Annotated in this window: 50 protein-coding genes and 1 pseudogene (1 of these 51 running past the window's edge); 25 read left to right on the forward strand and 26 right to left on the reverse strand. The window is 71.2% G+C overall.

Annotation, left to right across the window (positions count from 1 at the left end; genetic code table 11):
- Both ACZ4O3_RS29665 and ACZ4O3_RS29670 read left to right on the forward strand, forming a co-directional pair.
- The coding region (locus tag ACZ4O3_RS29665) for an acyl-CoA carboxylase biotin carboxyl carrier protein subunit (RefSeq protein ID WP_362721289.1) at nt 1–485 on the forward strand (485 nt) is incomplete at its 5' end.
- A 74-nt stretch (nt 486–559) separates the two neighbouring features.
- Nucleotides 560–1108 (forward strand): TetR/AcrR family transcriptional regulator, encoded by a 549-nt coding sequence (locus ACZ4O3_RS29670; RefSeq protein WP_362721292.1) that lies wholly within the window; start codon nt 560–562, stop codon nt 1106–1108.
- A 109-nt stretch (nt 1109–1217) separates the two neighbouring features.
- On the opposite strand, the gene ACZ4O3_RS29675 is transcribed toward ACZ4O3_RS29670, so the two are convergent.
- Nucleotides 1218–2150, reverse strand: a complete 933-nt coding sequence (locus ACZ4O3_RS29675; protein ID WP_384996287.1) for a DeoR/GlpR family DNA-binding transcription regulator — start codon at nt 2148–2150, stop codon at nt 1218–1220.
- Between the two features lie 202 nt (nt 2151–2352).
- Nucleotides 2353–3801, reverse strand: coding sequence for an NAD(P)H-quinone dehydrogenase (locus ACZ4O3_RS29680; protein ID WP_362721298.1), 1449 nt, complete (start codon nt 3799–3801; stop codon nt 2353–2355).
- 96 nt (nt 3802–3897) lie between these two features.
- Here ACZ4O3_RS29680 and ACZ4O3_RS29685 point away from each other — a divergent pair, with 96 nt between their 5' ends.
- The 4 genes from ACZ4O3_RS29685 (at nt 3898) to ACZ4O3_RS29700 (ending at nt 8598) form a co-directional block, all read left to right on the forward strand.
- A complete protein-coding gene (locus ACZ4O3_RS29685; protein ID WP_362721301.1) occupies nt 3898–4338 on the forward strand; it encodes a gamma-glutamylcyclotransferase family protein in 441 nt (146 codons plus the stop codon).
- 146 nt (nt 4339–4484) lie between these two features.
- Nucleotides 4485–5309 carry a purine-nucleoside phosphorylase gene (locus tag ACZ4O3_RS29690; RefSeq protein ID WP_362721303.1) on the forward strand — a complete coding sequence of 275 codons (825 nt, stop codon included), beginning with the start codon at nt 4485–4487 and terminating at the stop codon, nt 5307–5309.
- A 289-nt stretch (nt 5310–5598) separates the two neighbouring features.
- On the forward strand, nt 5599–7230 hold the full coding sequence (locus tag ACZ4O3_RS29695; protein ID WP_467725148.1) for a phospho-sugar mutase: 1632 nt from the start codon (nt 5599–5601) through the stop codon (nt 7228–7230).
- Nucleotides 7231–7413: 183 nt separating this feature from the next.
- Complete coding sequence (locus ACZ4O3_RS29700) at nt 7414–8598, forward strand: hypothetical protein (protein ID WP_362721309.1); 1185 nt, start codon at nt 7414–7416, stop codon at nt 8596–8598.
- A 632-nt stretch (nt 8599–9230) separates the two neighbouring features.
- Here ACZ4O3_RS29700 and ACZ4O3_RS29705 read toward each other — a convergent pair.
- A complete protein-coding gene (locus ACZ4O3_RS29705; RefSeq protein ID WP_467725150.1) occupies nt 9231–9944 on the reverse strand; it encodes a PH domain-containing protein in 714 nt (237 codons plus the stop codon).
- Nucleotides 9945–10150: 206 nt separating this feature from the next.
- On the opposite strand from ACZ4O3_RS29705, the gene deoC reads away from it, so the two are divergent.
- Genes deoC through ACZ4O3_RS29720 form a run of 3 tightly spaced genes read left to right on the forward strand, consistent with a single transcriptional unit; the run spans nt 10151 to nt 13469 of the window.
- Entirely contained in the window at nt 10151–11107 is a 957-nt protein-coding gene (gene deoC / locus ACZ4O3_RS29710; protein WP_384996242.1) for a deoxyribose-phosphate aldolase, read from the forward strand.
- Nucleotides 11108–11128: 21 nt separating this feature from the next.
- Nucleotides 11129–12565 (forward strand): aldehyde dehydrogenase family protein, encoded by a 1437-nt coding sequence (locus tag ACZ4O3_RS29715; protein ID WP_362728572.1) that lies wholly within the window; start codon nt 11129–11131, stop codon nt 12563–12565.
- Nucleotides 12558–13469 (forward strand): aldehyde dehydrogenase family protein, encoded by a 912-nt coding sequence (locus ACZ4O3_RS29720; RefSeq protein ID WP_362728570.1) that lies wholly within the window; start codon nt 12558–12560, stop codon nt 13467–13469. The genes ACZ4O3_RS29715 and ACZ4O3_RS29720 overlap by 8 nt, the downstream gene beginning before the upstream one ends.
- A gap of 100 nt (nt 13470–13569) precedes the next feature.
- On the opposite strand, the gene ACZ4O3_RS29725 is transcribed toward ACZ4O3_RS29720, so the two are convergent.
- The gene (locus ACZ4O3_RS29725; RefSeq protein WP_362728568.1) at nt 13570–13977 is read right to left on the reverse strand and encodes a hypothetical protein; all 408 of its coding nucleotides are present in this window, start codon (nt 13975–13977) and stop codon (nt 13570–13572) included.
- Nucleotides 13978–14104: 127 nt separating this feature from the next.
- On the opposite strand from ACZ4O3_RS29725, the gene ACZ4O3_RS29730 reads away from it, so the two are divergent.
- Nucleotides 14105–14740, forward strand: coding sequence for a uridine kinase family protein (locus ACZ4O3_RS29730; RefSeq protein ID WP_467725153.1), 636 nt, complete (start codon nt 14105–14107; stop codon nt 14738–14740).
- Nucleotides 14741–14987: 247 nt separating this feature from the next.
- Here the strand turns inward: ACZ4O3_RS29730 and ACZ4O3_RS29735 are convergent, their stop codons facing one another.
- On the reverse strand, nt 14988–15761 hold the full coding sequence (locus ACZ4O3_RS29735; RefSeq protein ID WP_362731099.1) for a SigE family RNA polymerase sigma factor: 774 nt from the start codon (nt 15759–15761) through the stop codon (nt 14988–14990).
- Between the two features lie 251 nt (nt 15762–16012).
- On the opposite strand from ACZ4O3_RS29735, the gene afsQ1 reads away from it, so the two are divergent.
- The 5 genes and pseudogenes from afsQ1 to ACZ4O3_RS29760 form a co-directional block, all read left to right on the forward strand.
- Entirely contained in the window at nt 16013–16690 is a 678-nt protein-coding gene (afsQ1, locus tag ACZ4O3_RS29740) for a two-component system response regulator AfsQ1 (protein ID WP_177232965.1), read from the forward strand.
- 50 nt (nt 16691–16740) lie between these two features.
- Nucleotides 16741–18252 (forward strand): ATP-binding protein, encoded by a 1512-nt coding sequence (locus tag ACZ4O3_RS29745; protein ID WP_384996257.1) that lies wholly within the window; start codon nt 16741–16743, stop codon nt 18250–18252.
- Nucleotides 18252–18854: a hypothetical protein gene (locus tag ACZ4O3_RS29750; protein ID WP_362731042.1), complete on the forward strand. Its 603-nt coding sequence runs from the start codon at nt 18252–18254 to the stop codon at nt 18852–18854. Before ACZ4O3_RS29745 ends, ACZ4O3_RS29750 begins: the two co-directional genes overlap by 1 nt.
- 165 nt (nt 18855–19019) lie before the next feature.
- Nucleotides 19020–19571: a VanZ family protein gene (locus ACZ4O3_RS29755; protein ID WP_362731044.1), complete on the forward strand. Its 552-nt coding sequence runs from the start codon at nt 19020–19022 to the stop codon at nt 19569–19571.
- A gap of 111 nt (nt 19572–19682) precedes the next feature.
- Nucleotides 19683–19868 (forward strand): annotated as a pseudogene (locus tag ACZ4O3_RS29760) (PspC domain-containing protein); the annotation flags it as partial.
- Nucleotides 19869–19962: 94 nt separating this feature from the next.
- On the opposite strand, the gene ACZ4O3_RS29765 reads toward ACZ4O3_RS29760, so the two are convergent.
- Nucleotides 19963–20316, reverse strand: a complete 354-nt coding sequence (locus tag ACZ4O3_RS29765; RefSeq protein WP_467725156.1) for an ATP-binding protein — start codon at nt 20314–20316, stop codon at nt 19963–19965.
- A 155-nt stretch (nt 20317–20471) separates the two neighbouring features.
- On the reverse strand, nt 20472–21629 hold the full coding sequence (locus tag ACZ4O3_RS29770; RefSeq protein WP_384989248.1) for an adenosine deaminase: 1158 nt from the start codon (nt 21627–21629) through the stop codon (nt 20472–20474).
- 124 nt (nt 21630–21753) lie between these two features.
- Between ACZ4O3_RS29770 and ACZ4O3_RS29775 the strand changes: the two genes are divergently transcribed.
- Nucleotides 21754–22518 (forward strand): dienelactone hydrolase family protein, encoded by a 765-nt coding sequence (locus tag ACZ4O3_RS29775; RefSeq protein ID WP_467725158.1) that lies wholly within the window; start codon nt 21754–21756, stop codon nt 22516–22518.
- Nucleotides 22519–22563: 45 nt separating this feature from the next.
- Here ACZ4O3_RS29775 and ACZ4O3_RS29780 read toward each other — a convergent pair whose 3' ends face one another.
- A complete protein-coding gene (locus ACZ4O3_RS29780; protein WP_362715253.1) occupies nt 22564–23517 on the reverse strand; it encodes a LysR family transcriptional regulator in 954 nt (317 codons plus the stop codon).
- Nucleotides 23518–23580: 63 nt separating this feature from the next.
- On the opposite strand from ACZ4O3_RS29780, the gene ACZ4O3_RS29785 reads away from it, so the two are divergent.
- Complete coding sequence (locus ACZ4O3_RS29785) at nt 23581–24849, forward strand: MFS transporter (RefSeq protein ID WP_467725160.1); 1269 nt, start codon at nt 23581–23583, stop codon at nt 24847–24849.
- A 213-nt stretch (nt 24850–25062) separates the two neighbouring features.
- Nucleotides 25063–26076 carry a sigma-70 family RNA polymerase sigma factor gene (locus ACZ4O3_RS29790; protein WP_362715247.1) on the forward strand — a complete coding sequence of 338 codons (1014 nt, stop codon included), beginning with the start codon at nt 25063–25065 and terminating at the stop codon, nt 26074–26076.
- Here ACZ4O3_RS29790 and ACZ4O3_RS29795 read toward each other — a convergent pair.
- Entirely contained in the window at nt 25960–26346 is a 387-nt protein-coding gene (locus tag ACZ4O3_RS29795; protein WP_467725162.1) for an STAS domain-containing protein, read from the reverse strand. The genes ACZ4O3_RS29790 and ACZ4O3_RS29795 overlap by 117 nt on opposite strands.
- A 155-nt stretch (nt 26347–26501) precedes the next feature.
- Between ACZ4O3_RS29795 and ACZ4O3_RS29800 the strand changes: the two genes are divergently transcribed.
- A complete protein-coding gene (locus ACZ4O3_RS29800; RefSeq protein WP_362715241.1) occupies nt 26502–27422 on the forward strand; it encodes an AEC family transporter in 921 nt (306 codons plus the stop codon).
- Nucleotides 27423–27429: 7 nt separating this feature from the next.
- Here ACZ4O3_RS29800 and ACZ4O3_RS29805 read toward each other — a convergent pair whose 3' ends face one another.
- From ACZ4O3_RS29805 to ACZ4O3_RS29845, 9 genes are all read right to left on the reverse strand, one after another.
- Nucleotides 27430–28014, reverse strand: a complete 585-nt coding sequence (locus ACZ4O3_RS29805) for a Uma2 family endonuclease (protein ID WP_362715238.1) — start codon at nt 28012–28014, stop codon at nt 27430–27432.
- A gap of 95 nt (nt 28015–28109) precedes the next feature.
- Nucleotides 28110–29387 carry a thymidine phosphorylase gene (locus ACZ4O3_RS29810; protein ID WP_467725164.1) on the reverse strand — a complete coding sequence of 426 codons (1278 nt, stop codon included), beginning with the start codon at nt 29385–29387 and terminating at the stop codon, nt 28110–28112.
- Between the two features lie 70 nt (nt 29388–29457).
- Nucleotides 29458–29862 (reverse strand): cytidine deaminase, encoded by a 405-nt coding sequence (locus ACZ4O3_RS29815; RefSeq protein ID WP_362715235.1) that lies wholly within the window; start codon nt 29860–29862, stop codon nt 29458–29460.
- Nucleotides 29859–31121: an ABC transporter permease gene (locus tag ACZ4O3_RS29820; RefSeq protein ID WP_362715232.1), complete on the reverse strand. Its 1263-nt coding sequence runs from the start codon at nt 31119–31121 to the stop codon at nt 29859–29861. The genes ACZ4O3_RS29815 and ACZ4O3_RS29820 overlap by 4 nt, the downstream gene beginning before the upstream one ends.
- A complete protein-coding gene (locus ACZ4O3_RS29825) occupies nt 31121–32242 on the reverse strand; it encodes an ABC transporter permease (protein WP_362715229.1) in 1122 nt (373 codons plus the stop codon). Before ACZ4O3_RS29825 ends, ACZ4O3_RS29820 begins: the two co-directional genes overlap by 1 nt.
- Nucleotides 32239–33951 carry an ABC transporter ATP-binding protein gene (locus ACZ4O3_RS29830; protein WP_362715256.1) on the reverse strand — a complete coding sequence of 571 codons (1713 nt, stop codon included), beginning with the start codon at nt 33949–33951 and terminating at the stop codon, nt 32239–32241. The genes ACZ4O3_RS29825 and ACZ4O3_RS29830 overlap by 4 nt, the downstream gene beginning before the upstream one ends.
- A 267-nt stretch (nt 33952–34218) precedes the next feature.
- Nucleotides 34219–35265 (reverse strand): BMP family lipoprotein, encoded by a 1047-nt coding sequence (locus tag ACZ4O3_RS29835; RefSeq protein ID WP_467725167.1) that lies wholly within the window; start codon nt 35263–35265, stop codon nt 34219–34221.
- Nucleotides 35266–35547: 282 nt separating this feature from the next.
- On the reverse strand, nt 35548–36579 hold the full coding sequence (locus ACZ4O3_RS29840; protein WP_362715223.1) for a BMP family lipoprotein: 1032 nt from the start codon (nt 36577–36579) through the stop codon (nt 35548–35550).
- A 318-nt stretch (nt 36580–36897) separates the two neighbouring features.
- Nucleotides 36898–38115 (reverse strand): amidohydrolase, encoded by a 1218-nt coding sequence (locus tag ACZ4O3_RS29845; RefSeq protein ID WP_384989271.1) that lies wholly within the window; start codon nt 38113–38115, stop codon nt 36898–36900.
- 262 nt (nt 38116–38377) lie between these two features.
- On the opposite strand from ACZ4O3_RS29845, the gene ACZ4O3_RS29850 reads away from it, so the two are divergent.
- Nucleotides 38378–39031 (forward strand): class I SAM-dependent DNA methyltransferase, encoded by a 654-nt coding sequence (locus ACZ4O3_RS29850; RefSeq protein WP_362732343.1) that lies wholly within the window; start codon nt 38378–38380, stop codon nt 39029–39031.
- 28 nt (nt 39032–39059) lie between these two features.
- Here ACZ4O3_RS29850 and ACZ4O3_RS29855 read toward each other — a convergent pair whose 3' ends face one another.
- From ACZ4O3_RS29855 to ACZ4O3_RS29875, 5 genes are all read right to left on the reverse strand, one after another.
- Nucleotides 39060–40157 carry a glutamate--cysteine ligase 2 gene (locus tag ACZ4O3_RS29855; RefSeq protein ID WP_467725169.1) on the reverse strand — a complete coding sequence of 366 codons (1098 nt, stop codon included), beginning with the start codon at nt 40155–40157 and terminating at the stop codon, nt 39060–39062.
- 570 nt (nt 40158–40727) lie between these two features.
- On the reverse strand, nt 40728–41873 hold the full coding sequence (locus tag ACZ4O3_RS29860) for a hypothetical protein (RefSeq protein WP_467725171.1): 1146 nt from the start codon (nt 41871–41873) through the stop codon (nt 40728–40730).
- Between the two features lie 60 nt (nt 41874–41933).
- Nucleotides 41934–42869, reverse strand: a complete 936-nt coding sequence (locus ACZ4O3_RS29865; RefSeq protein ID WP_362730934.1) for an N-acetylneuraminate synthase family protein — start codon at nt 42867–42869, stop codon at nt 41934–41936.
- Between the two features lie 15 nt (nt 42870–42884).
- Nucleotides 42885–44135, reverse strand: a complete 1251-nt coding sequence (locus ACZ4O3_RS29870; protein ID WP_467725172.1) for a cytidylyltransferase domain-containing protein — start codon at nt 44133–44135, stop codon at nt 42885–42887.
- Nucleotides 44136–44194: 59 nt separating this feature from the next.
- On the reverse strand, nt 44195–45553 hold the full coding sequence (locus ACZ4O3_RS29875) for a DUF6716 putative glycosyltransferase (RefSeq protein WP_467725174.1): 1359 nt from the start codon (nt 45551–45553) through the stop codon (nt 44195–44197).
- A gap of 198 nt (nt 45554–45751) precedes the next feature.
- Here ACZ4O3_RS29875 and ACZ4O3_RS29880 point away from each other — a divergent pair, with 198 nt between their 5' ends.
- Nucleotides 45752–46729, forward strand: coding sequence for a glycosyltransferase family 2 protein (locus ACZ4O3_RS29880; RefSeq protein WP_362728728.1), 978 nt, complete (start codon nt 45752–45754; stop codon nt 46727–46729).
- On the forward strand, nt 46726–48060 hold the full coding sequence (locus ACZ4O3_RS29885) for a polysialyltransferase family glycosyltransferase (RefSeq protein WP_362728726.1): 1335 nt from the start codon (nt 46726–46728) through the stop codon (nt 48058–48060). The genes ACZ4O3_RS29880 and ACZ4O3_RS29885 overlap by 4 nt, the downstream gene beginning before the upstream one ends.
- A 128-nt stretch (nt 48061–48188) precedes the next feature.
- On the opposite strand, the gene ACZ4O3_RS29890 is transcribed toward ACZ4O3_RS29885, so the two are convergent.
- Entirely contained in the window at nt 48189–50507 is a 2319-nt protein-coding gene (locus tag ACZ4O3_RS29890; protein WP_467725176.1) for a glycosyltransferase, read from the reverse strand.
- On the reverse strand, nt 50504–51964 hold the full coding sequence (locus tag ACZ4O3_RS29895) for a glycosyltransferase family 29 protein (protein ID WP_467725178.1): 1461 nt from the start codon (nt 51962–51964) through the stop codon (nt 50504–50506). Before ACZ4O3_RS29895 ends, ACZ4O3_RS29890 begins: the two co-directional genes overlap by 4 nt.
- Nucleotides 51965–52228: 264 nt before the next feature.
- On the opposite strand from ACZ4O3_RS29895, the gene ACZ4O3_RS29900 reads away from it, so the two are divergent.
- Nucleotides 52229–53338 (forward strand): acyltransferase family protein, encoded by a 1110-nt coding sequence (locus ACZ4O3_RS29900; protein WP_467725179.1) that lies wholly within the window; start codon nt 52229–52231, stop codon nt 53336–53338.
- A 164-nt stretch (nt 53339–53502) separates the two neighbouring features.
- Nucleotides 53503–54402, forward strand: coding sequence for a class I SAM-dependent methyltransferase (locus tag ACZ4O3_RS29905; RefSeq protein WP_467725180.1), 900 nt, complete (start codon nt 53503–53505; stop codon nt 54400–54402).
- A gap of 60 nt (nt 54403–54462) precedes the next feature.
- On the opposite strand, the gene ACZ4O3_RS29910 is transcribed toward ACZ4O3_RS29905, so the two are convergent.
- Nucleotides 54463–55119: a TetR/AcrR family transcriptional regulator C-terminal domain-containing protein gene (locus tag ACZ4O3_RS29910; protein WP_467725182.1), complete on the reverse strand. Its 657-nt coding sequence runs from the start codon at nt 55117–55119 to the stop codon at nt 54463–54465.
- 71 nt (nt 55120–55190) lie between these two features.
- Here ACZ4O3_RS29910 and ACZ4O3_RS29915 point away from each other — a divergent pair, with 71 nt between their 5' ends.
- On the forward strand, nt 55191–56555 hold the 5' portion of the coding sequence (locus tag ACZ4O3_RS29915) for an FAD-dependent monooxygenase (protein ID WP_467725183.1). 15 nt of this gene lie beyond the right edge of the window; the window shows 1365 of its 1380 coding nt (coding positions 1–1365); it begins with the start codon at nt 55191–55193; its stop codon lies beyond the right edge, outside the window.

A 56555-nucleotide genomic window follows, 5' to 3' on the forward strand; every position in this document is an offset into this window, starting at 1 on the left:
CGGAGCTCACCGGCTCCACGGACCCGTTCACCGTCCACACCCGCTGGATCGAGACCGAGTTCGTCAACGAGATCAAGCCCTTCGCCGCGCCCGCCGACGCCGAGGCGGAGGAGGAGGCCGGCCGTGAGACGGTCATCGTCGAGGTCGGCGGCAAGCGTCTCGAGGTCTCCCTCCCGTCGTCCCTGGGCATGAGCCTGGCCCGTACCGGCCTCGCCGCGGGCGCCAAGCCGAAGCGCCGGGCCGCCAAGAAGTCCGGCCCGGTCGCCTCCGGTGACACCCTCGCCTCGCCGATGCAGGGCACGATCGTCAAGATCGCGGTCGAGGAGGGCCAGGAGGTCAAGGAGGGCGACCTGGTCGTCGTCCTGGAGGCCATGAAGATGGAGCAGCCGCTGAACGCCCACAAGGCGGGCACCATCAAGGGCCTCGCCGCCGAGGTCGGCGCTTCCCTCACCTCCGGCGCCGTGATCTGCGAGATCAAGGACTGACGACGCCCCGACCCGCATCGCCCGGCGAACGGCACCCGCCCGTTCGCCGGGCACCGGACTTTCTGGAACGGCCCATGCGCGCCGACGCCCGCCGCAACTACGACCGGCTGCTCGCCGAGGCCCGTGCCGTCTTCGCCGAGCACGGCACCGACGCCTCGCTGGAGGACGTGGCCCGCCGGGCGGGCGTGGGCATCGGCACCCTGTACCGCCACTTCCCGAACCGGCACGCCCTGATGGGCGCGGTCTTCGAGGACGCGGTGGACGAACTGCTGTCCAGGGCCCGAGAGTTGCGGTCGGCTCCCGAACCGTGCCGGGCCCTGCTGACCTGGCTGCACGAGGTGGTCGTGCACGCGGCCGCGTACCGGGGCCTGTCGAGGGCCCTGATGTCGGCCTCAGCGGCCTCGGACCTGGCCCGCTGCGGCACTCCGATGCGGGAGGCCGGCGCGGCCCTGCTGACCCGCGCTCAGGAGGCGGGAGCGGTACGGGCCGACGTACAGATCGCCGACCTGCTGCAACTCATCCACGCCATCGCCCTGGCAGTGGAGGAGTCACCGGAAGATCCTGACCTGGTGAACCGCTTGCTGACCCTGACCCTGAAGGGACTCAAGCCGGAGCAGCCCTAGGGGTACCGGGCTGTCCCGATGTGCGGCTCCGCCGCGTAAGCGCGACCAGCCATGGCGGTCCCGCACTCGCGCGGTGACGGGACCGGCTCGGCGCCCGGGCGCCGGGCGCTCACCGCCGCCGCATGTCGGCGACCCGCCCCCGCTCGGACCCGGTCGGCTGCTCCCCGTTCAGCATCGAGGCCGACCGCAGCCCCGACCCGGGCACCTGGCCCCGCCGCGGCCCCGGAAGGGATACGTCCCGACGCTGTTGATGCTGTTGCTGGCGCGCCGGGACCTGATCACCCCCCGGGTTCCCCGACGCTCCGGCCACAGCGATCTGCACCCCCTGATCGGCGAGGGCCTGGAGCTCCGTGCCGGCACGGTCGTCATGAGCCGGCGGCTCGTCGGTGACCAGGCGGGTGATGACGTCCGTCGGCACGGTCTGGAACATCGTGTCCGTACCGAGCTTGGTGTGGTCGGCGAGGACGACCACCTCCGCGGCGGCCTGCACCAGCGCCCGGTCGACGGACGCCGACAGCATGTTGGAGGTGGACAGCCCCCGCTCGGCCGTCAGGCCACTGCCCGACAGGAAGGCCTTCGACACCCGCAGCCCCTGCAGGGACTGCTCCGCTCCGGAGCCGACCAGGGCGTAGTTGGAGCCGCGCAGGGTGCCGCCGGTCATCACGACCTCGACACGGTTGGCATGGGCCAACGCCTGCGCCACCAGCAGCGAATTGGTGACGACGGTGAGTCCGGGCACCCGCGCCAGCCGGCGCGCGAGTTCCTGGGTGGTGGTACCCGCCCCGACCACGATGGCCTCGCCCTCTTCGACGAGACCCGCGGCGAGATCGGCGATGGCCGTCTTCTCGGCGGTCGCGAGATGTGACTTCTGCGGAAAGCCGGACTCCCGCGTGAACCCGCCCGGCAATACCGCACCGCCATGCCGGCGGTCGAGGAGTCCTTCTGCCTCCAGTGCGCGCACGTCCCGCCGTACGGTCACTTCTGAGGTCTGGACGACGCGGGCGAGCTCACGGAGCGATACGGCCCCGTTCGCGCGCACCATTTCGAGGATCAATTGGCGACGTTCTGCAGCGAACACGAAACTGACAGTAACCCCAACGACCGTCTGCTTTCAGCAGTTTGCGCCGAATAGCAGAAGTTGTTCGCACGGCAGGGTCGGGAGTGGTATAGGACCTACCCCGCCCGACTATGCCGTACGCATGCGCGACAACTCCCCGTGACCAGCGGGGAGTCGGATCCGGCCGTCAGAGTTCGCTGCCGATCTTCCGCGTGTGCAGCTGCCGCGCGACCTCGGCGATCGAGCCGGAAAGAGACGGGTACACGGTGAACGCGTTCGCGATCTGTTCGACCGTCAGATTGTTGTCGACGGCGATCGAGATCGGATGGATCAGCTCCGAGGCCCGCGGCGAGACCACCACGCCGCCCACCACGATCTCGGTGCCCGGCCGGCAGAACAGCTTCACGAAGCCGTCCCGGATGCCCTGCATCTTCGCGCGCGGGTTGCGCAGCAGCGGCAGCTTCACGACCCGGGCGTCGATCTTGCCCGCGTCCACGTCCGCCTGGGTGTACCCGACCGTCGCGATCTCCGGATCGGTGAAGACGTTGGACGAGACGGTCTTCAGGTTCAGCGGGGCCACCGCGTCGCCGAGGAAGTGGTACATCGCGATCCGCCCCTGCATGGCGGCCACCGACGCCAGGGCGAAGACGCCCGTGACGTCACCGGCCGCGTAGACCCCCGGGGCCGTCGTCCGCGACACCTTGTCGGTCCAGATGTGCCCGGAGTCGCGCAGTTTGACGCCCGCACCCTCCAGCCCGAGGCCGGCGCTGTTGGGAATCGCGCCGACGGCCATCAGACAGTGCGAACCGGTGATGACCCGGCCGTCCGCGAGCGTCACCTCGACCCGGTCCCCGACCCGCTTGGCGGCGGCGGCGCGCGAGCGCGCCATGACGTTCATGCCACGGCGGCGGAAGACGTCCTCCAGGACGGCGGCCGCGTCCGGGTCCTCACCCGGCAGCACGCGGTCCCGGGAGGACACCAGCGTCACCTTGGACCCCAGCGCCTGGTACGCGCCGGCGAACTCGGCACCGGTCACACCCGACCCGACCACGATGAGCTCCTCGGGCAGCTCGGTGAGGTCGTAGACCTGGGTCCAGTTCAGGATGCGCTCGCCGTCCGGCTGCGCGTCCGGCAGCTCACGGGGGTGGCCACCGGTCGCGATCAGCACGGCGTCCGCGGTGAGGGTCTCCTCGCTGCCGTCCGCGGCCGTGACCACGACCTTCCGCGACCCGTCCAGGGCCTGCATGCCCTCCAGCCGGCCGCGCCCGCGCACGACCCGGGCACCGGCCCGCGTCACCGACGCCGTGATGTCGTGCGACTGCGCCAGCGCGAGCCGCTTCACCCGCCGGTTGACCTTCCCCAGGTCGACGCCGACCACTCGGGCCGCCTGCTCCAGCGGCGGGGTGTCGTCGGCGACGATGATCCCCAGCTCCTCGTACGAGGAGTCGAAGTTGGTCATCACCTCGGCCGTGGCGATGAGGGTCTTCGACGGCACGCAGTCGGTCAGCACCGACGCTCCGCCCAGACCGTCGCAGTCGACGACGGTCACCTCCGCGCCGAGCTGCGCGGCCGCCAGCGCCGCTTCATATCCGCCGGGTCCGCCACCGATGATCACGATCCGAGTCACGTACTCCATTGTCCCGCACCCCCGGAGGTGCTATCGCCCCGGGGCGCCGCCCGGTGCCTAGAGGGACTGGAGAGGCACCCGGGACCACTGCCGTACCCTCTCTCCATGTCGTCGCTCTACGCCGCGTACGCCGGCAATCTCGACGCACGGCTGATGTCCCGCCGCGCCCCGCACTCCCCCCTCCGCGCCACCGGCTGGCTGAACGGATGGCGGCTGACCTTCGGCGGCGAGCAGATGGGCTGGGAGGGCGCACTGGCGACGATCGTCGAGGACCCCCTGTCGCAGGTCTTCGTCGGCCTGTACGACCTGGCGGCGATGGACGAGGAGTCCATGGACCGCTGGGAGGGCGTCGGCATGGGCATCTACCGCCGGGCCCGGGTGCGCGTGCACACCCTGGAGGGCGAGGAGAGCGCCTGGCTCTACGTCCTCAACGGCTACGAGGGCGGCCTCCCCTCGGCCCGCTACCTCGGCGAGATCGCCGACGCGGCGGAGTCGGCGGGCGCCCCGCACGACTACGTCATGGAACTGCGCAAGCGCCCCTGCTGAGGAGCCCCCAACCCTCACAGACCGCCCACAGCCGTTACAAAAGTTACCTGCGTCACACCACTCGTTGGAAACGACAAGACAACGATCGCCTTCCCGTGAGCTCCCTCATCTACGCGCGTAGGCCCAGACCGGCTACTCTCATCCGCGTGAACGCATCTCTTCTTCCGGACGACATCCAGGGCGACCCCCATGCCGCAGCCGGGGCGGCCGCCGCGCGCCTGCGCGAACTCACGGGCGCCGAGACCCACGACGTCGCCCTCGTGATGGGCTCCGGCTGGGCTCCGGCCGTCGACGCCCTCGGGGCCCCCGACGCCGAGTTCCAGGTCACCGAGCTGCCCGGCTTCCCGCCGCCGGCCGTGGAAGGGCACGGCGGCAAGATCCGCTCGTACTCCTTCGGTGACAAGCGCGCGCTGGTCTTCCTGGGCCGCACGCACTACTACGAGGGCCGCGGCGTCGCCGCCGTCGCACACGGCGTGCGCACCGCCGTCACCTCCGGCTGCAAGACGATCGTCCTCACCAACGGCTGCGGCGGCCTGCGCGAGGGCATGCGGCCCGGCCAGCCGGTCCTCATCAGCGACCACATCAACCTCACGGCCACCTCCCCGATCGTCGGCGCGAACTTCGTGGACCTGACGGACCTCTACTCGCCCCGCCTGCGCGCCCTGTGCAAGGAGATCGACCCCACCCTCGAAGAGGGCGTCTACGCGCAGTTCCCCGGCCCGCACTACGAGACCCCGGCCGAGATCCGCATGGCCCGCGTCATCGGCGCGGACCTGGTGGGCATGTCCACGGTCCTCGAGGCGATCGCGGCCCGCGAGGCGGGCGCCGAGGTCCTCGGCATCTCCCTGGTGACCAACCTCGCCGCGGGCATGACCGGCGAACCCCTCAACCACGAGGAGGTCCTCCAGGCCGGCCGCGACTCGGCGGCCCAGATGGGCGAGCTGCTGGCGCAGGTGCTGGGCCGGCTGTAGCCCCCGCCACGGCGGACGTCCGCGGGCCCGTCGTAACCGTTCGCGCACTTCCCCGCGCCCCAAGGCCGGCGCGCTCGCCCACGGCGGGAAGGGGACGGGGCGGGGCGGGGAGTCCCCGCCCGCAGCGGCCGGCGTTCGGCACCCCGTACGGCGCGAGACAGCACCACCGGTCCGAGGACGGAGACTCCGCGCCCCGGCCCCGATTCACCACCGCCCGTAGGCGCCACGCGCACCCCCACCGAAGCAGCACCGGCGCCGCAGGCACACCACGAGAGGTTGGACGACGACCGTGCACGACGATCTCATCGCCCGGGCCAGGACCTGGCTGGCCGAGGACCCCGACCCGGACACCCGCGACGAGCTCGCCGAGCTCATCGCCGCCGGTGACGTCACCGAACTGTCGGCCCGCTTCAGCGGCACCCTCCAGTTCGGCACCGCGGGCCTGCGCGGCGAACTCGGCGCGGGCCCCATGCGCATGAACCGCTCCGTCGTCATCCGGGCCGCCGCCGGCCTCGCCGCGTACCTGAAGGCCCACGGCCGGGGCACCGCAACCGTCGTCGTCGGCTACGACGCCCGCCACAAGTCCGCCGACTTCGCCCGCGACACCGCGGCCGTCATGACGGGCGCCGGCCTGCACGCCGTCGTACTCCCCCGCCCCCTGCCCACCCCGGTCCTGGCGTTCGCCGTACGGCACCTGGGCGCGGTCGCCGGCGTGGAGGTCACCGCCAGCCACAACCCGCCCCGCGACAACGGCTACAAGGTCTACCTCGGCGACGGCTCCCAGATCGTCCCGCCCGCCGACGCGGAGATCGCCGCCGAGATCGAGGCGATCACGACCCTCCACGACGTCCCCCGCCCCGACACCGGCTGGGAAACCCTCGACGACACCGTCCTGGAGGCCTACCTGGCCCGTACGGACGCCGTCCTGGCCCCCGGCTCCCCGCGCACCGCGCGAACCGTCTACACCGCCATGCACGGCGTCGGCAAGGACACCCTCCTCGCCGCCTTCGCCCGGGCCGGCTTCCCGGCACCGGTCCTGGTCGCCGAGCAGGCCGAACCGGACCCGGACTTCCCGACCGTCGCCTTCCCCAACCCGGAGGAACCCGGCGCGATGGACCTGTCCTTCGCGCAGGCCCGCGCCACCGACCCGGACCTGATCATCGCCAACGACCCGGACGCCGACCGCTGCGCCGCGGCCGTCAAGGACGACGGCGAGTGGCGCATGCTCCGCGGTGACGAGGTCGGCTCGCTCCTCGCCGCCCACCTGGTCCGGCGCGGCGCCACCGGCGTCTTCGCCGAGTCGATCGTCTCCTCCTCCCTCCTCGGCCGGATCGCCGGGAAGGCGGGGCTGCCGTACGAGGAGACCCTCACCGGTTTCAAGTGGATCGCCCGCGTCGACGGCCTGCGCTACGGCTACGAGGAGGCCCTCGGCTACTGCGTCGACCCCGACGGCGTCCGCGACAAGGACGGCATCACCGCCGCGCTCCTGCTCACCGAGCTGGCCTCGGTCCTCAAGGAGGAGGGCCGCACCCTCCTCGACCTCCTCGACGACCTCGCCGTCGAGCACGGTCTGCACGCCACCGACCAGCTCTCGGTCCGCGTCGAGGACCTCTCCGTCATCGCCGACGCCATGCGCAGGCTCCGTGAGCAGCCCCCGACCGCACTCGCCGGGCTCCCCGTCACCGGAGCGGAGGACCTGACCCGGGGCACGGACCGGCTGCCGCCCACCGACGGCCTGCGCTACACGCTCACCGGCGCCCGGGTCGTGGTCCGCCCCAGCGGCACCGAGCCCAAGCTGAAGTGCTACCTGGAGGTGGTCGTCCCGGTGGCGGCCCGCGACGCGCTCCCGGCGGCCCGCGCCGAGGCGGCCCGGACCCTGGCCGCGATCAAGCGGGACCTGTCCGAGGCGGCCGGCATCTGACCCGGGGGGCGCCCCCCGGGGCGCCCCCCGGCCCCCTTCATCGGCTCGGGCACGGATCCGTAGCACCCCATCGGGTGATTTCCCGGCGGTAGTTGACCCGGGTTCCACGTCCTGCCGCGGCGGCCGGGAAACGGTGGTCGGGTAACGCCCGCCACCGCCGTACCGGAGTCTGGAGCCGCCGCCGTGTCCTCGACCGCCCCCGACACCGCCCCCAGCGGACACATCCCGGGCTCCCGACGACCCCTTCTCCCCACCGCCGCCACCCCGCGCCACGCGCTGCGCCGGGCGGCGCCGGCCCTCGCCGCGTATCTCGGCGTACGGCTCACCGGGCTGCTGTTCCTCGCCGTGTGGGCGCACCGCCGCCACCACGGGGTGTGGCCGATGCTGGCGGCGCAGTGGGACTCCCGCTGGTATCTCGGGATCGCCGACCACGGCTACACGCACACCCTCGGGACCGCCTTCGACCACAACAACCTGGCGTTCTTCCCGCTGTACCCGCTGCTGGTCAAGGCCGTGGCCGTGCTGACCCCGGGCACCCGGGCCAGTACCGGCCTCGGCCTCGCCTGGCTGGCGTCGCTGGTCGCGGCCTGGGGCGTGTTCGCGGTGGGCGACCGGCTGGCCGGGCGGCGGGCCGGGGTGCTGCTCACCGTGTTGTGGGCGGCCTACCCGGTGGGTCTGGTGGAGTGGATGGGCTACACCGAGTCGCTGTTCACGGCGTTCGCCGCGTGGGCGCTGTACGCGGTGCTGGACGAGCGCTGGCTGTGGGCGGCGGCCGGCTCGGTACTGGCCGGGCTGACCAGGCCGACCGGCATCGCGGTGGCCGCCGCCGTCTCGGTCACCGCGCTGCTCGCCCTGCGCACCCGCTTCTCGGTCCGCGCCCTGACGGCGGCCCTGGTGGCCCCCCTGGGCTGGTGCGCGTACGTCGGCTGGGTGGGCGTCCGACTCGGCCGCTGGGACGGCTACTTCGCCGTCCAGCGGATGTGGCACAACGAGCTGGACGGCGGCGCGGAGACCGTGCACTGGCTACGGCACCTGTTCGGACAGGTTCCCCGGCCGGAACTGTTCCTGGTGGTGGTGAGCCTGACGGTCCTCGCGTCGGTGGTCCTGTTCGGGCTCGCGGTGGCGGACCGGCAGCCGCTGCCGCTGCTGGTGTTCGGCGCGGTCCTGCTGGTGATCGTGGTGGCCAGCGGGGGCGTCTACTTCCCGCGGGCCCGTTTCCTCCTGCCCGGTTTCCCGCTGCTGCTGCCCGTCGCCGGGTATCTCGCCCGCGCGTCACGGCGGTTGCGGGTGCTCGCGCTGACCGTGGCGGTCGCGGGGTCCGCGTACTGCGGCGCGTACATGCTGCTGGTGTGGCCGAGCGCGCCGTGACCGACGGGAGGTCGGGCCGCCGCCCGCGTCCCGGACACCTGCGGCCGCAGGGGTGACCGCGCGCCGGGACCGCGAAGGGATGTGCTCCGCGCCCTCTCGGAGGCATCCGCCCTCCGCAGGCATCCGCCCCTCGGGCGTTCCGCCGCCCCGGCACCTCGGCGGAACAACGGTCGCCGCGCACGGGCCCGGCACGGGGTCCGGTTCCTCCACCCGGCCTGATGCGGTGCCGGGCCCCCGGGCGCGCGGCAGGCCACGACAGCCACCCCCGGTCCTGCCCGGAGCGGCCGTTCACGTGGTCCGTGGCGCGCGGGTTTCAGGGGGTGTGGAACATCTCGTCGGTGGGGCCGTGTTCGACGATCACGATGGTCACCTCGTCGGTCGGCTCGTGGACGGTCTCCTCGATGCGGCGGGTGGAGGCCGGGTCCAGGGCGGAGCGAGCTCGTCCATCAGCAGACCCGGGGGCGGACCGCGACTACCGCTGGTCCCGCGCCGGCACGGCCACGACCGCCGCCGCGGTCTGTCCGGCCGGCCACCTCGACGTCCGCCGACCCCGCCCCGCCCGAACCCCTGAAACGACGGTGCCGGGCCTCCCGCCACGAAAGGCCCGGCACCGTGCGTGCCGGCAGGCCCGGTCAGCCCGTCGCCAGCAGGATCGCCAGGAGCACGGCTCCGGCGATCGCGGGGGCGGCCACCTCGTACGCCCAGCGGACCGTGACCGCGCCCTGCGCGGACTCGGCCTCGCCCCGGTTCTCCAGCATCTCCCGCAGGTCGTCCATGACCTTGTCGGTCTCCGCGCGCACCGGGCCGTCCGCCTCCTCCGGGGGCCGCAGGCCGCCGAAGCCGGTGCCCGTGGCGAAGCCGCCGAGGCCGCCGAAGCCGGTGCCCGAGGCGAAGCCGCCGCGGGCGCCGAACCCGCCGCCCTCGGCCCCGGTGCGTCCGCGCCGCGCGTCCGACGCCGCCTTGGCCTGCCGGCGCGCCGCCTTCTTCCGGCCGCGCAGGGACACCGGGATGGCCCACAGCTGGTACTTCGCGCCGTCCTTGGTCACGATCTCGTTCGAGAACCCGGAGCGCAGGCCGGCGACCTCCCCCCACGGGATCGTGACCAGCCGGAACGGGTTGCGCACCCGCAGCCGGTCCTGTCCCGCGAACACGACCGGGCGCAGGGTGAAGGCGACCACCAGCGGCACGATCAGGATCATCGCGGCGAGCGCGAGCCACGGGGTGCGGCCGTGCCCCCGCAACAGCGCGTCGATGCCGAGCCAGCCGATGATGACGAGCAGGAGTACTCCGCCGATCAGCGCCTGCGGCGATCGATAGGCGTGGTCCTTGACGAGGGGCGAGGTCATGCCGCCGATTGTGCCTCAGGCGTGCGCCGGGCGGCCGAGTGGTGTGCGGCGTCACGCGGTGAGAGGCGGGTTCGCCGGGCGCCGCGGGCCGTACGGGCCGGTCACGCGGTCCCCGAGCCGCCAGAGGGGGCGGCCCCCCGGCCGTTCCTGAGAAGAACCGTTCCGTCGGGGTGTACAGCCGCTACGCGCGTAGATATGCTCGTCTGGTGACCATGCCCACCACCGCACCCCACGCACTTGCTGACGTCACCGCGTCCGACAGCACGCTGCGCCGCTTCCTCCACGGGCTGCCCGGCGTCGACGCGGTCGGCCTGGAGGCGCGTGCCGCCTCGCTAGGCACCCGTTCCATCAAGACCACCGCGAAGGCGTACGCCATCGACCTCGCCATCTCGATGGTCGACCTGACGACGCTGGAAGGCGCGGACACCCCGGGCAAGGTCCGGGCGCTCGGCGCCAAGGCGGTCCATCCGGACCCGACGGACCGCGCGACCCCGGCCACGGCCGCGGTCTGCGTCTACCCCGACATGGTGGCCGCCGCCAAGCAGGCCGTCGCCGGTTCGTCCGTCAAGGTCGCCTCGGTCGCCACCGCCTTCCCGGCCGGCCGCGCGGCGCTGCCCGTCAAGCTCGCCGACGTGCGCGACGCCGTGGCCGCCGGTGCCGACGAGATCGACATGGTCATCGACCGCGGGGCGTTCCTCGCCGGGAACTACGGCAAGGTGTACGAGGAGATCGTCGCCGTGAAGGAGGCCTCGGGCGCCGCCCGGCTCAAGGTCATCTTCGAGACCGGCGAGCTGTCGACGTACGACAACATCCGCCGGGCCTCCTGGCTGGGCATGCTCGCGGGCGCCGACTTCATCAAGACCTCCACCGGCAAGGTCGCGGTGAACGCGACCCCGGCGAACACCCTTCTCATGCTGGAGGCCGTGCGCGACTTCCGCGCGCAGACCGGCGTCCAGATCGGCGTCAAGCCCGCCGGCGGCATCCGGACCAGCAAGGACGCGATCAAGTTCCTCGTCCTGGTGAACGAGACGGCGGGCGCCGACTGGCTGGACAACCACTGGTTCCGCTTCGGTGCCTCCTCACTCCTGAACGACCTGCTGATGCAGCGTCAGAAGCTGGCCACCGGCCGCTACTCCGGCCCCGACTACGTGACGGTGGACTGACCGACCATGGCCAAGGAAAAGATGACCACCGCATTCGAGTACGCACCGGCGCCCGAGTCCCGCTCCGTCGTCGACATCGCGCCCTCCTACGGCCTCTTCATCGACGGCGAGTTCACCGACGCCGCCGACGGCAAGGTCTTCAAGACGGTCAGCCCGTCCACCGAGGAGGTCCTCTCCGAGGTCGCCCGGGCCGGCGCCGAGGACGTCGACCGCGCCGTCAAGGCCGCCCGCAAGGCCTTCGAGAAGTGGTCCGCGCTGCCGGGCTCCGAGCGCGCCAAGTACCTCTTCCGCATCGCCCGCATCATCCAGGAGCGCAGCCGCGAGCTGGCCGTCCTGGAGACGCTGGACAACGGCAAGCCCATCAAGGAGACGCGCGACGCCGACCTCCCCCTGGTCGCCGCGCACTTCTTCTACTACGCGGGCTGGGCGGACAAGCTCGGCCACGCGGGCTACGGCGCCGACCCGCGCCCCCTGGGCGTCGCCGGCCAGGTCATCCCCTGGAACTTCCCGCTGCTGATGCTGGCCTGGAAGATCGCCCCGGCACTGGCCACCGGCAACACGGTCGTCCTCAAGCCGGCGGAGACCACGCCGCTGTCGGCCCTCTTCTTCGCGGACATCTGCCGCCAGGCGGGCCTGCCCAGGGGCGTAGTCAACATCCTGCCCGGCTACGGCGACGCGGGCGCCGCGCTCGTCGCCCACCCGGACGTGAACAAGGTCGCCTTCACCGGCTCCACCGCCGTCGGCAAGGAGATCGCGCGCACGGTCGCGGGCAGCCGCAAGAAGCTCACCCTCGAACTGGGCGGCAAGGGCGCGAACATCGTCTTCGACGACGCCCCGATCGACCAGGCCGTCGAGGGCATCGTCAACGGGATCTTCTTCAACCAGGGCCAGGTCTGCTGCGCGGGCTCCCGGCTCCTCGTCCAGGAGTCGATCCACGACGAGCTGCTCGACTCCCTCAAGCGCCGTCTGTCCACGCTCCGTCTCGGAGACCCGCTGGACAAGAACACCGACATCGGCGCGATCAACTCCGCGGAACAGCTCGCACGGATCACCTCCCTCGTCGAGCAGGGCGAGGCGGAGGGCGCCGAGCGCTGGTCCCCGGCCTGTGAGATCCCCTCCGCCGGCTACTGGTTCGCCCCGACGCTCTTCACGAACGTCACCCAGGCGCACACCGTCGCCCGCGACGAGATCTTCGGCCCGGTCCTGTCGGTCCTGACCTTCCGCACGCCCGACGAGGCCGTGGCGAAGGCCAACAACACGCCGTACGGGCTGTCCGCCGGCATCTGGACCGAGAAGGGCTCGCGGATCCTCGCCGTCGCCAACAGGCTGCGCGCGGGCGTGATCTGGTCCAACACGTTCAACAAGTTCGACCCGACCTCGCCGTTCGGCGGTTACAAGGAGTCGGGCTTCGGTCGCGAGGGCGGCCGCCACGGCCTGGAGGCATACCTCGATGTCTGAACGCCTGTCTGTCTTCAAGACCTACAAGCTGTACGTCGGCGGGAAGTTCCCGCGTTCCGAGAGCGGCCGGGTGTACGAGGTGACGACGAAGCGATCAGCCGCTGACGCGGCGGGGAAGGGCAACTGGCTGGCCAACGCGCCGCTTGCCAGCCGCAAGGACGCCCGGGACGCGGTCGTGGCCGCTCGCAAGGCGTTCGGCGGCTGGTCCGGGGCCACGGCCTACAACCGCGGCCAGGTCCTCTACCGCGTCGCGGAGATGCTGGAGGGCCGCCGGGACCAGTTCGTGCGCGAGGTCGCGGACGCCGAGGGCCTCGGCAAGTCCAAGGCCGCCGCGGTCGTGGACGCCGCCGTCGACCGCTGGGTCTGGTACGCGGGGTGGACCGACAAGATCGCCCAGGTGGCCGGCGGCGGCAACCCGGTCGCGGGCCCCTTCTTCAACCTCTCCTCCCCCGAACCGACCGGCGTGGTGACCGTCCTGGCCCCGCAGGAGTCGTCGTTCCTGGGCCTGGTGTCCGTGGTCGCGCCCGTGATCGCCACCGGCAACACGGCGGTCGTGGTCGCGAGCGAGAAGGCGCCGCTGCCGGCCCTCTCGCTGGCCGAGGTGCTCGCCACCTCCGACGTCCCCGGCGGAGTGGTCAACATCCTCTCCGGCCGTACGGCGGAGATCGCGGCGCCCCTCGCCGCCCACCAGGACGTCAACGCGATCGACCTCGCGGGCGCCGACGAGGCGCTGGCGAAGGAGCTGGAGATCGCGGCGGCCGACAACCTGAAGCGCGTCCTGCGTCCACAGCCTGTGGACGACTGGACGGCGGCGCCCGGGACGGACCGCATGACGGCCTTCCTGGAGACGAAGACCGTCTGGCACCCGACGGGGGCGCTGGGCGCGTCAGGGTCTTCCTACTGATCCGTCTCCGTGCGCGGGGAACTGCGGGCCGCCCGAGGCTGGTCCCGCAGTTCCTCCCGGCCTTCGGCCGGGGCTGCCCCCGGCGCCCCGCACGGGGCGCTCAGCTCCCCGCGTTGCCGAGCATCCGTCCCACCGCCGGCAGCGACCCGACCGACGAGGCCTGCGCCACCGGCCCCGTGAGCGTCTTCGACGACACCGGCCGGAAGTCGGCCACCTTCGTCCCCACCCCGTTGTCCAGCGGGTCCACACCCGTACCCGCCAGCGGGTTGGGCTTCAGCCCCGCCACCGGCCCCGTGACGTACGGCAGTACGGCCCCCAGCGCCTGCACGCCCGACTTCGGGTCGAGGTGGCCGAGGGAGGTGGGCCGGGTGTGCACCCGGGGGTCCACGACGTGCTGGGTGTCCGCGGCGGCCGTCGCGGCGCCCGCGCCGAGCGCGGCTGAGGCCGCGGCGAGTGCGACCAGGGCGCGCTGAGCGGTCGGATACGGGGAGGACGCGGTACGGGCCATCACTGGTGCCACCTTCGGGTGCTCAGGGTAAGCGGACGGGAACTCAGGGTAGTTGAGGTGTGAGTCACGCTCCAAAGGCGACCCGCGGGGTCGGCAGCGGGCCCCCCATACGTCAAACTGGTGTTCCGTGAGCCTTCATCTCCCGCCCTCCGCCCGTGTCGTGCTGCTGTGCGGCCCCTCCGGCTCGGGCAAGTCCCTCGTAGCCGCCCGCTCCGGACTGCCCGTGCTGCGCCTCGACGACTTCTACAAGGACGGCGACGACCCGACGCTGCCGCTGGTGGCGGGGAGTTCGGACATCGACTGGGACCACCCGGAGTCCTGGGACGCGGAGATCGCGGTCGAGGCCATCGCCCGGCTCTGCGCCACGGGGTCGACGCCGGTACCGGTGTACGACATCTCGCTGAGCGCCCGTACCGGCGAGGAACCGCTGCACATCGGCCGTACCCCGCTGTTCATCGCGGAGGGCATCTTCGCCGCCGAGATAGTGGAGCGCTGCCGCGAGCGGGGGCTGCTGGCCGACGCGCTCTGCCTGAACCGGGGCCCGATGCGGACCTTCCGGCGGCGCTTCCTGCGCGATCTGAAGGAGGGCCGCAAGTCGGTGCCGTTCCTGCTGCGCCGCGGCTGGCGGCTGATGCGCGCGGAGCGGACGATCGTGGCCCGCCAGGTGTCGCTGGGCGCGCACCCGTGCGACCGGGACGAGGCGCTGGGCCGGCTGGCGGCGGCCGCGGTGGGCCGGCAGAGCCGGGACCGGGCGTCGGCCTGACCCCCGTACCCGCGTACGGGGCAGCACGGCGGACGTGACGGAAAAGCGGGACTGGACGGACCCCCCGGCCCTCCAGTCCCGCTCCCGCCGGCCCCGCCGAACACCCCCGTGTCCCCCGTGGCGGAGCTCCCCCGTGCTTTCCCCCGCGAGTCCCCCCGGACTCGCTTCCCCCATGGGCCCTGACTCGCAGTCCCCCGTGAGTCCCCCCAGGCCCTCCCCGTCGGGATCCCCCCGGATCCCCTCACCTTCAGGCGACGAGCTCCCCGAAGGCGTTCTCCTCGTCACGGCCGAAGCTGAGGACCTCGTCCTCGCGCAGCCGGCGGAGCGACCGCCAGATGCTGGACTTCACCGTGCCGACACTGATGTCGAGGATCTCCGCGATCTCCGGGTCCGTGCGGCCCTCGTAGTAGCGCAGGACCAGCATGGTGCGCTGGAGTTCGGGCAGCCGGGCCAGCGCCTGCCACAGGACCGCGCGCAGCTCGGTGCCGCTCATCGCGTCCGTGTCGCCGGGCGTCTCCGGCAGTTCCTCGGTCGGGTACTCGTTGAGCTTGCGGCGCCGCCAGGCGCTGATGTGCAGGTTCGTCATCGTCCGCCGCAGGTAACCGCCCACGGCCGCCTTGTCGCTGATCCGTTCCCACGCCCGGTACGTCGAGAACAGCGCGCTCTGCAGCAGGTCCTCGGCCTCGTAGCGGTCACCGGTCAGGTGGTAGGCGGTCGCGTACAGGGAGGCGCGGCGCTCCTGGACGTAGGCGGTGAACTCCGCCTCGGTCAGCGAGCGCTGCTCCCCCGTGTCCTCCCCGTGTGCGGATCCCCCGTGCGCTTCCCCCGCGCAGCCGTCGACCACCGTCATGTAGGCGGTGTGCTGACGCCCGGTGCCGCGAGCGCACCCCCGCCCTCCCCCACGCTCGAATCCGCTCGCGCGGGAAGGACCCCCGTCGGCACCGGACTTCTCGCAACCCCGGTTCACGTCGTGCAGACGCGTGATCACTGCGCTGGTGCTGTGACCGATCAGCGTGTTCATCTCGCGCCCCCCGTCGTGGACTTCCGGTAGTTCGGCTTGCCCAGGCTCCGCGCCACCCGCTCGCTTGCCTGTGCCGAGAACTCTGCCGGGCCACCTTCACGGCCGTATCCGCCGACTGTCACAGACCTGTCACAGGGATCCGGCACAGAGCGTCCACACACGATGCACAGGTGGTGGCGCTGACGAGGTTCGCGGGCGGCCACGAGCCGCACAGGTCGTACGACAGGCCTCTCATGGGCCAGAATGAGCCCGTGCCTTCCCTGTTGCTGATCGAGGACGACGACGCCATCCGTACGGCCCTGGAGCTCTCTCTGACGCGCCAGGGGCACCGGGTGGCCACCGCTGCGACCGGTGAGGACGGTCTGAAGCTGTTGCGCGAGCAGCGGCCCGATCTGATCGTCCTCGACGTGATGCTGCCCGGCATCGACGGGTTCGAGGTGTGCCGGCGGATCCGGCGCACGGACCAGTTGCCGATCATTCTGCTGACCGCGCGCAGCGACGACATCGACGTGGTGGTCGGGCTGGAGTCCGGGGCCGACGACTATGTCGTCAAACCCGTCCAGGGCCGGGTGCTCGACGCCCGGATCCGGGCCGTGCTGCGCCGCGGGGAGCGGGAGTCCACCGACTCGGCGACCTTCGGCAACGTCGTCATCGACCGGTCCGCGATGACCGTGACGAAGAACGGCGAGGACCTCCAGCTGACCCCGACCGAGCTGCGGCTGCTGCTCGAACTGAGCCGGCGGCCGGGGCAGGCGCTGTCCCGGCAGCAGTTGCTGCGGCTGGTCTGGGAGCACGACTACCTCGGTGACTCCCGGCTCGTGGACGCCTGTGTGCAGCGGCTGCGCGCCAAGGTGGAGGACGTGCCCTCCTCGCCGACCCTGATCCGTACCGTCCGTGGTGTCGGCTACCGCCTGGACGCCCCTCAGTGACGGACCGGCAAGGGGGTTTCCGCGGCTGGGCCGCGGATCGCAGGGGGGCCATGTCCAGGCTGCGTTTCACCAGTCTGCGGCTGCGGCTCGTCGTGGTCTTCGGGCTCGTCGCGCTGACCGCGGCCGTGTCCGCGTCCGGCATCGCGTACTGGCTGAACCGCGAGGCCGTGCTCACCCGCACCCAGGACGCGGTGCTGCGCGACTTCCAGCAGGAGATGCAGAACCGGGCGGGCGCGCTGCCCGTCCATCCCACCCAGGACGAACTCCAGCGCACGGCCGGTCAGATGGCCGGCAGCAGCCAGCGGTTCAGCGTGTTACTGGTCGGACAGGACCCGGACGGCAAGACGGTGTACGGCAGTTCGGACGGGCTGAGCGCGTTCGCGCTCGACGACGTGCCCCGGTCCCTGCGCACCGCCGTCGACAAGCAGCAGAAGCTGACCGACTCCAACAAGTCGGCCTACCACCTGTACTGGCAGCGGGTCGTCGACCACGGCACGCCGTACCTGGTGGCCGGGACCCGGCTGATCGGCGGCGGGCCGACCGGCTACATGATGAAGTCCCTGGAGCCCGAGGCGAAGGACCTCAACTCGCTGGCGTGGTCGCTGGGCATCGCCACCGGGCTGGCGCTCATCGGCTCGGCCCTGCTCGCGCAGGCCGCCGCGACGACCGTGCTGAAGCCGGTGCACCGGCTGGGCGTCGCCGCGCGGCGGCTCGGCGAGGGCAGGCTAGACACCCGGCTGCGGGTGTCGGGGACGGACGAACTCGCCGACCTGTCACGGACGTTCAACGACGCGGCCGAGGCGCTGGAGAAACGGGTCGACGACATGGCCGCGCGGGACGACGCCTCGCGCCGCTTCGTCGCCGACATGAGCCATGAACTGCGGACGCCGCTCACCGCGATCACCGCCGTGACCGAGATCCTGGAGGAGGAGCTGGAGGCGGAGTCAGGGTCGATGGACCCGATGATCGAGCCCGCCGTCCGGCTGGTCGTCAGCGAGACGCGCCGCCTCAACGACCTCGTCGAGAACCTGATGGAGGTCACCCGCTTCGACGCCGGTACGGCCCGGCTGGTCCTCGACGACGTCGACATCGCCGACCAGATCACCGCCTGCATCGACGCACGGGCCTGGCTGGACGCGGTGGAGCTGGACGCCGAGCGCGGCATCCACGCCCGCCTCGACCCGCGCCGCCTCGACGTGATCCTCGCCAACCTGATCGGCAACGCGCTCAAGCACGGCGGTTCGCCGGTACGCGTGTCGGTGCGCATGGACCAGCAGGAGGGCGGCGAGCTGGTGGTCGCCGTGCGCGACCACGGACCCGGTATCCCCGAGGACGTCCTGCCCCACGTCTTCGACCGGTTCTACAAGGCGAGCGCCTCCCGGCCGCGCTCCGAGGGCAGCGGCCTGGGCCTGTCCATCGCGACGGAGAACGCCCGGATCCACGGCGGCTCGATCACCGCGGCCAACTCGCCCGAGGGCGGCGCGGTGTTCACCCTGCGGCTGCCCAGGGACGCCTCGACGCTGACCGCGGAGAGCCAGGACGCCGGGGAGAAGGACGCCTGATGCACGGACGAAGACTCCTGGCCCTCGCCGGGCTGGCGCTCGCGCTCTGCGGGTGCGGGATCCGGGCCACCGAGGTGCCGACCGACTTCGGCGGGGCGCCCTCGCGGGTGCCGTGCTCGATGACCCAGCCGGACCTGTCGGCCCAGCCCGAGCAGGGGGTGCCGGTGCAGGTGTTCCTGCTGTGCGGCTCCTCGCTGGTGACCGTGGACCGGGCGGTACGCGTCCCGGAGGGCACGGCGGACGCGCAGCGGCGGGTGATCGTCGCCCAGGGGCTGCTCGACCAGCTCGCGGAGACGCCCACGGCCGCCGAGAAGTCGGCGGGCTACACGACGTACGTGCGCGGCGGGATGTCGGTCGTCGGGCCCCGGCCCGGGGATCCGGAGGACACGCTGCGGCTGAGCACGTCGCCGGCCCAGCTGACGTCGTACGCGCTGGGCCAGATCGTGTGCACGCTCTCCGACTCGGCCGCGGCCGAGGGCGACGGTTCGGTGATCCTGGGCGGGCCGGGGCGGGAGCCGCTGCTGCGGTACGAGTGCACGGACGCGGTACGGAACTCTCCGAGCGGGAACCGGCCGCCCTCCGGGGAGGTGTCTTCCGGGTGAGGGGCGCTTCGGCGCCTCGTGGGGTGCCGGGGAGCGTGGTGCGGCGGGTGCGGGCCGGAAGTGGTTGCCCGCGCCCCTGACGGGGCTCTCCGCTCAGCCGTGTGGGGAAAGCCTCACCCCCTCGCATCCGGAACCGTTCGCGTGTGCCGGGGCGTCTTGTGGGGCGTGCAGCGTCAAGGCTCCATCGGCGGCAGCGCCGCGATCCGCGTCCGTGTGGCAGGAGGTGTCCTCCTTGTCGCCCATCTCGCGTTCGTCGCCTGGCTGATGCTGCGGCCACTGGACGTGCCGTGGGTGATGCCCGCCAACCTGCACCCGTTCGCCGGGATCCGCGCCGATCTGGCACTGGGCCCGCTCGAGGCCGCCCACCGGATCGGTGAGGGCCTCGCGCTGCTCGCCCCGCTGGGTGTGCTGCTCCCGCTGGTCCACGGCCGGCTCCGTGTCTCGCCGCTCGCCTCCCTGATCCGTACCGCCGCCACGGGCGCCCTGATCTCGCTCGGCATCGCCCTGCTGCAGACCGGGGTGCCCGGACGGGTGGTGGACGTCGACTCGGTCCTCCTGAACACGGCCGGCGTGCTCGTCGCGCATCTGGCGGTGGTTCCGGCGGCCCGCTCCCGGCTCCGTCGGCGAGGTGGGCGGCGCTGGCCGGCGGCCCTCCCCCAGGAGGACCCGGCTCAGGGTCGTACCCCGACGATTCCCAGGGTCGGGATCGCCCCGTAGAGCGACGCTTCGACCTGGTTCGTCTCCGTACCGTTGAGGGCAGACGAGGGGCCGCACGGGCCGCCTCGAACCGGTCGCGCAGCGCACCGGGGACTCACGAAGGAGACGCGGATGTCCAGCCTCGCCCGCCCCACCCACGGCCGCATGATCGGCGGAGTGTGCGCCGCGCTGGCCCGCCGCTTCGGCACCTCCGCGACGACGATGCGGGTGATCTTCCTGCTGTCGTGCCTGCTGCCGGGCCCGCAGTTCCTGCTCTACATCGCGCTGTGGATCCTCCTCCCCTCGGAGGAGAAGGCCACCGCTGGGGGACCCCTGGGGGAGAAAACTCTGTGGGGGCACACGGGGGTCGTCTGGTGCGCCCCGACGGCGTTGCCGACCGGCTGGGGAGAGGTCAGCCGATCGGAATCCCGTTCACCGGCAGGCCGTGCGTGGGCAGGCCCTGGACCGGCAGTCCGCCGAGGAGGCCGGCGACGGGCTTGGCCGGGCCGCCGCCGAGCAGCTGCTCGGCGGCCGGCTGGGCGGCGGCAAGACCGGCGGCGAGGCCGGTCCGCCCCTGCGTCAGGGCCTCACCGGCCCCCGGCAGGGTCTTGGAGACGTTCTCGGCCGGCAGCGTCCTGTTGACGGAGTCCAGGGCCTGCGAGGAGCCCGGGACGGCCGGGGCCGCATTGGCCGCGCCCGCGCCGACGGCGGCGAAGGCGGCACCGAGGGCGGCGACACCGAGGGTCTTGGCAGCAGACTGCTTCATGGTTGATGCGTCCTTGGAATACGGGTACGGGGATTTTTAAAAAATGCGCTGAGCGGTCCACGACCGTAAACATGCCGGACCGCCCGCCGCAAACACCGAAATGCGGACGGGCCGTGAGAGCCCGTCCGCATTCCGTACCCCGCCGCGCCCCCTGATCAGCCCTGCGGATCGACAGAACCGCTGGTGGAGGCGGTCTGCCGGAACAGCCACTCGGACTTCAGTTCCGCATACCCCGGCTTCACGACGTCATTGATCATGGCGAGTCGTTCATCGAAAGGAATGAACGCTGATTTCATCGCATTGACGGAGAACCACTGCATGTCGTCGAGCGTGTAACCGAATGCCTCGACAAGGTGCTCGAATTCCCGGGTCATGCTGGTCCCGGACATCAGCCGGTTGTCCGTGTTCACGGTGGCCCGGAAGTGCAGCCGCCGCAGCAGTCCGATCGGGTGCTGGGCGTAGGAGTCGGCGGCCCCGGTCTGGAGGTTGGAGCTCGGGCACAGCTCCAGCGGGATCCGCTTGTCGCGGACGTACGAAGCGAGGCGGCCGAGCTTGACCGTGCCGTCCTCGTGGACCTGGATGTCGTCGATGATCCGCACGCCGTGCCCGAGCCGGTCGGCACCGCACCACTGGAGTGCCTGCCAGATCGACGGCAGCCCGAAGGCCTCGCCGGCATGGATGGTGAAGTGGTTGTTCTCGCGCTTGAGGTACTCGAAGGCGTCGAGGTGCCGGGTGGGCGGGAAGCCGGCCTCGGCACCGGCGATGTCGAAGCCGACGACGCCCAGGTCCCGGTAGCGGTTGGCGAGTTCGGCGATCTCCAGGGAGCGGGCCGCGTGCCGCATGGCGGTGAGCAGGGCACCGACCCGGATCCGCCGGCCGTTCTCCCGGGCGAGCGCCTCGCCCTGCCTGAAGCCCTCGTTGACGGCCTCGACGACACCTTCCAGGGACAGGCCCCCTTCGAGGTGCTGCTCGGGCGCGTACCGCACCTCGGCGTAGACGACACCGTCCTCGGCGAGGTCCTCCGCGCACTCCCGCGCGACCCGCACCAGCGCGTCCCGGGTCTGCATGACCCCGACGGTGTGCGAGAACGTCTCCAGGTACCGCTCCAGCGAGCCGGAGTCGGCGGCCTCCCGGAACCAGACGCCGAGCTTGTCCGGGTCGGACTCGGGGAGTTGGGCGTACCCCGTCTCCCGCGCGAGGTCGGCGACCGTACCGGGGCGCAGGCCGCCGTCGAGATGGTCGTGCAGCAGAACCTTCGGTGCCCGGCGGATCTGCTCCGGCGTCGGGGTGTTCGCGATGCTCTGGCTCGTCATTTCCGCACTGTAACTCCTACGCGCGTAGATCGCCCGGTACTCTGCGCATTCCGTGGTCCGTCGATACGCAACGGTGACCGCACCGACGGGTCGCGTACACCGCTTCTTCTGACACTGTTCTGTCATGGCACAGCAAGCGACGCCGGTCCGAACGGCCAGGCTGGGCAGAGCAGTCGGTCAGGAGCCGACGACGGTGAGCGGAGCGGTCCTGCTGCTCCCGGACGGTGAGGAGGTCTCCGCCCGCAGACCGTCCCCCGTATGGGCGACGCCCTTCATCCGCGCGCTCGGACGCCGGCTCGCCCGGGACGGCCGCGACGAGGGGCTGGCCGCACACCTCGTGCACTACCGCTACCGCGGCTGGAACGGCACCGAGGCGCATCTCGCGGGCGACGCGAGCTGGGCCGCCGACGAGGTGGTACGGCGGTACGGCGACGTCCCGGTGTGTCTGCTGGGGCTGGGCATGGGCGGCCGGGCCGCGCTGCGGGCGGGCGGCCACGAAGCCGTCAACTGCGTGGTGTCCATAGCCCCTTGGCTGCCGGAGACGGACGTGGCGGCACCCGAGGAACCGGTTCGGCAGCTGGTGGGGCGCCGGGTGCTGCTCGTGCACGGCACGAACGACGAACGGACCGACCCCGAGCTGTCGTTCCAACTGGCGGCGCGGGCGAAGAAGGCGAACCGGGAGGTGTGCCGGTTCGAGGTGCACTCGGACGGGCACGGGCTGCATCAGCACCGTGACGAAGTCCTCGCGCTCGCCTCGGACTTCGTCATGGGGGCGCTGTACGGGCACGCGGTCTCGCGGCCGGTGGAGGACGCGCTGGCGGCGCCGCCGCCGATCGGGTTGCGGATGCCCCTTGCCGCGGGGTTCGGCCGGTCGCTCCGGAAGGGGTGACGGCCGGCTTCGGGGTGCGGGCGGCGGGCGTTTGCTGCGCGGTTCCTAGGTCGGGAGCAGGTTTCCCCTCCTCGACAGCAGGAACTTCTTGAACGCGGCCACCGGCGGCGTGTCCGGGTGGCCCTGGAGCCATGCCACACCGATCTCCCTCGCCGCTCTCGGGGCCGTGACCGTCAGTTCCACGACTCCCGGGCGGGGAAACGCGGGTGGGGGGAGCAGCGCGACCCCCAGCCCCGCCGCCACCAGGCCCCGCAGGGTCTCCGCCTCCTCGCCCTCGAAGGCGATCCGGGGGCGGAAGCCGGCCTCCTGGCACAGGTCGTCGGTGATGCGGCGCAGACCGTAGCCCGGTTCCAGGGTCACGAACGTCTCGTCGGCCGCTTCGGCGAGGCGGATGCGCTTGCGGGCGGCCAGCGGGTGGTCCGCGGGAACCACCAGACGGAGTTTCTGTTCGTCCAGCCGTCTGGCCACCAGGTCCGGGGCGTCCGGCACCGGCGAGGTGAGGCACAGGTCCAGCTCGCCCGCCCGGAGCTTCTCGATCATCGCCTCGCCGTAGTTCTGGACGAGGCCGAAGCGGACCCGGGGATGGTCGACGCGGAAGGCCTGGAGGAGGCCGGGGACGGTCTCCGCTCCCATCGTGTGCAGGAAGCCGAAGGCGACCTTGCCCGTCGCGGGGTCGGCGTCGGCCCGTACCTCGTCGGCGGCGCGCCGGACCTCGGCGAGGGCACGTTCGACCGAGGTGAGGAACGTGCGGCCGGCCGGGGTGAGGGAGACGGTGCGGCCATGGCGGGTGAAGAGGTCGACGCCGAGGTCCTGCTCCAGGCGCGCCATCGCACGCGAGAGCGTGGACTGGGGGACGTCGATCTCCTGCGCGGCCCTGGTGACATGCTCCGTACGGGCCACGCCGGCGAAGTACGCGAGACGCGGAGCCAGCAACATCGTCATGTCTTCCGTGTCACTGTCCGGTGACAGGCGCTTCGCCGACCTGCGTTGATGCTCCATGGGAACGATTATGACGATTCCGTGCATTGGACGGATCAGCGCGGGGGTCCGTACGTTCGGTGCATGTCTCCCGCCAGTACCGGGGCGTCCGCCACCGTGGACGCCGTCCCGTCCCTCCCCGCCGCCGACTCCCGTCTGACCCCGGGCGGTCCCGGCTACCGCCGGATGAGCTTCGCGCTCTTCCTCGCCGGTGTCGCGACCTTCGCCCTCCTCTACTCCACGCAGGCCCTGCTCCCGCTGATCTCGGACGGCTACGGCGTCTCCGCGAGCGACGCGAGCTGGACGGTGGCGGCGGCGACCGGCGGCCTGGCGCTGTTCGTCATCCCGATGAGCGCCCTCTCCGAGCGCTTCGGACGGCGTACGGTCATGACGGCGTCGCTGGCGGTCGCGGTGACCGTAGGACTGCTGGTGCCCTTCGCGCCCTCTCTGGGCGTGCTGATCGTGCTCCGTGGCGTCCAGGGCGCCGCGCTGGCCGGGCTGCCGGCGTCGGCGCAGGCCTACCTGGCCGAGGAGGTCCGGCCGAGGGCCCTGGTCACGGCGATCGGCCTGTTCGTCGCGGGCAACAGCGTCGGCGGGATGAGCGGCCGGGTCATCACCGGCTGGGTGGCTCAGGAGTGGGGCTGGCGGGTCGCGGTGGGCGTCATCGGCGTGATCGCGGTCGGCTGTGCGGTGGCCTTCCGGCTGCTCCTCCCCGCCCCGCGGCACTTCCAGGCGGGCTCGCTGCACCCGCGCCGGCTGCTCGGCACGGTCCGTGACCATCTGGCCAACCCGCTGCTGCGCCGCCTGTACGCGATCGGCGCGCTGTTCATGACCGTCTTCGGCGGCGTGTACACGGTGATCGGCTACCGCCTGACCGAGGAACCGTTCTCACTCCCCCAGGGCATCGTCGGCTCGATCTTCCTCGTCTACCTGGTCGGTACGGTGTCGGCGTCCACGGCGGGCCGTCTGGTCGGCCGGCTCGGCCGCCGGGGCGCCCTCTACCTGGGCGGCGGCACCACGGCCGCCGGCCTGCTGCTCTCCCTGGCCGACTCGCTCCCCCTGGTCCTGCTGGGCCTGGTCCTGATCACCGCGGGATTCTTCGCGGGCCACGCGGTGGCGTCCTCGGCGGTCAGCAAGACGGCCACCCACGGCCGGGCCCAGGCCTCCGCCCTCTACCAGTCCGCCTACTACATCGGCTCCAGCGCGGGCAGCACGGTGGGCGCGCTCGCCTTCCACGCGAGCGGCTGGCCGGGGACGGTGGGGGTGGCCCTGCTGGCGATCGCGGGCGTGGTGACCATCACCCTGCTGGGCACGGTGGCGGCCCGCCGCCACGTCGTGGCAGCCGCTCACTGAAGCGTCCCTGAGGGGCGCGGGGAACTGCGCGATCGACCACGGCGTTGCCGCGCCCGCCGCACGAACCGCACCCTCGCCCCCCTGGGCGCCCGCCACTCCTCACCTGCACGTTTCCGCACTCCGAGGGCCATTGTCAGTCCCCTGCGGTAGCTTCCAGGTGCTGGAGCGCAACGGCGCGCGGACAGGAACGGCCACAGGGGTGGGTGGACGGCAATGAGTGACAGCACGGCGACGGCGGAGCTGGACGTCGCACTGGAGAAGCACCGGACCGAACTGACCGGGTACTGCTACCGGATGCTCGGCTCGTCGTTCGAGGCCGAGGACGCCGTGCAGGACACCCTGGTGCGGGCCTGGCGGAGCTACGAGAAGTTCGAGGGCCGTTCCAGTCTGCGGTCGTGGCTGTACCGGATCGCGACGAACGTCTGCCTGGACATGCTCTCCGCCGGGAACAAGCGGGCCCGCCCGATGGACCTCTCCGAGTCGACCCCGCTGGCCCAGGCGGCGCTGGCGCCCCGGCCCGACAACACCTGGCTGGAGCCGGTGCCGGACGCGCGGGTGCTGCCGACCGTGGCCGACCCGGCGGAGGCGGCCGTGGCCAAGGAGTCCGTCCGCCTCGCCTTCATGGCCGCGCTGCAGCAACTGCCGCCCAAGCAGCGGGTGGTGCTGATCCTGCGCGAGGTGCTGGCCTGGAAGGCCAACGAGGTGGCCGAGCTGCTCGGCACCAGCGTCGCGTCGGTCAACAGCGCCCTGCAGCGGGCCCGGGCCACCCTCGCCGAGCAGCGGCAGTCGGGCGCCGCCGCCGACGTCTCCGACCCGCTGGACGAGGAGCAGCAAAAGCTCCTTGAGCGCTATGTCGCGGCCTTCGAGGGCTACGACATGACGGCGCTGACGGCGCTCCTCCACGAGGACGCCATCATGACGATGCCGCCGTTCGACCTGTGGCTCGTCGGCCACGAGGACATCGCCGGCTTCATGACCACCATCGGCTCCGCCTGCGAGGGCTCCCGGCTGTTCCCGGTCCAGGTCAACGGCCTGCCCGGGTTCGCCCAGTACAAGCCCGACCCGGACACCGGCGGCTGGAGCCCCTGGTCGATCCAGGTCCTGGAGATCTCAGACGGCCGGCTGACCGGGTTCCACTTCTTCCTCGACACCAAGCGCTGGTTCCCGCTCTTCGGCCTCCCCCTCCATCTGGAGGCGAAGGCCGACGAAGCGGAGCAGGGAAAGTAGCGCGGGGTCGGGGTCCCGCAGCCGTATCCGCCCGCCGGCCCGCCGGGCGGTCAGCTCCAGCCGGGCCAGCAGATCGACGGCCGCCAGTCCGGGCGGCCCGATCCCGGCCACGTCGCAGACGACGGTGCCGGCCGTGCCACCCGCCAGCATTGCCCGCACCTCGGCACACAGCCCGGCCACCGCGTCCTTGGCGACGGGGCCGGGCAGTACGAGCACGGCGGGGGTCTTGGCATCCACGATCAGTAGACCGCGGCGGGCTCGACAACTCATCGGCAGGGTGCCTGTCTCCGCGGGGGCGTCGCGCAGATCACAAGGATCACACCGTTGACCTGCACCTGACCGACCCGGAGGGTTGGGTGTATGCCCCACAGATCAGCACCGCCTCCCTGCCCGCCCGACGCTCTCCTCCGCCGCGAGGGGGTCCCGTGCAGGGGGTGCTGAGCGGCTTCGCGGTCATCGCGATCGTCATCGGGGTGGGGTACGTCCTCGGCCGCGGCGGCCACCTCGGGGTCAACGGCCGCGAGGTGCTGACCAAGCTGGCCTTCCACGTCGCCTCCCCCGCCCTGCTCTTCACCACGCTCGCGAGGGCCGACCTGGCGGTGATCTTCTCCAGCCGGCTGCTGGTGACGGCCCTGTCCACGGCAGCGGCGGCGGGCGCGTTCGTGGCGGTGGGGGCGGTACGGCACTGGGGTGCGGGCCGTACCACGATCGGCGCGCTCTGCTCCAGCTACGTCAACTCGGGCAACCTGGGCATCCCCATCGCCGTGTACGTGCTGGGCGACGCGTCCCTGGTGGCCCCGGTCCTGCTCTTCCAGGTGGTGATCCTCACCCCGGTCGCCCTGACGATCCTGGACCTGTCCGGCATGGGCGAGAAGGGCCCCTGGTGGCGCCGGCTCCTCACCCCGCTCCGCAACCCGATAGCCGTCGGCTCGCTCACCGGAGTCCTGGTCTCGGCGCTCGGCATCACTCTCCCCGGCCCGGTGATGGACCCCCTGACCCTGATCGGGAACATGTCGGTCCCGGCGGTGCTGCTCGCCTTCGGCATCTCCCTGCACGGCAGCACCCCGCCGGGCCGGGGCCGCGACCGCCACCCCGTGTTCCTCTCGGTGGCCCTGAAGTCGGTGGGCCAGCCGCTCATCGCCTGGGCCCTGGCATCGGCGGTCTTCGGCCTGCACGGAGCCCCGCTCCTGGACGTGACGGTGACCTCGGCCCTCCCGGCCGCGCAGAACCTCTACACCTACGCCAGCACCTACCGCGTGGGCGAGGAACTGGCCCGCGACTCGATCCTGCTCTCCACGCTGCTGGCGGTACCGGTACTGGTGCTCGTGGCGGCGCTGCTGGGGTGAGGGGCCGTCAGTCGACGGGGAACTCCGCGGTGTCGATGGTGAGGCCGAACGGCTCCGGCAGCTTGACGGGGTCACCGAACTTGACCGCGCTGAGCACCCGGTAGACATCGCCCTTGGGCTCGCCGTAGAGCGTCGCGGTGGGACCGCCGGGAGCCCACGGGTCGACGAGGAGGTACAGCGGGATGCCGGCGGAGGCGTACGCGGCAGGTTTGCCGACGCGGTCGTGCCGGGCGTTGGACTTGGAGGTGACCTCGACGACGAGTTCGGCCAAGGCGGCCGGGATGTGGGAGTCCGCCTCCGCGCACTCCCGCACGGGTGCCACCACCAGGTCCGGGATGAGCATGCCCAGCCTCGACGGCACGGCGATGGCGAGGGTCTGGAAGATCCCCAAGTCGTCGGGGACCACGCTGTAGAGGCGGCGCTGGATGCGTTCCGCGATCACGTTGTGGCGGGAGGCGGGAGCAGGTGACACGGTGATGATCCCCTCGATGATCTCCACCTTGCTGCCCTCGGGCCATTCCATCTCCTCCCAGTACCGGACGAGGTCGTCCCAGTTCTGGTCGGGGTCCTGGCTGACGGTGAGTGCGCTCACGGCGGTCTCCTATCGGTGCGTCACCGATCCCAGCATGCCGAACGGGACCGGTGCAGGTCCACCGGTCCCGTTCACCCGATCGAGCAATCCCCTGGTCAGGCGATACGTTCCCGCACGACGGGGGACGCCGTGAACTCCGTGCCGGGCGCCGCGATGTCGTAGGAACCCTCGACCGACTGGAGCGCGTACTCGAAGCGGTCCGGGGTGTCCGTGTGCAGGGTCAGCAGGGGCTGGCCCGCCGTGACCGTGTCGCCGGGCTTGGCGTGCAGTTCGACGCCCGCGCCCGCCTGCACCGGGTCCTCCTTGCGGGCGCGGCCCGCGCCCAGGCGCCAGGCGGCGACACCGATGCCGTAGGCGTCCAGTCGGGTCAGGACGCCGGACGACGGCGCCTTGATCACGTGCTGTTCCTTCGCCACCGGGAGCACCGCGTCCGGGTCGCCGCCCTGGGCCGCGATCATCCGGCGCCAGACGTCCATCGCCGAGCCGTCGGCCAGTGCCTTCGCCGGGTCGGCGTCCTTGAGGCCGGCCGCGTCGAGCATCTCGCGGGCCAGGGCGAGGGTCAGCTCCACGACGTCACAGGGGCCGCCGCCGGCCAGGACCTCGACGGACTCGCGGACCTCCAGGGCGTTGCCCGCGGTGAGGCCGAGGGGCGTGGACATGTCGGTGAGGAGCGCGACCGTCCTCACGCCGTGGTCGGTGCCGAGGCCGACCATGGTCGAGGCCAGCTCGCGGGCGTCCTCGATGGTCTTCATGAAGGCGCCGGTGCCGACCTTCACGTCCAGGACCAGGGAGCCGGTGCCCTCGGCGATCTTCTTGGACATGATCGAGGAGGCGATCAGCGGGATCGCCTCGACCGTGCCGGTCACGTCACGGAGCGCGTAGAGCTTCTTGTCGGCCGGGGCCAGGCCGTCGCCCGCCGCGCAGATCACCGCGCCGGTGGTGTCGAGGACGTTCAGCATCTCCTCGTTGGAGAGCAGGGCGCGCCAGCCGGGGATGGACTCCAGCTTGTCCAGGGTGCCGCCGGTGTGGCCGAGGCCCCGGCCGGACAGCTGCGGGACGGCCGCGCCGCAGGCCGCGACGAGGGGGGCCAGCGGGAGGGTGATCTTGTCGCCGACACCGCCCGTGGAGTGCTTGTCGGCGGTCGGGCGGGACAGGGAGGAGAACTCCATGCGCTCGCCGGAGGCGATCATCGCCGCCGTCCAGCGGGCGATCTCGCGGCGGTTCATGCCGTTGAGGAGGATGGCCATCGCGAGCGACGACATCTGCTCGTCGGCGACCTCGCCGCGTGTGTACGCGTCGATGACCCAGTCGATCTGCTCGTCGCCGAGTTCACCGCGGTCGCGCTTGGTGCGGATGACGGAGATGGCGTCCATGGCCATGACGTTCCCTTCGAAGCATTGCGAAGCCGTACGGCCCCTCCCACGAGGAGGGGCCGTACGGGAGTTACTTGGTGAGGTGGGCCGGGCCGAAGGCCTGGGGCAGCATCTCGGAGAGGGGCAGAACGCCCGCCGGGGTGTCCAGCAGAAGGTCCGGGCCGCCGAACTCGTAGAGCAGCTGGCGGCAGCGGCCGCACGGGACGAGCAGCCCGCCCGTGCCGTCCACGCAGGTGAAGTGGGTGAGGCGGCCACCACCGGTGCGCTGGAGCTCGGAGACCAGACCGCACTCGGCGCACAGGCCGAGGCCGTAGGAGGCGTTCTCCACGTTGCAGCCGGAGACCGTACGGCCGTCGTCGACCAGGGCGGCGGCCCCGACCGGGAAACCGGAGTACGGCGCGTAGGCGTGGGACATGGCCGCCCGCGCCCCCTCCCGCAGGGTCTCCCAGTCGAAGCCGGCCGCCGCGGCCGTCACTTGCCCTGTCCCTTCCGGTACGGCAGGCCGTCCGCCTTCGGCATCCGCAGGGACTGCGCGGACAGCGAGAGCACCAGCAGGGTGACGAGGTACGGAGTCGCGGTCACGAGCTGACGCGGGACCTCGTTGGTGGTGGCGTACCAGATGAACATCAGGACCGAGATGACGATCGTGATGACGGCAGGGACGTACTTCTTGCGCCAGGCGAGGTAGACCGCGCCGAACACCAGCAGGATCGCGAGCAGCAGGATCAGCGCGTGCACGTTGACCGTGCCGCCGCGCAGGTTGAGGCTGTCGGTGTAGCCGAACAGGCCCGCGCCGAGGGCCAGGCCGCCCGGCATCCAGTTGCCGAAGATCATCGCCGCGAGGCCGATGTAACCGCGGCCGGCCGTCTGGCCGTCCAGGTAGACGTTCGAGGCGACGATCGACAGGAACGCGCCGCCGAGGCCGGCGAAGCCACCGCTGATGATCACGGCGATGTACTTGTACTTGTAGACGTTGACGCCCAGGGACTCGGCCGCGACCGGGTTCTCGCCGCAGGAGCGCAGACGCAGGCCGAAGGCGGTGCGCCACAGCACCCACCAGGTGATCGGGACGAGGGCCACGGCGATGACCGTCAGCGGGGAGAGGTCGGTGAGCAGACCGCCGACCAGGCCACCGATGTCCGAGATCAGGAACCAGTGCTTCTCGTTGAGCGTGTTCAGCCAGTCGGACAGCCCCGGCACGCTGAAGGTGCCCAGTGAGTCGATCGGCGGGGACTGCTTGGAGGAGCCGCCCGGGGCGTCCTCGAAGGTGAACTTCGAGAGGTAGCGGGTGGCTCCCAGCGCGAGGATGTTCAGGGCCACACCGGAGACGATGTGGTTGACGTTGAAGGTGACGGTCGCGACGGCGTGCAGCAGGGCGCCGAGCGCGCCGCCGATGATGCCGAAGACCACACCGGCCCACGGGCCCCACTGGTAGCCGGCCCAGGCACCGAACCAGGTGCCGAGGATCATCATGCCTTCGAGGCCGATGTTGACGACGCCCGCGCGCTCGGCCCACAGACCGCCGAGACCGGCGAGGCCGATCGGCACGGCCAGGCGCAGCGCGGTGGACATCTGCCCGGTCGAGGTGATGCCGTCGGCGCCGGTGATCAGGCGGACGGCCGAGGTCAGGATCAGGACACCCGCGATGACCAGCAGGAGTACCGGGAGCGACATTCGGCGGCCGCCCCTGCCGGGCTGCTTCGCCTGCGGCTTGGCGATGGTCGCGGTGGACATCAGGCCGCCACCTCCTTCTTGGTGTTCTGGGCGGCGGCCGCGGCGAGCTCCGCGCCGACCTGGCGCTGCTGGCGGCGCAGGCCCCACTGGCGTACGGCTTCGTAGGAGATGACCACGGAGAAGACGATCAGGCCCTGCATGATCGTGGCGATCTCCTTCTCGTACGCCACCGGGGTCGCGTAGTCGAGGGCGGGCGAGGCCTTGTCGAGGAAGGCCCAGAGCAGGGCGGCGAAGGCGATGCCGCCGGGGTTGTTGCGGCCGAGCAGGGCGATGCCGATGGCGGTGAAGCCGAGGCCGGCCGGGAAGCTCAGGCTGTAGGTGTGGGTGTCGCCGAGCAGCAGCGGCAGGCCCGCGAGGCCGGAGACCGCGCCGGAGATCAGCATGGAGATCAGGACCATGCGCTTGGCGTCGACGCCGGAGGCGGCCGCGGCGGACTCGGAGGCACCGGTGGCGCGCAGGTCGAAGCCGAAGCGGGTGCGGTTGAGGACCACCCAGTAGGCGATGCCGAGGGCGATGGCGACGAACACCATGCCGTAGATCTCGCCGACGTCCGAGCCCAGGTTGATGCCGGGGAACCAGCCGGACTTCTTCATGTCGCCGGTCGTCATGTTGTTGCCGACCTGCACGCCCCAGACGTTGGCGAGGGTGACGTAGCCGATGACGCTGGTGGCGATGGCGTTCAGCATGATCGTGGCGACGACCTCGCTGACCCCTCGGGTGACCTTGAGGACGCCCGCGATGCCGGCCCAGAACGCGCCGGTGAACATGGCGACCAGCAGCAGCATCGGGATCTGCAGGAAGGCCGGCAGGCCCACGTTGGCGCCGACCACGGCCGTCATCACGGCGGCGAGGCGGTACTGGCCGTCGACGCCGATGTTGAACAGGTTCATCCGGAAGCCGAGGGCGACCGCGATGGCCGCGATGTAGTACATCGCCGCCTGGTTGACGATCAGCACCTGGATGTCCGAGTACGGCAGCTGCTGGAGCATCAGGGAGTACGGCTCGAACGGGTTGCGGTTCGAGGCGAGCAGCACGATCGACGTCAGTGCGATCGCGAGAACGAGCGCGATGACCGGGCCGGCCAGCGCGAGGAGCACCCGCTCCTTGTCGAACTTCTTCATCGGGCCTCGTCCTCCGGACCAGCGGCGCCTTCGTGTGCTTCTGGGGCGGTGTCTACGTGTTCCAGGTGACCGGACGCGGCGCCGGTCATGGCGGAGCCCAGCTCCTCCGGGGTGATGGTGGCCGGGTCGGCGTCCGCGACCAGCTTTCCGTCGAAGATCACCCGCAGGGTGTCCGACAGGCCGATCAGTTCGTCGAGGTCGGCGGAGATCAGGAGCACGGCCAGGCCCTCCCGGCGGGCCTCCCGGATGCGGTCCCAGATCTGCGCCTGGGCGCCGACGTCCACGCCGCGGGTGGGGTGGGCGGCGATCAGGAACTTCGGGCTGTGGCTCATCTCACGGCCGACGATCAGCTTCTGCTGGTTGCCGCCGGACAGCGAGGCGGCGGTGACGTCGATGCCGGGGGTGCGGACGTCGTACTCCTCGACGATCCGGCGGGTGTCGGCCTGGGCGCCCTTGATGTCCAGCCAGAAGCCCTTGGCGTTGGGCTTCTCGGTGACATGGCCGAGGATGCGGTTCTCCCAGAGCGGGGACTCCAGGAGCAGGCCCTGGCGGTGCCGGTCCTCGGGGATGTAGCCGACGCCCCGTTCGCGGCGCCTGCGGGTCGTCCAGGGGGTGATGTCCTCGCCGAGGAACTCGACGGTGCCGGAGTCGGCGTTGCGGGTGCCGATCAGCGCGTCGATCAGCTCGGTCTGGCCGTTGCCCTCGACACCGGCGATGCCCATGACCTCACCGGCGTGGATGGTGAAGGTGACGTCGTCGAGGACTCGCTTGGCCGCGCCGGGCGTGGTGGCCTCGGTGAGCACGTCGGCGCCCGCCGCGGCACCGGCGGAGCCCGGGGTCGCGGTCTCGGGCTGCGCGCCGAGCTCGCCGAGGGAGGCGCCGCCGGCGTAGACGGTGAGGTTGCGGACGGTGATGACCGGCTTGTCGGTGACCGTGGACTCGCCGGTCTCCGGGGTGGGCAGCTCGCTGCCCACCATCAGTTCGGCGAGCTGACGCGGGGTGGTCCGGGAGGGGATCGCGGTCCCGACGGTCGTACCGCGGCGGATGACGGTGATGTCGTCGGCCACCGACAGCACCTCGCCGAGCTTGTGCGAGATGAAGATGACCGACAGGCCCTCGGACTTCAGCTCCCGCAGGTTGTCGAAGAGTGCGTCGACCTCCTGCGGGACGAGGACGGCGGTGGGCTCGTCGAGGATCAGGGTCTTGGCACCGCGGTAGAGGACCTTGAGGATCTCCACGCGCTGCCGGTCGGCGACGCCGAGGTCCTCGACCAGGGCGTCCGGGCGGATGCCGAGGCCGTAGCGGTCGGAGATCTCGCGGATCTTCTTGCGGGCGTTGCCGCCGATGCCGTACAGCTTCTCGCTGCCGAGCACCACGTTCTCGAGGACGGTCAGGTTGTCCGCCAGCATGAAGTGCTGGTGGACCATGCCGATGCCGCGCGCGATGGCGTCGGCCGGGGACGAGAAGGAGACCTGCTCGCCGTCGACCGCGATGGTGCCCTCGTCCGGCTTCTGCATACCGTAGAGGATCTTCATCAGGGTCGACTTGCCGGCGCCGTTCTCACCGACCAGGGCATGGACGGTGCCCTTGCGGACCGACAGGTGGATGTCGTGGTTGGCTACGACACCCGGGAATCGCTTGGTGATCCCCGCCAGCTCGACCGCGGCTGTCGTCTCTGCGGTGAGCGGAGGGCTGCTGGACGCGTCGATGGCGCACTCTCCTCGGGAACGGGGCCATCTACGCGCGTAGCGCCCCTGCTTTAAATAGTGCCCGGATCTGACCGAGCTTTTTTGACTCTCGATCCGTTCCGAGCATTCTGCCGCGCGAACGAGGGACTTCCCGCCGTAGTCCGTAGGGATCCGGGTCTACGGCAGGGGCGCGGGAGGAAGATCCTGCCCGCACCCCGTTCCGTGGCCGTAACGCTGCCATTACAGCGTCTTTTTGGCCATGCCTACGGCATGATCATGACCGTCGGGTCAGGAGGTCTTGACCGCGATCGAGCCGTCCTTGATGCCGGCCTCGGCCTTCTTGAGCGCGGCCTGGATGTCGGCGTTGCTCTTGAAGGTCGGGTTGGAGTCGGCGAGGCTCACACCGCCGGTGGCCAGGCTGGCGCGGATCTCACCGGTCTCCGGCTTGCCGTCGTGCACCGACTTGGCCAGGTTGTAGACGGCGCCCGCGACGTCCTTCATGGCCGAGGTGAGGATGTAGTCCTTGTACTTGGCCAGCGCGTCCTGCTTGTACTGGTCCGAGTCGACGCCGATCGCCCACACCTTGTGCTCGGCGGCGGACTGGATGACGCCCTGACCGGAGAGACCGGCGGCGGCGTAGACGACGTCCGCACCGGCGTCGATCTGGCCGTCCGCGGCGGTCTTGCCCTTGTCCGGGCTGGAGAAGCCGCCCTCGGCCGCGGTCTCGGTCAGGTACTGCGACTTGACCTTGACGCCCTTCTTGGTGTCCGCGACGCCCTGCTCGAAGCCGGCCTCGAACTTGTGGATCAGCGGCACGTCCACACCGCCGACGAAGCCCACGGTGTTGGTCTTGGTGGCCTTGGCGGCGGCGACACCGGCCAGGTAGGATGCCTGCTCCTCGTGGAAGACGAGGTCGGCGACGTTGTCGGCCTTGATGGTGTTGTCGTCGATGATGCCGAAGGTGACCTTCGGGAACTTCGCCGCGACCTCCTTGACGGCCGGCGCGTACGAGTAGCCGACGCCGATCACCGGGTTGTAGCCGGCCTTGGCCAGGGTCTCCAGGCGCTGCGCCTTGTCGGCGTCGGACTCGCCGTCCTGCGGCTCGACGGCGGTGGACTTGTAGCTGAACTCCGCGTCGGCCTTGTCCATGCCGGCGGTCGCGGCGTCGTTGAAGGACTGGTCGCCCTTGCCGCCGACGTCGTAGGCGAGAGCCAGACCGAGGTCCTTGCCCTTGCTCGAGGAGGACGAGGTGGAGGAGCTGCCACAGGCGGAGACTGTGACGGCGAGAGCTGCGGTTGCAACGCCTGCAACCGCAATACGGGACACCCGGCGCATGGAACGTGACTCCTTTGTGCAAGCGCCCAAACCAGGCGCTGGTTCCGCGGCAGCGTAACGCGCGTAGACCAGACGGAAAACCCCCAATGTCCGGTCCGTTATCTAGCTGTGGCCACAGTCACGGTTCAACGTTACGTACAGCAGTGCGCCCCTTGCAGGAGGCAAGGGGCGCACGGACTGCAACGACGGCTCCGGCCGGCCGCGCGCCCGTCGCGCGGGGCCGGCTCACCCGGTCCTATATATATGTCGGACCACTCGGCGTTGACGGATCCATATGTCTGATCACTTGGTGTTGACGGTGACCTTGCCGTCGACGATGTCCTGCTTGGCCTTCTCCACGGCCGCGACGACCTTGGTCATGGCCTTGTACTTCGGGTTGGTGTCCGCGAAGCCGACGCCACCGGTCTTGAGGGTGCCGTTGACGACACCGCTCTCCGGCTTGCCCTCGTAGACGGACTTCACCAGGTCGTACACCGCGCCGCCGACGTTCTTCAGCGCGGAGCCGAGGATGTAGTCCTTGTACTTGGCGAGCGCGTCCTGCGCGTACTGGTCGGAGTCGACACCGATCGCCCACACCTTGGCGGTGGCGGCGGCCTCGATCACGCCCTGACCGGACAGGCCGGCCGCGTGGTAGATGACGTCGGCACCGGCGTCGATCTGCCCCTGGGCGGCGGTCTTGCCCTTGTCCGGGCTGGAGAAGCCGCCCTCGGCCGCGGTCTGGGTGAGGTACTGCGACTCGATCTTGATCTTCGGATTGACCGACTTGGCGCCCTGGTCGAACCCGGCCTCGAAGGTGTGGATCAGCGGAATGTCCACGCCGCCGATGAAGCCGACGTGGTCCTTCTTGGTGGCGGAGGCGGCGGCGACACCCGCGAGGTACGACGACTGCTCGGCCGCGAAGACCATGTCGACGACGTTCTTCGCGTTGATCGTCGAGTCGTCGATCATGCCGAAGGTGATGTTCGGGTACTTGGCGGCGACCTCCTTGACGGCGGGCGCGTAGGAGTAACCGACCCCGATGATCGGGTTGTAGCCGGACTTGGCGAGGGTGTCGAGGCGCTGCACCTTGTCGGCGTCGGACTCGCCGTCCTGCGGCTCGATGTCCCGGCCGCCGATGCCGAACTCCTTCTCGGCCTTCTCGAAACCGGCGAAGGCGGCGTCGTTGAAGGACTGGTCGCCCTTGCCGCCGATGTCGTAGGCAAGACCTATGCCCTTGCCGTTGTACTTGCCGGAGGAGTTCGTGGCGGTGTCACCACTGTCCTGGCTGGACTTACCGCATCCCGCGGCGGCGAGGGCGATGACGGCGACGGTCACCGCGGCTTGGGAGACCCTCGTCCTGCGAGAGATTCCCCTAGAGACAAAACGCACAGCAAGCACCCCTTCGTCCCCACGGCACCGTCACCGGCCCGCTTCCCCAATCGGCCACCTGTGGTGGCGATTCCGGCGCACAGTAACGCGCGTAGAAGGCAAGGGGAACGGTGTTTCTCACGGCCGTTATCGAACCGTGCCGACCCCGGGTTACAGGGAGGGACCGCCGGTTACGCCGGGGTGACACAAGGGGACGAAAGAGTACCTGTCGGGTGCCTTCGTCCCCTGCGGCCGGCTGACCGTTTGCGCCGGGTTCCGCTGCACCTACCGGGTCGCGTCGAGGAGGGCGGCGGCCGTGAACAGCTCCACCCCGACCGTGATGGCCCGCTCGTCGGCGTCGAAGTCGCCCTGGTGGAGGTCGCGCACGGTCCGCTCGCCGGGCGTCCGCACCCCGAGCCGCGCCAGCGCGCCCGGCACGTGCTCCAGGTACCAGGAGAAGTCCTCGCCGCCGAGGCTCTGCTCGGTGGTCTCGATGGAGTCGGTGCCGCGCCGGGCGGTCATCGCGTCCCTCAGCAGTTCGGTGACCACCGGGTCGTTGACGACCGGCGGCACCCCGCGCACGTAGTTGATCTCGGACTTGGCCCGGTGCAGGGTCGCGACCTCGTCGATCGCCGCGTGCACCACGTCCGGCGCCTGCCGCCAGGCCTCCAGGTCCAGGCACCGCACGGTCCCGGAGAGCTCGGCGTGCTGGGGGATGACGTTGGGCGCGTGCCCGGACTCGATCCGCCCCCAGGTCACGGCGAGCCCGCTGCGGCTGTCCACGCGCCGCGCGATGAGCGCCGGTACGTCGACGGCGACCCGGGCGGCGGCGGTGACCATGTCGGTGGTCAGATGCGGCCGGGCGGTGTGGCCGCCGGGCCCGTCCAGCGCCACCTCGATGCGGTCGCAGGCACTGGTGATGGCGCCGGTCCTGAGCCCGATGCGCCCGGCGTCCACCCGGGGGTCGCAGTGCACGGCGATGATCCGCCCCACGCCGTCCAGCACCCCGGAGGCGATGGCGTCGGCGGCACCGCCGGGCAGCACCTCCTCGGCGGGCTGGAAGAGCAGCCGTACGGGCCGCGGCAGCAGCCCCCGCTCGTGCATCTCGGCGAGGACGAGCCCGGCGCCCAGCACCACGGCCGTGTGCACGTCGTGCCCGCACGCGTGCGCCCGGTCCGGCACGGTGGACCGGTAGGCGCACTCGGTCTTCATGTCCGGGATGGGCAGGGCGTCGATGTCGGCGCGCAGGGCGAGCACGGGCAGCCCGTCCGCCACGGGCCCGATGTCACAGATGAGCCCGGTTCCCATGGAGAGCACCCGCGGCCTCAGACCGGCCTTTTCCAGCCGTTCCTTGATCGCGGCCGTCGTGCGGAACTCCTGGTTGCCTAGCTCGGGGTGCATGTGCAGGTCGCGCCGGAAGGCTACGAGTTCGGCGTGCAGCTCCTCGCTGAGCACACCGGGGAGCACATCCCCTGGGAGGTCGGCCTCGGACTCTAGGGACATCAATTGGTTCACCCTCTGAAGGGTAGGACGCCCGGGGGGTCAACTGCCCCGAGATCAACAAAAGTTCAGCCCGTTAGGGGAAGAAAATCTGACCGCGATGGCATGACCTCGGACGTGGCTGGGTAAAACCTATGTTTCCTCTTCCACGGATACCACGCCGGACGGCAATCACGCCGTTTCTGTCCATCTTCCGGAACGGCCCCGGGCCCGGAACGGCTACTTCGTCACCCCCGGCCACGCCTGCCCGGTAGCGTGCGCGACCGTGACGGACCCGGAGACGACCGACTTCATAGAAACCACCCGTACGTCCTACGACGCGATCGCCAAGGAGTACTCCGCCGCCTACCCCGGCCGCCCCGAACAGCCGGTGGACATGTCCCTGATCGGAGCGTTCGCCCAACTGGTGAAGGCGAACGGCACCGCCCCCGTGGCCGACCTGGGCAGCGGTCCCGGCCACATCACCGCCCACCTGCACGAACTGGGAGTACCGGCCTTCGGCATCGACCTCTCCCCCGCCATGATCAGCCTGGCCCGGGAGGCGTACCCCGCGCTGCGCTTCCACCGGGGCTCGATGACGTCCCTGGACCTGCCCGACGCGACCCTGGGCGGCATCCTCGCCCTCTACTCGATCATCCACATCCCCGACGCCCACCTCCCGGCGACCTTCGCCGGCTTCCACCGCGTCCTGGTTTCCGGCGGCCATGTCCTGCTGGCCTTCCAGAAGGACGAGCGGCCCGGCCTCCACCTCACCGAACGCTTCGGCCACGAGATCGACCTCCGCTACTACTGGCGCCCCGCGTACGCGGTGAGCGACATGCTCGTCAAGGCGGGCCTGGAGGTGGCGGCCACCCTGATCCGTGAGCCGCTCGACGGGGAGAAACGGCCCCGGGCGTTCGTCCTGGCCCGCAAGCCCTGACGGCACCGGGGCGCGGCGGCCGGGGGCATCAGATCTGCGCGATCTGAGTACGGCGCACGGACTCGGTGACGACGTCCCGCAGGCTGTCGGTGTCCGCCAGCAGCCGCCGCTGCTCGTCGGCGCCGTTGCCCTCCCGCAGCAGCCGCTGGACGCCCTCTTCCGCCATCGCCAGGTCGCCGCTGTCCGCGAGGGCGTCCCGGGTGTGCGCCAGCAGGGCGTCCAGTACCTCCTGCGCCGCCCGGGGCCGCAGGGTGACCGGGTCCAGCAGTTCACCGCCGAGGCCCGAGCGGGCGGCCCGCCAGCCGGCCAGGCGGGCCGGCCCCACCCCGTGGTCGACGGGTTCCCGCCCGGCCCGCCACTCCCGCGCGGCGGTCTCCACGAGGGCACGGGCGAAGGCGGCCACGAGCACGGCGGTCCCGGCGCGCAGGCACACGTCGGCGACCCGGATCTCCACGGTCGGATAGCTCCGGGCGAGCCGGGCGTCGAAGTAGACCATGCCCTCGTCCAGGATGACGCCGGTGGCGACCATGTCCGCGACCAGCCGGTGGTACCGGTCCGCGGAGCCGAACAGTTCCGTGGGCCCGGCGGACGGCCAGCGCGCCCACACCCGGCTGCGGTAGCTGGCGTACCCGGAGTCCCGGCCCTGCCAGAAGGGTGAATTGGCGCTGACGGCGACCAGCACCGGCAGCCAGGCCCGCACCCGGTCCAGGACGCCGACCCCCTCCTCGTCCGACTCCACGGACACGTGCACATGGCACCCGCAGACCAGTTGCTCCCGGGTGGCGATCCCGTACTGCTCGGTCATCCACTGGTAGCGCCGGTTGACGCTGACGGAGGGGCTGACCGGCAGCGGCGAGCTGGCCAGTGCGGCCACCGCGCACCCGAGCTCCCCGGCGAGCCGGGCGGCCTCCTTGCGGCACCGCACGATCTCCTCGCCGAGCTCCGTCATCCGCGACTGCGGCTGGGTGGCGAACTCCAGCATCTGGCCGTAGAGCTCCTTCTCGAACACGTCCTGCCCCGGATCCGCCAGCGCGGCCCGGGCCAGCACCGCGGCCGCCGACGCCTTGGGCTCCCCCGAGTCCGGGTCGACGAGCAGAAGCTCCTCCTCCACTCCGACGGTACGCACGCGATCCAGCCCTCCGTCCGCGCCACCACCGAACGCGGCAGCCTCCGCACCCCGACTTCCCACGACGGCCGGGTGGACACCTGCCGGGCCGCTCCGCCGGCGGGTGTCACCGGAAATACGCCGGCCCCACCGTCGCGCCATCCCCGGCGGAGAGGGGACCTGACGCTGGTCCGGCGGCCCGGCGCGGGCGGTGCCCCCGGTGGACCCGTCCTCGGCGACACGGGCGGACTCCTCTCGTTGCGCGGTGTCGAGGCGCTGCAGGAACGCGGCGACCGCGACGGCCGGGAGCTCGTCCGGAAGGGACCGGAAGGGACCGGAAGGGACCGGAAGGGAGAGGACGCTCTCGATTGGGGCGTCGCGGGGCGGTGGGTCGAGCTCTCCGCCCGGGGCAGCGGCCGGCGGCGAGGACGCCCGGACGGACGAGGAGACCGCGGCCGTGCGCGACCGGCTCCGCGCGGGGCTGGGGCTGTGGGGACGGGCCGCGCGTGAGGCGGTCACCGGCCGATCGGTTCCAGGTGCCGTCCACGTACGGCCCGCTCCACGTCCAGGGTCCCGCTGTCCGGCCGAGGGTTACGCCGGGCTCGCCACCGTCGTCAGGCGGTGGACGTCCTTCGCCGTGCCGGTGACCCCGGAGAGGAACCCCTGGGCGCGCGGCGACGCGTTGTCCGTCAGCCACGCCGGGTCGATGTCGCAGACGGCGACCCGGACGCCCGTGCCGGCCAGGGCCAGTGGGAGGGTGTGGACGACCGTCGAGGGGAAGCTCAGGATCGTACGGCCGATCGGGCCGCGGCGGGCGATCAGTTCGAGCGGGAGGTCCGGGCGGACTATCTCCAGCCCCGTCTCGGCCGCGAGGCGGTGCAGCTTGTCCGTGCTCTCCCGGCGGTGGGCGAAGTAGCGGGTCGCGCCGTGGGTCTTCGCCAGGGACCGGACGGCCTCCAGATAGCGGTCGCCGTCCACTACGCCGGTCTCCACCAGGGAGGTGCCGACCATGTCGGCGCCCTTGGTGATGCGCGGCGGGCCGAAGCGGGCGCGGGTCCAGCCGAAGTCGTTCGCGGTGACCGTCACGCCCGCCGGGGTCTCCGTCACCGGCATGGAGGAGAAGACCTCCACGTGGCGGCGGTCGCTGGGCGTGAGGCGGCGGCGCGCGGAGGAGGAGACCGGGGCGAAGAGCAGGTCCCGGGCGCCCGGGCGGCCGCCCTTGCGGTGCCAGCGGACCAGGCGTTCGCCGCGCGCCAGCTGGGCGACGAACTCCATCGTCGCCGTGCCGTCGTCGACGACGACCAGGTCACGGGCGCGGGTGATCGTCAGCAGGAGCTGTACGTAGCGGGAGAAGGGGTCGCCCATCACGATGCGGTCGGCCCGGCGGAGCGAGCCCGCCAGGCCGCCGATCGTCTGGAAGGGGGCGGCGGTGCCGCCCCGTGCTTCCTCCCAGCGGACCCGGTAGCCCTCGTCACGGGCCAGGTCCGCCATACGGCGCAGCTGGCCCCGGGTCATGGGGTCCGTCGGGGACAGGACGACGATCGTGAGTTCCGCCCCGGGTGCGGCCGCCGATATGGCGACCGATGCGCGGCGGGCCTGCGAGGGCACCGTCGGCAACGGGTCCACCGCCCCGCGCAGGGCGTGGACATGCGCCCACTCCAGCACGTTCAGCAGCTGCACCGGACTCTCGACGAACGCGAGTGTGGGGGGGCCGGGGTTCCCGGCGCGGAGGCTCATCGACGTACGACCGTCCCGTCGTCGTAACACAACAGACGTAACTTCAGGGATTCAGCGGTGTCAGACCTGGACCGGCTCGCCGGCGGCCGCGGCGATCTCCGCCTCGGCGACGACACCGGGGACACGGCGCAGCTTCTTCATCGGGCCGAGCTCGGAGTCGTAGACCTTCTTGACGCCGTCACCGAGGGAGGCCGAGATGGTGCGGATGTCGCGGACCAGGCGGACGAGGCCCTGCGGCTCGACGGAGGCGGCCTGGTCGGAGCCCCACATCGCGCGGTCCAGGGTGATGTGGCGCTCGACGAAGGTGGCGCCGAGGGCGACCGCGGCGAGGGTGGTCTGCAGGCCCGTCTCGTGGCCGGAGTAGCCGATCGGGACGTTCGGGTACTCCTTCTCCAGCGTGTTGATCACGCGGAGGTTGAGCTCCTCGGCCTTCGCCGGGTAGGTGGAGGTGGCGTGGCAGAGCAGGATGTTGTCCGAGCCGAGGACCTCGACCGCGTGGCGGATCTGCTTCGGGGTGGACATGCCGGTGGAGAGGATGACCGAGCGGCCGGTGGCGCGCAGCGCCTTCAGGAGCTCGTCGTCCGTCAGGGAAGCGGAGGCGACCTTGTGGGCCGGGACGTCGAACTTCTCCAGGAAGGCGACGGCCTCGGTGTCCCACGGGGAGGCGAACCAGGCGATGTTCTTGGTCTTGCAGTACTCGTCGATCTGGCGGTACTCGTCCTCACCGAACTCCACGCGGTGGCGGTAGTCGATGTAGGTCATGCGGCCCCAGGGGGTGTCACGCTCGATGTCCCACTGGTCGCGCGGGGTGCAGATCTCCGGGGTGCGCTTCTGGAACTTGACGGCGTCACAGCCGGCCTCGGCGGCGACGTCGATCAGCTTGAAGGCGTTCTCCAGCTCACCGTTGTGGTTGATGCCGATCTCGCCGCAGATGTAGACGGGCTGACCGGGGCCGACCTCACGGGAACCGAACTGGCGCAGACGGGAGTTGCTCATGACTGTGGGGTGTCCTTACTTCGGGAGGGAATCGAGAGAGGGGCCGAGGATCCAGCTGGCGATCTCTCGGATCGCGCCGTCGCCACCCGGGACGGTGGTGACCGCGCGTGCGGCGCCGCGTACGACGTCGTGGGCGCTCGCGACCGCCACGGGCCAGCCCACGAGGGCGAAGCACGGGAGGTCATTGACGTCGTTTCCGACGTAGAGCACGCGCTCGGGAGCGATGCCCTGCTCCTCGCACCACTGCTTGAGGGCGAGGTCCTTGCGGTCGATGCCGTGCAGGACCGGGATCTGCAGCTTCCGGGCCCGGGCGGCGACGACCGGGTTCTGCTCCGTGGAGAGGACCAGCATCCTGAGCCCGCTCTTTCGCAGGGCGGCGATGCCGAGTCCGTCGCCGCGGTGCACGGAGACGAACTCCTTTCCATCGGCGTCGATCAGCACCCGGTCGTCGGTCTGGGTGCCGTCGAAGTCCAGTACGACCGCGTCGATGTCGTCGGCGGTCGGCAGCGAACCGGGGCGGTCCGCGTCGAAGAGGCCGGCCAGCGCGCGGGCGCGGGCCAGGTCGTGCGGGTCGTCGATCTCCAGGACGCGGGCCGGGTCGGTGCGCACCAGCTCGGTCTGGCCGAAGAAGCGGTGCCGGTGCTCGCGGAAACCGTCGGCGCGCATCGCGTAGGCGGCGCCGGTCTCCAGGAAGTCCTGGGGGCGGTCCTGGCGGCGGGGGCGGAACGACTTGTCGTGGTTGACGCCGAAGCCGCCGCCGGCGGCGGCCGCGTCGGCACCGGCCGGTACCGGGGCGTCCACCTCGTCACGCCACACGAAGCCGTGGAAGGGCGCCACGGTCAGGGCCGTGTCGGCGCCGTTCTCGACGATCGCGCCGGCCACCCCGTCGACGTCCTCACGGATGATGAACGGGCTGGTGCACTGCACGAGCAGCACCACGTCGACCGGGGCGCCGTGCAGCGCCTCGTGGGCGTCCATGGCGTGCAGGACGGCGGCCTCGGAGGTGGCGGTGTCACCGGCGATGGCGGCGGGGCGCAGCACCACCTCGGCGCCGGCGGACCGGGCGGCCGCGGCGATCGCCTGGTCGTCCGTGGAGACGACGACGTCGGTCACCAGCCGGGAGGCGCGGCACTCGCGCACGGCACGGGCGACCAGCGGGACGCCGCCGACCGGGAGGAGGTTCTTCGCGGGCACGCCCTTGGAGCCCCCGCGCGCGGGGATCACGGCCAGTACCCGGGGTACGACGGCCGTCTCGGGGTGGGGCATCGGCTCTGTTCCTTCAAGTCCGTCAGGCGCCGGTGACGCCTGGTTCGGGATCCGGTCGCTCACAGCTCTCCCATTCGTCGGATCACCGGGGCCACCCGCTGGACGCCGTGGCGGTAGGCGCCGCGTGCGGCCCGGCGCACGATCTGGCGGACGGGACCCGGTGCCTTGTCGGCCGCGGGCGCGCCGGGCAGCGGCACGCCGTCCGGGCCGAGGTGGTGGCGGGCCAGGATGCCGGGCAGGTAACCGGGCGCGGTCTCGGGTGTGTAGTACGGGTTCAGGGGCGGCAGGCCGCCGGGCCGGGCGAGCAGCTTGGCGATCCGCTCGCGGCCGGCGTCGAACGCGGTGGCGTAGGAGCCGTCGGCCGCCACGCCCTGCCGTGAGACCCACTCGGCGTCGGGCACCGGGCGGTGTCCGGCGTCGAGCTGGTCCCAGGAGGCGAGGCAGCCGGAGCCGACGAAGTGGTGGTTGCCGAGCGTCTCGCGGACCCCGAGGTCGCTGAGGATCACCGTGGGGATCCGCCGGTGCAGGGCTTCCAGAGCGGCCGTCGAACTGATGGTGACGAGAAGGTCCGTGCGGTCGAGCACCTCGCCCATGTGCCCGTACACCAGGCGGAAGTTGGCGGGCACGTCCTTGCCCTGGACCAGCTTCTGGTACGGCAGTTCCTCGATGTGGGTGGTGTGCTCGCCGGGCTTGGAGCGCAGCTTGAGCAGCACCTCCCGCTCGGGGTGCCGGCGGGCGTGCTGGATGAGGCGGTCGAGCAGGTACGTACGGTCCTTGCGGCTCTCCGGGACCGAGGGCTGGGCCGCGAACACCACGGTGCAGGGCTCGTGTTCGCCCTCGTAGGGCTCGCCGCCGAGGAACGGCAGCGCGACCTCGGTCACCGCGGAGGAGTCGGCGCCGACCCCCTCGTACACGGCCCGGAACCGGTCCGCGTCCTGGCGGGAGTTGGCGAGGACCAGGTCCGCGCCGTGCCGCAGCAGCAGGCCGTCGGCGAGCTTCTCGTAGACGACGCCGACGTAGCCGGTGACGACGACGGGCCGCTTCGCGCGGCCGGCGAAGACGCTCCGCAGCCCGTGCAGCATCGCCTGCACCCCGCCGCCGACGAGGGAGAGCACGAGCATGTCGTACGACTCCGGGCCCTCGGGGTCGGCCTCCGTGCCCGAGGGCCCGGCTTCCATGGCACGCAGGAACTCGACGGCCGTCACTTCGCGGAGCGAGTCCGCGTGGACGCCGACTTCCTGGAGCTGGCGGGCGGTGGGGGTGGCACGGCCCCGCAGGAGGTAACCGTCGAGCCGGACGTCCGGACAGTCGCTTTCGTCGGGGATCAGGCGCTTCGCGGTGAGCGCCCCCCACTTCCACCGAGTATCGGAATCCGCCAGGACGGCCACCCGCAGGGACTTCGTTGCACTTGCTGGCACACCGAAGACGCTAGGAAGCCATTCCGAGGATCTCCCGAACCCGAATCCAACAAAGGGTTAACAACACACCGCCGAATGGCGAATCAGCCCGGGATAAGGCTCCAAAAAGCCCTGATTCATAGCTTCGACACACGTCGTTCACCTGATGTCAAGACAGCGGTCAGGACGGATGACGGGCGCCCCTCTAACGTCCACCACGTGGTCAAGCTCTCCGTCATCGTGCCGTTCTACAACGTGCAGCAATACGCGCCCGACACCCTGAGGAGCCTGCGCGCGAACGCGCGTGAGGACTTCGAATTCATTCTCGTCGACGACTGTTCGACCGACGGGACACCAGAGATTCTCGCGCGAGCCGAGCGCGAGCTGCCAGGCGCGGTCCGTGTCAGACACGAGCTGAACGGGGGGCTGGCCACCGCGCGCAACACCGGCATCGACAGAGCGCGCGGCGAGTACGTCACCTTCCTGGACGGCGACGACTGGCTCGCACCGGGCTACTACCCGCAGTTGGTGGATGCCGTCGAGGCCCTGGGCTGCGACTTCGTCCGCACCGACCATGTGCAGTGCACCGCCCGCGCACGCGCCGTGCACCGGGTGCCGGTCGGCCGGCGCGACGTGGTGCTCAACCCGCGGGAGGCGATCCTGCCGACCGACAAGACGACCTCCGTCGACTACGCGTACGCGTGGGCCGGGGTCTACCACCGCCGCCTGGTGGACAAGGGCCTCGTCCACTTCACGGACGGGCTGCGCACGGCCGAGGACCGGCCGTGGATCTGGAAGCTGCACCGGGAGGCCGAGTCCTTCGCGGCGGTGAACCTGCTCGGCGTCTTTTATCGGCGTGGCGTAGCCTCGTCACTCACGCAGATCGGCGACGTCCGTCAGCTCGATTTCATTCGCGCGTTCGACCAGGTGATCGAGGAAACTGCACAGGACGCGGACGCGAAGGAACTCCTGCCGAAGGCCGTCCGGACCTACTGCGCCATCATTTCCCATCACCTGGGATCCATCGAAAGGTTCGAGCCCGCGGTGGCGAAGAAGCTGAAATCCATGAGTGCCGCCGCGCTGCGGCGCATGCCGCAGGACGTACTGGACGAGGCCCTGGACTCCATGGACCTCCAGCGCGCCACCAAGCTGCGCCGGCTGCGCCGCCGTCCCGCTCCCGCGGGGGCCGCCGCGTGACCACCCAGATCTTCCAGGCGTCCACCCTCTACGGCACGGCCACCCTCGCCGCCGCCCTGGACTCCGGCGCCTTCCGCCCGGCCGACCGGCGCATCCTGCTGGTCTGCAACAACGCGGCCACCCCGGAGACCACCCCGGGCCTGGACGAGGCGCCGGGCTTCGAGCGGCTGCGCGACCGCTTCGACGACATGATCTCGTACAACGAGACGATCTTCCCGTTCCACCCGGGCGGCTGGGCCCCGCGCATCGAGGACCTCCCCCTGTGGGAACGCTTCCTGCGCCACGAGTGGCGACTCGGTGACGACGACGTGGAACTCGCCGTCGAGTCCATCCAGGTCAACCCCTCGCTGAGCCTCACCCAGATGTTCACCGGCGCCCCGGTCACGGTCTACGCCGACGGCCTGATGAGCTACGGACCGACCCGCAACAAGATCGATCCGCTGGTCGGCACCCGGGTGGACCGGGTCCTCCACCTCGACCTGGTGCCCGGCCTGAAGCCCATGCTGCTCACCGAGTTCGGTGTCCCGGGCGAGGTCGTACCGACCGCGGCCTTCACCAAGGTACTGGCCGAACTGGCGCCCAGCGGCGACGAGTTGCCGCAGATCGAGGAACCGGCCATGCTGCTCGGCCAGTACCTCTCCGCCATCGGTGTCCTCTCCCCCGAACAGGAGGAGGACCTGCATGTGCGGATGCTGAAGGGTGCCGTCGAACTCGGCCACACCAAGGTCGTGTTCAAGCCGCACCCCTCCGCCCCGGCCCGCTTCGTGCACACCCTGGAGCAGGAGGCCGAGAAGCTCGAGGTCGACCTCACCGTGCTGGACACCACGGTCCTCGCCGAGGTGCTGTACCAGAGGATGCGCCCCGCGCTGGTCGTCGGCTGCTTCTCCACCGCGCTGCTCACCGCGTCCGCGCTGTACGGCCTGCCGACCGCCCGGATCGGCACCGACACGCTCCTGGACAGGCTCATCCCCTACGAGAACAGCAACCGGGTCCCGGTCACCGTCGTCGACGCGCTGCTGCCCTCGCTCACCGACCGCAAGGCCGTCGAGGAGCAGCGCGCGCTGCTGACCGTCGGGGAGCTCACCGAGCTGCTGCGCGCGGTGGGGTTCGCGATGCAGCCGAAGATCCACCCGCAGCTGCGCGGGGAGACCGAGCGCTACCTCACCAAGCACCTCAACGACACGACCATCCGCTACTTCAAGCGCAAGCGCCTGACCTCGCTCGCGCTGCCCGGCGGGCTCCCGGCCCAGCTGGGCTTCCTGCCGCGCAACGCGACGGTGCGGCGGATGGCCCGCAAGGCGCGCAATCTGCGGCGGGTCGTGCGGCGGTAGCTCCGCCGGCAGCGCCGTTTCGTCATGTCGCGCTTCGGCTGACGCGCCGTGGCCGGTCGCGCAGTTCCCCGCGCCCCTTACGGGGCGCTGTCCTTGGGGCGGGTCCGGATCGGACCCGCCCCTCGGTATCACCTGCCCAGGATCTTCTTGATCGTGGCCGCGTTCTCCTCGGTGACCTTCCACAGCTGCTGCTGCCGGTCGTGCACGTCGGCGACCGTACGGCTGTGGTTGTCGAGGATGCCGATCGCCCGCTCGGTGAGGATGTCGCCGAGGTCGCGCTCGTGCACCGAGACACCCCACTCGGGCCGCTCGATGTCGTTGAGGAAGTACGCCATCTTCGGGTGCGAGATCAGCGAGACGATGGGCGTGCCGACCCCGAACGGGATCATGCCTGCGTGCCCGCGCATGCCGATGACCAGGCGGGTCTTGGCATACGTCTCACGGATCTCGTCGTTGGAGAAGTCGTACATCGGGATCACCGGCAGCGAGATGCCATGCTCGCGGCGCAGGTCGAAGGCGATCTTCTCGTCGTCCAGCGAGTGCGCGACGCACTTGACCTCGGTGTGCGCGCCGATCCTGCGGACGGCCCTGGCCATCTGGGCGAGGAAGTGCCCGTAGTCGTGGCCGAAGCGCAGACCCGCGCGGTCGTAGGCCGCGTTGAGCATCACCGTGTCCTCGCGGTACGACGGGTCGGTCCAGCCGGGCACCAGCTGGCGCATGACCGTGGTGGGGCAGGGCTGGAAGACGACCTTGTCCTGGAGCTCCGGCGGGAGCATGCCGCGGACCTTGGCGATGGAGCCGTGGTTGCGCAGGCCGAAGAAGGACGACTTCTCGACCAGCAGCCGCAGGCTCTCGTTGAACCGGGTGGCCCGGTAGGACTGGCCGTCGAAGGCGTTGAAGCCGACCGCGTAGATCATGATCGGGACGTCGATGGCGCGCAGGTGCTCGTCCGGGACGTTCCACTGCCAGGCGCTGTTGCCGTTGGGCATGGTGTCCGGGATGAACAGGCCGCCGCCGCCGATGACCAGACCCCGGCGGGCGTTGACCCGCTCCAGGGCGGCCTGGTCGAAGTAGCGGTGGGCGTGCACCGAGTGCCAGCGGCGGGAGGTGGTGTCCGGGCCGAAGCCGAGCCGGACGGTCTCCGGGAGCAGCTTGTCGCCCGCGTTGCCCTGCCGGTCCATGTAGAACGCGACGTGCGCCAGCTGGTCCTCGGCGCTGCCCTGCTCCTGGGAGGGGACGGCGGCCGCGCGCTGGGCCCACAGGCGGCTGGAGCGGTGCGTGGGGTCGACGGTGAGGCCGGCGGTGGCGTACCTCAGGGCCTCGGTGTTGTCGCCGTGCACCCAGGCCATCTGGGCGAGCCGGGAGAAGGCGGTCGCGGCCCGGTTGGGGGCGGCGGAGGCGAGCAGCAGCTGGGTCTTGGCCTCGTCGTAGCGGGAGACGCTCATCAGGGCGTGCCCGAGCACCTCGTGCGGCCAGGCCTCGTCCAGCGGGATGCGGACGGAGCCGAGGACGTCGACGGCGTCCTGGTAGTCGCCGGCCGCGATGTGCGCGGCGGCCACCTTGCGGGCGATCTCGACGTCACCGGTGCGCTTGACGTGCGGGGCGCCGAAGTGGACGACCAGGTCGTGGTGGAGACCTCCGGAGGAGGCGAAGTACGCCGCGTGGAAGTCGGCGTCGTTCATGTCGAACTCGCGCCAGCGGTCCTCGGCCTGCGCGTAGCCGGACTCACCGCCCTGCCAGGGCTTGTGCCGTCCGGTGAAGTGCAGGATCTTCGTCTCCTCCGGGACCGGGAGGTCGCCGGAGAGCCGCCGCTTGACGAAGTTGTACTTGGCGTCGAGGCGGACGAAGTCGCCGTCCAGGACGGCGTTCAGGATGCCCTGGTCGTGCTTGTCCAGCTCGTACTCGCCGTTGCGGCCGGTCTTGTCGATCTTCGCGCAGAACTCGTCGGAGAGGTACTCCTTCTGGATCACCAGAAGACCGGAGTTCAGCTTGTGCTGCCCGTAGAAGAACTGCGGTACGGCCGCGAGGCCCTCGCGCAGCTCCAGGAGCTCGCCGAGACCGCCGAGGACCACCATGTCGGTGTCCAGGGTGATGATCGTGTCGTACTCGCGCAGCCGGAAGACGTCGAGGATGAAGTACGCCTTGCGGACCAGGTAGTTGTCCTGGTCGCCCTTGACGTACGAGTCGTAGTGCGTGTCGTTGACCCGCTGGAGCACGATGCGCGGGTGCAGGGCGCGGATCTTCGCGACGGAGGCCGGGCGCAGGTCGTCGTAGAGCACGACGAAGTCCTCGCAGACGCCCGGGTTGGACAGCGCGAGGCTGCGCAGCAGCACCAGGAAGCCGGGGAGGTAGTTCTCGTCCACGTAGGACGCGAACGCGATCCGGCGCTTCTTGGTGAGGGCGCTCGCGTTGGTGTTCGGTATCGCCGGGGTGAAGGTCGTCGTCATCGCAGGGAGATCCTCATGTCGCTCACGCCCTGGGCCCGCTGCATGACCCAGTCCTTCTCGCTGGTGTATTCGTGCACGGAGGTGATGGCCAGCTTCATGGCCTCCTGCACGCGGTAGGCGCCGCTCTCGTAGAAGTCGAACCCGATCAGGTCCAGGGTCGGGCTGACGTCGAGGAAGTCCAGCAGCCAGAGCATGTTGAAGCCGGAGGTCGGGATGCCCGACCAGGCGTCGGCGCCGATCTGCCCGATGTTCCGCATCGGCCAGCGCAGCGACTCGTCGCCCAGGTACTTCTGGGCGCCGGGCACCAGCTTGTTGCGCAGCGAGTGCTTCCAGTCACCGGAGACGCCGCCGAAGATCAGCCGGGTGGTCACCGGCTTCTCCCAGTTGAAGGCGTGCTTGTGGATGCTGACGTGGATGTCGGTGCGCTCGCCGGTGTGCTTCGGGTCGATCTTGTACGAGTTGAAGCGCACGACCAGGTCGTAGTCGTCGATCTCCTTGCCCATGCCGCTCGCGCCCACCCGGCCCGAGTTGGCGATCAGGCAGATCGACTTGCCGGCGATCTGGTTGCGGAACTCCCCGAGGGTGATCCACTGCACACCGTCGAAGGTCGGGTTGCCGACCGGGCCGCGCATCCGGTTGCGGCGCTGCTCGGAGTAGAGCGCCACGACCTCGGCGAGACCGGGGTCGTTGCCCTCGGCGATCCGCAGGTCCAGGTACTGGCTGAGCAGCTCCTGGCGGTCGTCGACCGGGGCCTCGTCCTCGGCGAGGGCCAGCAGGGCGCCGACCAGGCGGGGCTCGGCGGACTTCCAGTCGCCGGCGGCCTGGAGGGCGAGGCCCTCGGCCCAGACGGCGGTGGCGGGCTCGCGCCGGTACTCGGCGGCGGCCGGCACCTGGCGTCCGAGGAGGGCGAGGAGCTCGTTCTCGCGCTCACCGGCGCGGCGCATGCCGCTGATCCGGTTGGCGACGCCGAAGCCGTCGTCCTTGGTGAGTTCGAGGTAGCGCTCGTAGGCCTCCACGGCCTCGCTCTCCTCGCCCAGGCCCTCCAGGATGCGGGCACGCAGCCGCCAGCCGGCCCGGGAGTTCCTGCGCTGGGCGAGCACGGTGTCGCTGATGACCAGGGCCAGGTTCAACTCGTCGCCGTAGCCGCACTCCAGGGCCTTGTTGGCGACGGCGAGCAGGGCGTCCAGCAGGTCGTTGTTGATACCGCCGGACGGGGTCGCGGCGCCCTTGACGGCTCGCTTGAGGAGAGCGGTGGCGCCACCGGCCGGGGCCGGCGCGGGCGTGGTGGTGCCCTCGGTGGCCACCACCACGAGCAGCTTGCGCAGCTGCTCGGCGAGTTCGCCGCGACGACGGTCGAGGCTGCCGACGAGTTTGCCGCTGTGCACGGCGCAGGCGTGCAGGCACTCGTCGAGATCCCCTCCGCGTGCAGGTGCCCGCCTGTTCTGGACCCTCGTCATAGCTCTCCTGATTTTGCCAAGCGAAGCTTGGGTTTAACTGCTGCGTGTGATGGGTTTACCCGCACCTAGGGGGTGGATGGAGAAACTAGGAAGCTAAAACGACCATAGGGTTAACAAGTCGGGACGCCCGAGGGAATCATTGGGCTGTCAACCAAGTCGATCCTGTGATTCGCCCAGGTGCAGGACTTGCACCCCACTCTTACCGGGGTCTTGCGAAACAGATCTGATGATTAACTGCCCAGGTCCGGGTAAGCTCCCCGAACCATGCCCCCCGTGACCTCCACTCTGGCGCCCCCGCCTGCGAAAATCCCGGCCGTCACGGCTCCGCCCGCACGGCCCCGCCCCCGACTCCAGGCCCTCGACGGACTGCGGCTCCTGGCCGCCCTGATGGTCTGCCTGTACCACTACACCGGCCGCGGCGGAGTCGTCTCCGCGTCCTGGCACCAGAACCCCGGCCAGATCTTCCCGACCCTCCACAAGGCGGCCGTGTACGGCTGTCTCGGCGTCGAGTTCTTCTTCGTGATCAGCGGCTTCGTGATCTGCATGAGCAGCTGGGGCCGGTCCCTCGGCGACTTCTTCCGCTCCCGTGTCGCCCGCCTCTACCCCGCCTACTGGGTCGCGCTGGCGCTGGTCACCGGCGCGTCCGTGCTGCTGCCCGCCGTCGTGCACCCGGTGCGCGCCGACGAGTTCCTGGTCAACCTCACCATGCTCCAGCAGCCGATGGGCGTGCCGCGTGTGCTGGGCGTCTGCTGGACGCTCTGGGTCGAGGTGCGGTTCTACGCGCTGTTCGCGCTGACCGTCGTCCTGCCGGGCGTCACCTACCGCCGGGTCGTGCTGTTCTGCTCGGTCTGGACCCTGGCGACCGTCCTGTCCACCGCCGCCGGCGGCCCCTGGACCGACCTGGTCGTGATGCCGGAGTACGCCCCGTACTTCATCGGAGGGCTGGCCCTCTACCTGGTCCACCGCTTCGGCAGCCGGCCGCTGTCCTGGTCCATCGTGGCGTGCTCCTGGATCCTCGGGATGCGGCTGACCACCGAGGGCCTGTGGCACCACGGCGCCCCCCGGAACCCGTACGTGGCGATGGCCGTGATCACCTTCGCGTTCGCCGCCGTGGCGGCCGTGGCGGCGGGCTGGACGCGCCGGGCGACCTGGTCCTGGCTGACCACGGCCGGAGCGCTCACGTACCCGTTCTACCTGGTCCACGAGCACCTGGGCTGGTTCATGATCCGGGTGCTGCACCGGGGCTGGGGGGTGCCGCCGTGGGCCACGCTGGCACTGACGGTCCTCTCCATGCTGGGCCTGGCCTGGCTGATCAACAGGCAGGTCGAGAACCGGTTCGGACCGAGATTGAAAAGGTCCCTGAAAAACTCCTAGTTCCCTTCCATTTCACATTCCGTTAACCATGCGATGTTGGCCCGCCGTTCATTTCTCCTTGGGTTTCGGAGCGGTGCGGCGGGCAGGCACCTTGGGACCTCGCGGTGCACAGGTTTTCCGCAGGTTTCCCACAGACCTCCGTCCCGAGGGAGTGCCTTCTCCGCATGGCCACCACCCAGGAAACGACCCGACCGCCCCGCCGCCTCGACGACGTCCCGGGCTGGTTCCCGGTGCTCGACCAGATGCTGTTCGACTGGTTCCTCGACCGCCAGGAAGACTCCGGCGTCGGCGGCGACCTGCTGGAGGTCGGCGTCTACATGGGCAAGAGCGCGATCTTCACGGGGCAGCACCGCCGGCCCGGCGAGACCTACACGGTCTGCGACCTGTTCGAGGGCGACGCGCCGGACGCGGCCAACCGGGCCGAGTCGACGAAGTCCTACGCCAAGCTGACCCGGCATCTCTTCGAGGAGAACTACCTCGCCTTCCACGACGAGCTGCCCCGCGTGCTCCAGGGCCCCAGCTCGCTCGTCCGCGGCGAAGTGGAGCCCGGCAGCTGCCGGTTCGTGCACATCGACGCCTCGCACCTGTACGAGCACGTGCACGACGACATAGGGACCGCCCGCGATCTGCTGCTGCCGGACGGGATCGTGGTCCTCGACGACTTCCGCTCCGAGCACACCCCCGGGGTCTCCATAGCGGCGTGGGAGGCGGTCCTCAACCGCGGGCTGCGCCCCGTCTGCATCAGCACGCAGAAGCTGTACGGGACGTGGGGCGACCCGCGGCCGGTGCAGGAGGAGCTGATCGAGATGGCGCGGGGGCGGAGCGACTGCCATCTGAGCATGCAGGACGCCGCCGGGCACCGGATCATACGGCTGAAGTCGAAGGGGATGCGGGGGCCGGAGTTTCCCGGGTCCCGCTACGCGGACGTGCCGGGGGCGCCGCCGGTGCCCGAGCCGGCTTCCGCGGCGGTGACGGGGGTCCGGCGGCGCAGCCGGGTGCGGCGGGTGGCGGTGGACCTGCTGCCGCCCGTCCTGACCCGGGCGCTCCGCAAGGCGATGCGGTAGCCCGCCGGGGCTCGTGCGGGTGCGGGTGAGCGGGGGCCGGTCGCGCAGCCCCTCGCGCCGCTACGGGGGCGCCTGGCGGTACCGTGCCTCCACTCCCCCGATGATGATCTCCAGGCCCGTCTCGAACTGGCTGTCGTAGTCGGTGAAGATCTCCCGGCCCGCGGCCGCCGACAGGGGGAAGTCGGCCAGCAGGCGGGCTCGCTCCTCCACGTCGTAGCCCTCCCGGCGTTCACCCGGGAGCGGCTGGACGCCCTGTTCCTCGGTGACGAAGCCGATGGTGTACGCGTTGACCGTCGCGCCGATCACGGCCGCCTGCGCGAGGGTGAAGCCCGCCTCCGTCATGACGCGCAGGTACGCCTCCTGGTCGGGGGCGTGGTCGATGCCCGTGAAGCGTGAGCCGCTGTAGACCTTGGCGCCGTCGCGGTAGCCGAGCAGGGCCGCGCGCAGCCCGCCGCTCATGGTGCGCAGCACGTGCTGCCACGTGCCGGCGGCGTCGAGCCGCGCGTCCGCGGCCATCCGGCGGTACATCTCCGTCGCCATCTCGTCGAGCAGCGCCTGTTTGTCCTTGAAGTGCCAGTACAGGGCCGGCGCCTTGACGTCCAGCTCCTTGGCGATGGCCCGCAGGGTCAGCCCGTCCAGACCGACCTCGTTCAGCAGGCGCAGGGCCGTGCCGGCGACCCGGCGGCGGTCGAGGGGTGCGCGTCGTTCCGTACTCACGCTTGACAGCTTAACAGCGTTAAGTGCAGCCTTGCGGGCAACGGAACTTAACGCCGTTAAGGAGAAATGTGATGGACGTTCTGATCGTGGGCGCCGGTCCCACCGGACTGACCCTCGGTATCGACCTGGCCCGGCGCGGGGTCGACGCGCTGGTGGTGGAGGCCGCCGAGAAGCTGTTCCCCGGCTCGCGCGGCAAGGGGATCCAGCCCCGCACCCAGGAGGTCTTCGACGACCTCGGGGTGCGCGAGGCGCTCCGTGCGGCCGGCGGTCCCTACCCGCCCCAGCTGTTCTGGAAGGACGGCGAGCGGCTCAGGACACAGCCGATGTTCGACACGGTGGCGGCGGACGAGGGCGCGCCGTACACCGACCCGCTGATGGTCGCGCAGTGGCGGACGCAGGAGGTGCTGTACGCACGGCTGCTGGAGCTGGGCGGCCGGGTCGGGTTCGGGCGGGCGCTGACCGGCCTGGAGCAGGACGCGGACGGGGTGAGCGCCCACTTCGCCGACGGCACCACCGCCCGGGCGCGGTACGTGGTGGCGGCGGACGGTGGGCGGTCGGCCGTACGGCGTGCGGTGGGCGTGGGGATGACCGGCGAGTCGGTCGACCCGAGCCCGTTCCTCGTGGCGGACCTGCGGGTGCGGAACCTCGACCGCGACCACTGGCACGTCTTCGTCGGCGCCGACGGCAACGGCGTGGCCCTGTGCCCGCTGGCCGGCACGGACGACTTCCAGCTGGGCGCCAAGCTGCCCGAGGGCACCGAGGCCGACCCGTCCCTGGAGGGCGTACGGCGGCTGGTGTCGGCGTACAGCCACCTGGACGCGGCGGACGTCACCGAGCTGCGCTGGGCCTCCGGCTTCCGCCCGCGTGCCGCCCTGGCCGACCGCTTCCGGGTGGACCGGGTCCTCCTGGCCGGAGACGCCGCCCATGTGCACTCCCCGGCGGGCGGCCAGGGGCTGAACACCAGTGTCCAGGACGCCTACAACCTGGGCTGGAAGCTGGCCGCGGTGCTCGCGGGCGACGCCCCGGACGCACTGCTGGACACCTACGAGGAGGAGCGCCGCGCGAACGCCGCCGCCATGCTGGACCTCTCCACGGGCGTGCACCGCGGCGAGGTACGGCGCGGCGCTGCCACGGTCCAGCTGGGGATCGGCTACCGGGAGTCCTCGCTGACGGCGGAGACGCGCGCCGACCCCGGACCGGTGCGGGCGGGCGACCGCGCGCCCGACGGACGGAACGCGGCGGGGGTGCGGATGTTCGACGCCTTCCGTGGGCCGCACTGGACCCTGCTGGCCCCGGAGCCGGTGGACGGCTTCCGCAGCCTGCCGGCCCCGCAGTCCTACGGCCCCGGCCTCTTCCTCGTCCGCCCGGACGGCTATGTGGGCTGGGCGGGCGAGACGCCCGAGGGGCTGCGGACGTACGCGGCGCGGGCCGGGGCG

Source organism: Streptomyces sp. NPDC026515 (assembly GCF_055567595.1).

Coding starts and splice junctions, on each gene's coding strand:
- ACZ4O3_RS29670 (WP_362721292.1), top strand. CDS start 560: ATGCGCGCCGACGCCCGCCGCAACTACGACCGGCTGCTCGCCGAGGCC.
- ACZ4O3_RS29675 (WP_384996287.1), bottom strand. CDS start 2,150: ATGGTGCGCGCGAACGGGGCCGTATCGCTCCGTGAGCTCGCCCGCGTC.
- ACZ4O3_RS29680 (WP_362721298.1), bottom strand. CDS start 3,801: ATGGAGTACGTGACTCGGATCGTGATCATCGGTGGCGGACCCGGCGGA.
- ACZ4O3_RS29685 (WP_362721301.1), top strand. CDS start 3,898: ATGTCGTCGCTCTACGCCGCGTACGCCGGCAATCTCGACGCACGGCTG.
- ACZ4O3_RS29705 (WP_467725150.1), bottom strand. CDS start 9,944: ATGACCTCGCCCCTCGTCAAGGACCACGCCTATCGATCGCCGCAGGCG.
- ACZ4O3_RS29715 (WP_362728572.1), top strand. CDS start 11,129: ATGACCACCGCATTCGAGTACGCACCGGCGCCCGAGTCCCGCTCCGTC.
- ACZ4O3_RS29720 (WP_362728570.1), top strand. CDS start 12,558: ATGTCTGAACGCCTGTCTGTCTTCAAGACCTACAAGCTGTACGTCGGC.
- ACZ4O3_RS29725 (WP_362728568.1), bottom strand. CDS start 13,977: ATGGCCCGTACCGCGTCCTCCCCGTATCCGACCGCTCAGCGCGCCCTG.
- ACZ4O3_RS29735 (WP_362731099.1), bottom strand. CDS start 15,761: ATGAACACGCTGATCGGTCACAGCACCAGCGCAGTGATCACGCGTCTG.
- ACZ4O3_RS29745 (WP_384996257.1), top strand. CDS start 16,741: ATGTCCAGGCTGCGTTTCACCAGTCTGCGGCTGCGGCTCGTCGTGGTC.
- ACZ4O3_RS29750 (WP_362731042.1), top strand. CDS start 18,252: ATGCACGGACGAAGACTCCTGGCCCTCGCCGGGCTGGCGCTCGCGCTC.
- ACZ4O3_RS29765 (WP_467725156.1), bottom strand. CDS start 20,316: ATGAAGCAGTCTGCTGCCAAGACCCTCGGTGTCGCCGCCCTCGGTGCC.
- ACZ4O3_RS29770 (WP_384989248.1), bottom strand. CDS start 21,629: ATGACGAGCCAGAGCATCGCGAACACCCCGACGCCGGAGCAGATCCGC.
- ACZ4O3_RS29775 (WP_467725158.1), top strand. CDS start 21,754: ATGGCACAGCAAGCGACGCCGGTCCGAACGGCCAGGCTGGGCAGAGCA.
- ACZ4O3_RS29780 (WP_362715253.1), bottom strand. CDS start 23,517: ATGGAGCATCAACGCAGGTCGGCGAAGCGCCTGTCACCGGACAGTGAC.
- ACZ4O3_RS29785 (WP_467725160.1), top strand. CDS start 23,581: ATGTCTCCCGCCAGTACCGGGGCGTCCGCCACCGTGGACGCCGTCCCG.
- ACZ4O3_RS29790 (WP_362715247.1), top strand. CDS start 25,063: ATGAGTGACAGCACGGCGACGGCGGAGCTGGACGTCGCACTGGAGAAG.
- ACZ4O3_RS29795 (WP_467725162.1), bottom strand. CDS start 26,346: ATGAGTTGTCGAGCCCGCCGCGGTCTACTGATCGTGGATGCCAAGACC.
- ACZ4O3_RS29810 (WP_467725164.1), bottom strand. CDS start 29,387: ATGGACGCCATCTCCGTCATCCGCACCAAGCGCGACCGCGGTGAACTC.
- ACZ4O3_RS29820 (WP_362715232.1), bottom strand. CDS start 31,121: ATGTCCACCGCGACCATCGCCAAGCCGCAGGCGAAGCAGCCCGGCAGG.
- ACZ4O3_RS29825 (WP_362715229.1), bottom strand. CDS start 32,242: ATGAAGAAGTTCGACAAGGAGCGGGTGCTCCTCGCGCTGGCCGGCCCG.
- ACZ4O3_RS29835 (WP_467725167.1), bottom strand. CDS start 35,265: ATGCGCCGGGTGTCCCGTATTGCGGTTGCAGGCGTTGCAACCGCAGCT.
- ACZ4O3_RS29845 (WP_384989271.1), bottom strand. CDS start 38,115: ATGTCCCTAGAGTCCGAGGCCGACCTCCCAGGGGATGTGCTCCCCGGT.
- ACZ4O3_RS29860 (WP_467725171.1), bottom strand. CDS start 41,873: ATGAGCCTCCGCGCCGGGAACCCCGGCCCCCCCACACTCGCGTTCGTC.
- ACZ4O3_RS29865 (WP_362730934.1), bottom strand. CDS start 42,869: ATGAGCAACTCCCGTCTGCGCCAGTTCGGTTCCCGTGAGGTCGGCCCC.
- ACZ4O3_RS29870 (WP_467725172.1), bottom strand. CDS start 44,135: ATGCCCCACCCCGAGACGGCCGTCGTACCCCGGGTACTGGCCGTGATC.
- ACZ4O3_RS29890 (WP_467725176.1), bottom strand. CDS start 50,507: ATGACGACGACCTTCACCCCGGCGATACCGAACACCAACGCGAGCGCC.
- ACZ4O3_RS29895 (WP_467725178.1), bottom strand. CDS start 51,964: ATGACGAGGGTCCAGAACAGGCGGGCACCTGCACGCGGAGGGGATCTC.
- ACZ4O3_RS29900 (WP_467725179.1), top strand. CDS start 52,229: ATGCCCCCCGTGACCTCCACTCTGGCGCCCCCGCCTGCGAAAATCCCG.
- ACZ4O3_RS29905 (WP_467725180.1), top strand. CDS start 53,503: ATGGCCACCACCCAGGAAACGACCCGACCGCCCCGCCGCCTCGACGAC.